The following is a 50063-nucleotide window of genomic DNA, read 5'->3' on the forward strand; positions in this document are numbered from 1 at the left end:
GAATACAGACGAAAAAATACAGAAACTACATGATGAATTCATAGAAAACACCATCACAAATTTCTACATTCCCCTTGGTGTGGCTCCTAATTTCCTAATTAATGGAAAATACAGCACCATTCCTATGGCGATCGAAGAAAGTTCAGTTGTGGCTGCAGCTTCTAAATCTGCAAAATTTTGGTCCACCAGAGGCGGCTTTAAAGCAACGGTAATCAATACTGAAAAAATAGGTCAAGTTCACTTTATTTATACTGGCGATGTTTCAAAACTGGATTTGTTTTTTGTTCAAAACAAAGCAAAATTCTTTAACGACACAGAAAGCATAACCAAAAATATGCAAAAAAGAGGTGGCGGAATTTTGGATATTGCATTAAAGGACAAAACCAATCTGCTACCAAATTATTACCAGCTTCATGCTACTTTTGAGACTAAAGACAGCATGGGAGCTAATTTCATTAATTCCTGTTTAGAACAATTTGCCAAAACATTGAAAGAAGAAGCTAGTACCTACGAACTTTTTAGTACTTCAGAAAAAGATATCACTGTAATTATGAGCATTCTCTCTAATTATGTACCAAACTGCATTGTTAGAGCCGAGGTTTCGTGTCCTGTAGAAGAACTCGCAGAAAAACACATACTCAATCCACAAGATTTTGCAGAACGCTTTGTACAAGCTGTTCAAATTGCCGAAGTAGAACCCTTTCGAGCTGTAACCCATAACAAAGGAATTATGAACGGTATCGATGCTGTAGTGCTTGCGACAGGAAATGATTTTCGTGCAGTAGAAGCAGGAATTCATGCTTATGCAGCAAAGTCAGGTCAGTACTCAAGTTTATCACACGCTAAAATCGAAAATGGCATTTTCACTTTCTGGTTAGAAATACCTTTAGCCTTAGGAACCGTTGGCGGATTAACTAGCTTACATCCTTTAGTAAAATTGTCATTAGAAATGCTAAAAAAACCATCAGCAAAAGAATTAATGGAAGTTGTTGCCGTGGCAGGTTTAGCTCAAAACTTTGCCGCTTTGCGTTCTTTGACCACCACTGGAATCCAAGACGGTCACATGAAAATGCATTTAAATAATATTTTAAACCAATTTGAAGCAAATGATGACGAACGTATTCTCATTCGAAAACACTTCAAAAACAATGCAGTATCACATAGCGCAGTAGTTGAATTTATTGACAATTTGAGAAAGAAAATTCAGCACAAATGAAACAAACATTCTACAGCAACGGAAAACTATTAATTACCGGAGAATACTTAGTTCTTGACGGAGCAAAGGCATTTGCTTTGCCTACAAAATTCGGTCAGAGTTTAATTATCGAAAAAAGCACTAATCCGGGTATCGAATGGAAAAGTTTTGATGCAGACGGTCAGATCTGGTTTGAAGATGTGATTCCGTTTTCGGAAATAAAGAATCCTTTGGATAACGAAGCAGAAACAATAAAATCCACTTTAATATCGATACTACACGAAGGTTATGTATTAAATCCTAACTTTCTAAATGACACTATTGGCTATAGTATAACTACCCAACTGACGTTTCCTAAAAAATGGGGACTAGGAACCTCCTCTACTTTAATAAACAATATTGCGCAGTGGTTGCAAATCGATGCATTTAAACTGCTCAATAACAGTTTTGGTGGTAGTGGTTATGATATTGCTTGCGCACAAAATGACAGTGCTATTTTGTATCATTTGGAAGGAGGAAAATCAATTGTGGAGAAAGTTACATTTACAACTAACTTCACGCAGCATATTTATTTTGTATATCTAAATAGAAAACAAAGTAGCAAGACTGCCATTGCAAATTACAACGCAAATAGAAACAACGATTTAATTAAAAGCATCGCAATAAATAACGCAAATACACTAGAGGTTTTAAATGCGAAAACCTTACAATCTTTTGCGCATGCGCTAGAAAAGCACGAGGCTAAAATGAGTATTATTTTAGAAACCCTAACTATTAAAGAAAGCTTGTTTCCTGCTTTCAACGGAACAATTAAAAGCCTAGGAGCCTGGGGCGGGGATTTTGTAATGGTGGTAACTGAGACTGATCCTACAGACTATTTCAGTTCAAAAGGATTTAATACTATTGTCCCTTATAACAAAATGATACTAAGCTAGCAACTCTCTAAAAACGATCAAGATTTGCTTTAAAAAATAGCAAGCATAAAAAAACCCGATACAAATTGTATCGGGTTTTTCATGAAATTAATAATTACCTAAAAATATATTTAGTAATTGAATTCTTGTCTATTGTCTTCAATTTTAGCATTGTCTTTAAGCGCTGGTAAAACTCTGTTTACATCGCTTGCAGATTGCGCTTTCAATTTAGCTACATAAGGAGAATGATCTTTTAAAGTCGCAGCTTTAACAGTACTGATGTTTTTAACAACATATACTCCAGTATTCCCTTCTATAGGTGCAGATAGTTTAGTTGCTGCTAATGCGAATGCATTTCCAACTACTTTTGGCTCTAGTCCAACACCAGTTAACATTGGGTTTTCCATAGTAACATCAGTTGCTTGAAGCACAGTTGTACCTGCTGCCTTAGCAATTGCTTCTATAGAACTTCCTGTCATTTTAGCTTTGATAAGCTCTGCTTTTTTCTTGTTTTTAAGAATTGACTCTACAAAAGGTCTCGCTTGAGTTAAAGTTACTAAACCAGAATCATCGATGTTTTTAACCGTTGCAATAACATGCCCTACGTTAGCTACTTCAAATCTTTTTACTGTACCTATTTTAGAATCACCTTCAAAAGCCCATCTCACGATAGTTCTTTGAGCTCCCAAAGATCCAAAGTTTTCATCCATTGCTTTCACGCTAACCGCTGGCACAACTGTAAGTCCCATTTCTTTTGCTACAGCATTGAAATTTTTACCATTAGCATCCATTTCAAATTTAGTCGCTTGTGTAAACGATTTGTCAGAAGTAGCTTCTGAAGCTTCTAGTTTTAGAGCTACAGTTGCCAAACGAATTCCGTCTTGTCTATCAGTAACTTTGATAATATGGAAACCAAAAGGAGTTTCAACTAATCCAACTGAACCAATACTGCTATTGAATACATAATCGTTAAATGGTTTCACCATTTGATTTTGGCTAAAATATCCTAAATCTCCACCTTGCTGTGCTGATGAATCATCTGAACTAGTAAAAGCCAACATCATGAAACTATCTGGATTTGCTTTTACTTGCGCTAATATATCTTCCGCTTTTGCTTTTGCTTCTTCTTTAGTTCTTTGTTCTTTTTTGTTTGGCACTTGTGTTCCTTCATAACTAATTAAGATATGACTTGCTTTAGCATTCACTCCTGATTTTTTACCCAAAGATTTTGAAACACAGTAATAATCACCAAAAACGTATGGTCCATAAACTTCTCCTGGAGCAAGATTAAATAACTGATCTGCATTTACAGCAGGCAAGTCGTTCTTAGCAACATAAGTAGAATCATAAGGAACATCTGAATTTGAATTTACAAATTCGATTGTATTCTTAGCAGCTTTAAATCCTGCCAAAGTATCGTTTTTACCAGTAGCTTGATTGTACACCACACTTCCTTTCAACAGGGCGGCTACTTTCTCTTTTACTTCTGCTTCATCTTCTTTCGACGCTTTATCTGCAATTAAAACATACTCTACTTCACGAGTTTCGTCTGCCTTAAATTTCTTTTCATTTTTCTTCATGTAATCTAAAATCTCAGCATCAGTAACTTTAACATCACTGTCTTTGATAGTCGAATACAATCCAGCAACGTAAGCAAAGTTCACTTTGTTTGCTTCCATTTCGTATTTTAATTTACCTTCACTTTGAGTTGTATAAACTCCAGCTTTGATCAAAGTATTATAGATTTGATATTTAGCGTTAAGCTCTGCATCAACTTCTCTATCTTTTAAGAATTGCGCTTGTGCAGGGTTAGATTTAAAGTATTCTTTAAATTTTGCTACATCAAACATACCTGCTGCGTTTAAAAACATTGGGTTTTGACCAATATTAGGATCTGCTTTTAAAACAGCTAATAAATGTTTCTCTCCAACTCTTAAACCTAATTTATCAAATTCAGAAGTTAATAAAGCTACAGAAACCTCTTGCTCCCAAACTCTATTTGCTGCTGCAGTTGCACTAATTCCTTGACTGCTTTTTTCAAGATTACTTACTTTAATTCTGAAATCTTCAAATGAGATATCTTTCCCATTGATGCTTCCCACATCTTTTGATGTACTGTTGAAACCACCACTACTGAATAAATCTCCGATGATAAAGGCAAATAATGCAAATGCGATTACTGCAATCATTAAAGCGGAACGTTGTCTAATATTTGATAAAACTGCCATTTTTATTGTTGTTAATTTTACATTCGATTTGCGAAAATACAATTATCTAATTAATAATTATACTAGTAGCGTTTTATTTTACAAAAAAAATACTTTTATAAAATAAATCAGTCTTTTACGGTCAATTTAACCAATTCAATTTTCTTATTTGTAGCCTCTTCTATTACAAAATGATAGTTTCCGATCACAATCACCTCTCCTTTTAAGGGGATATCGTTATTAAAATCAACAATAAAGCCACCTAGCGTACCATATGAATCACTCTCTGGAATACTAAGTTTATAGGCTTGATTTAAATACTCAACATCAAATCGCGCCGAAAATATATAAGAACCATCCTCTAACTCCTTTTCAATCAACTCTTCATCTGAATCGTGTTCGTCTTCAATTTCTCCAAAAAGCTCTTCAACAATATCTTCCACAGTTATAATACCAGAAGTTCCTCCGTGTTCGTCCAGAACCACCGCAACGCTTTTTCGCTTTTTGATAAGCAAGTTCATGACGTCTTTAATGTAGATAGCTTCAGGAACAAATTCTACAGGAATAACTACAGATTGAATGCTTTCAGGCTTTTTAAATAAATCAAACGAATGTACGTAACCCACAATATCATCTAATGAATTTTGGTAAATCACTACTTTAGAATAACCTGTTTCGATAAACAATTCTTTAAGCTCCGCTATTGAATCATTCAACTCAACAGCCACAAGCTCCGTTCTAGGGCTCATAATATCTCTGGCTCTAACTCCCGAAAACTCTAGCGCATTCTGAAAGATCTGAATTTCTGAGTCTACTTCCTCATCATCTTCAACGCTACTCATTTGCTCTGTAATATAATTTCCAAGCTCCACTTTACTAAAAAAAAGCTGTATCTGATCTCCGTCCGTTCTAAAGAATTTTTTCAGAACAAAATCAGAAACCCAGATTAAAAAAGTTGAAATAAAATAGAATAAGACATAGAAAACATAGGCTGGAAGTGCAAAAAATCGAATGAGAACATTTGCATAAATTTGAAAAAAAACTTTCGGTAAAAACTCTGCTGTTATTAAAACAAGTAAGGTTGAAAGCGTCGTCTGAATAAGCAAATTCAACAAATCCGAAAAATGAAAACCCAGAGCATCTAGCATATTCATTAGCAAGGCCCCCATAAAAAAGCCATAAACAACCAATGCAATATTGTTTCCAATAAGCATAGCAGCAATGAATTTTGAAGGTTTTTCAGTAAGTTTAGTAAGGATTTTAGAAATAAAATTATCTTGTTTTTTTTCTATTTCAAGATATATTTTATTCGAAGAGATAAACGCAATTTCCATCCCAGAAAAAAAAGCACTTAGTATTAGGCATAATATTATAACACTAATTTCCATAAATTAGGATTGGTTATTACGGTCATCCATCTTCTTTGCATATTTCTTCCTGAAGAAAAACATAAAAATCGCTAGTCCGGCAACCATCAAACTCAACCAAGGCGTTGCTTCAGATTCGTTCCATTTCACGATTGCTTCATAAATGAAGAATACAGCAAAAACAAGGTAAAGGTAAGGTGTGTATTTTAAGTAACCCATAGTGTAAATATTTATTTTTATTCTGCCGAATCAAATTCGCCAGTCAATCTTTGTGAATTAATAATCTTGAAATCTTTACTAAAATCTATCCCTTGTCCGTTTGAAGAACCTTTGATATCTGTAAATTTAAACTTTTTTTCAGTAAAAAACCATTCATTTTTTTGATGGTAGTACAACTGCTCCGTTTCCATCATCTGTCCTTTTTCAGAAACAATCTTAACTTTTCCTTGCAAATCAATTATACCGGTAATTTTATAGGAAATAGCATAATTAGAGGTCACTCGGGTAGTTTTCCCTTTTTCATCATACAATGTCACATCTATTCCTTTTGGAAATTCTGTAAATGGAAAATCAACAGTGGCAAAATCTAACATCTTCGGACTCAATAAGACAACTTTTATAAGGCCCGAATCTGTATATTTTAAATTCACTTTATCTGCATCTCCACTAGGTGTAAACTCGGTGAAATTGATTTTTTGAACTTCTTTAAAATTACTTTCACACCCTAAAAAAAACAGAGTCACAGTAAAAACTGTGACAAGGTTAATTATTTTATGTTTTGTAAATAAACTCATACCATCATATTGAGAAAGTGAAAGGCATTGTTATGTATTTATTATTGGAATTTTCTTTGTACAAACCATTTATCATTTAATGAAAAACCTACACTAATATTAGCATAATTCTCCTGAACTAAACCGGAAGCAGTAGTTCCTCTTTTCCCTATTTCGAAACCAATATTCACATTCGAAATAGTTCCTGTAATAGGCAATCCAAGTCCTAATGTAAGACCGCGATCATCAATAGATTCACCATTAACAACTAGACCTGTTTTCTCGAATTTCAAACCTCCTCTATAAACAATTCTTTTCGCATAACTTGTAAACGAATTGTAATTAGGGATATAATAACCCCCTACGCTTACACTTCCAAATTTACCATAACCAACATTTTCATAGTCGTTATAAGAATTTGCTTGTCCTGATGTTTTTTGATAAGCTACTTTTCCAGCGATTAACCATTTTTGAGATTCTCCAATACCCGCACTAAGCGAAATCTTGCTCGGAAACTTCAATTCAACAACACTGTTTTGTTCGTCAAGAACATCCACAACACCAACATCAAATCCTGAATTAAAACCGACAGTAGCTATATTTCTTGAGTTTTTAGAAGTCAAAGTATTTTCTAATGTGTAGTTAACACTGGTATATAGATTTATTTTCTTACCAAGTTTAGCCTTGTACATTGCTCCAATATCAAAATTAACTCCTGACAAATCAGCTCTATTCATCTCGCGAGAACCAATAGTAACTCCAGAAGCAAACTCTAAACTATTCGTCTCAATTTTTCCAAAATTATACTGAGCATCTGCTCCAATACTAAAATTAGGGCTTATTTTATACCCAACCCCCAGAAAAGCCTTATTCATTCCTCCTGAACCATCGTAACGTCTGTTATTGATATTAACATCCGCCGAAATAGATTCTATTTTATAACCTACAGAAGAATAAGGAATCAAACCAAATCCAACACCTACTTTACCAAAAGGCAATCCTACCGCAAGGTAATCTAAGGTCGTTCTTCTAGCATTTTCCTTCTTAGAATCTGTTTTTAATTTAGTAGTATTGTAAGTACCTCCAAGCGCAAAAGTGGTGAATTTTAAATTAGCAAAACTCGCAGGATTTTGCAAATTAATATGGATACTATCCTGCTCGACTGCAATTCCTGCCATAGAGCGGCTTTCAGCTGTTCCTTTAAATCTAACATCTCCAATTCCATAAAAAGAGTACGGTGATGAAGTACCTTCTTGAGCAAAGGAAACTAGCGACAAAAGTAAACAAGCGCTTACTATAATTTTTTTAATCATTTTTGATTTTATATTGAAATGTTTGGTTCAAACTTTCTAAAAGAAAATTTGAATTGGCAAATATGGTATTTTTTAATCGTTTAGCCAAAAAATCTGTATCTCCACCCGTTAAAATTATTATAAAATTTGAATAAAGTGTACGATATTCATCTATAAAACCATCTATCTCATAGACCAATCCATTTACAACTCCGGAATGAATGGACTCCGCGGTTGAATTCCCTATAATATTTTTGGGACTTTCCAATGCCAACAATGGTAAATTAGCAGTAAAATCATGCAGCGATTTATACCGCAATTGCAATCCTGGCGCGATAGCGCCTCCAAGATATTCATTACTGTCATTTATAAAATCAAAAGTAACACAGGTTCCAGCATCGATAACTAATCTGTTTTTACCATGAAACTGTAAAATTGCTCCCGCAGCAAGAACCATCCTGTCAATTCCCAAGGTAAGTGGCGTTTCGTACTCATTAGCAAATGGAAATTGATCTCCATGAGAAACAAAATGAACAGCGATGTCTTTTTCGAACTCTAAAAAAGCCTGTTTTTCGACATTTCCAACCGAAGCAACAACTAAATGAGTGGTGTTTGTGAAATTTTTTAAAATATTTTGAATATTTTTTTGCAGTTCCTCTTTCTTAAAAGCAAAATGTTCTAAAAGGATATCTCCCTCAAAAACAGCAGCTTTAATTCTTGAATTACCTACATCAACTGTTAAAATCATAAATTTAATTTTGATTTTGCGAAGGTACGAATTGATTTTTTTAAAAATATGTTTTGGATATACTAAAAATCATTCTATATTTGCACCCGCAATAGCACGGTACCTTAGCTCAGATGGTAGAGCAATGGACTGAAAATCCATGTGTCCCTGGTTCGATCCCTGGAGGTACCACTTTAAAACCCGAATAGAAATATTCGGGTTTTTTGTTTTAAAAATCAATTAATAACGTTTCAGCACTGGTGATTTTAAAATAAACCCCTCCTGATTGTCTTTAACAACACTTATTTTTTCACGATTGTTATCTAAAAACAAAGTAAAATAATTACCAGAATTTATCAAATTAAAATTCAACTCACTTTCATCACTAAAATCTCTTTTAATCACCCTATACTCTGTGTAGACTTTAGTTTTTTCTACAACTGTTTGAATATAGTAGACTCCCGAATTTAAAACGAAAGGTGAAAGTCTGATTTCAAATCGGTCGTTAAAAATTCTCACTTCTGCCTGATCAATACTTTTTGAAAAAAAAATCCCTTTAATTTTATATTTTCTAAAATTTATTTTCATAGTAGCAATTTTTATACAACGGTACTACTATATCTATTTTTTACCTTACGGCTTTCCTCAATTTGAATAAAATTTCTTAGTGCAAAAACCGATCGATAAAAAGACCAGAACTAAAACTCCATAGATCGAAACTGAAAGATTGAAAATCATTCCGCTTAAAACATTAATACATCCTGAAGCTTGAGGATCATCTCTACTCGAATTAACTCCTACTAATTCTTGACAAAAAAAATCTTTAAAAGCTAAAGCAAGACACGCTAAAACACATTGAATCCACTCTAAAATGAGACCAAAAAAAACTAAATAATTTTTATTCGAATGTCAATACAAGGACAAGCTACGAGAAATATCCCATAGCCTATCATTTTCAAATTGAATTCAAAAAGCATCCTATAATCCACTAAAATTAAAATTTTGTCCTCCCACTGACGCCTCATACATTAGCCCGCCTTTTTGCATGGTAAATACCATCACACCTTCGGCATATTTCACATTTGCCGACGAGCCAGCTGTAACAGCTACCGCCGAAACCTGAGCAGCAAATTCCAATTGGCTATTTTTAAATCGCTCCATCTCCTTTTTTGATTCAAAAAATATCACTTCTCGATAGGCTTGTGCTCCCGCCTGAAAACCTAAACTCAGTTGTGAAAGCTTTGAAAAACCCACCAATTTATCATTTTCATAGACTGCTCCATTCCCAGCCGCTCCTCCTATACCAAATCCCGCCTTACCCACATTAGGAAAGATAACATAACCAAATGCTTTATCAAAAAGGCCTTTCAAAAGAGGGTCAACCTTAATGAACTCCACCTTAGCTTTCTTACTGTCTGCGATAATCTTGTTTTTCTTTGATCGAGATTGCCCAAACATAGGTGCCGTAGTTATCGCACAAGCCATCACCATAATCCAAATAACACTTACTTTTCTCATAACTCTTGTTTTTAAATTGTTTTCAAAAAACTAGCCAGAATAGTACTTATTAATCATCAACTACAAAGCACACGACAGCTATTCAAATTTAGTGTGATTTTTTAAAGTAATAATCAATTTACCTGATTATCATATATTTACAATCCTATTTGTAGATTTACAACGTAAATACTTAATTAAAACTCACTCTGTTTACCACACTTTTCAAATCACAAAAAAAATGCCATTATATTATGATTTTCTAAATTATCTGCATAAAAAACTATTTTATTCACACAAGCAACCAACTATAATTGCTAATTTACTATATTTATGCAAAATTTATATACATGGAGATTTTAGCCTGTCCAAAATGCCAAGGAAATGACATCATAAAAAGCGGTGTAATCAACAATAAACAAAGGTATTTATGCAAAAAATGCAAATACTTTTTTACAGTCAATAAAATCGGAAAAAAGATAGATGATTATTACGTTACCAAAGCTTTACAACTCTACTTAGAAGGATTAAGTTATCGCGAAATTGAGCGTATTATTGGGGTATCCCACGTTACTATTAGCAACTGGGTAAAGTCATTTAATATAAAAAAACCGTCTCACGCTAACTATCATCCTACATACAAGATATTTAATCACTTAGAATTAGTAGAATACATCAAAAACAAAAATTTACTATCGGGTGCTGGCCTGATCATAACCGAGTTAGGAGATAAGTTTATGCTTATAAAATGGGAGCGATTCAAGGATTAACTATAGTGTTTTACACCTATATATATCTTAATTTTTTTTCTTAACAAAAAATTAGACTTTGGCGGTCTAGAAATTAACCATTTCGCCTAACCAACCTAATAAAAATTATGAAAAAAGTGTATTTAATTGCATTAGTCCTGCTTTTATCTTTAAAAGGCTTTTCGCAAGGCTCTCCTGATTATGGTGCCGGGATGAAATTTGACCTAAATGAGGACGGCTCAAAGTATCTTAGAGTACTATCATGGGCACAAATTTGGGGACAATTCAATTCAGACCGTCCACTAGACGGTAACGGCAATGAACAAGCTGATTTAGATTTCAGCGTAAGAAGAGCGCGCGTATTGATGTATGCGCAAATTAACAAAGATTTCTTGATCTTAACTCATTTTGGAATTAATAGTCTAAACTCAGATACAATGAGTCCAACTGGACAAGGAGCTGGTTCCCAATTATTTCTGCACGATGTTTGGGCTCAATACAGCCTTGGGAAAGACAATGCAGTGGGTGGAGGATTACATTACTGGAACGGAATCTCTAGACTAAACAATCAAAGTACTTTAAACCTGCTCACATTGGACAACCAAAGACAAGCGTGGGCTACTTTAGGTTTATCGGATCAATTTGCAAGACATATTGGAGTGTATGCCAAAGGAACTTTTGGGAAATTTCAATATCGTGTTTCGATAAACGGAGCAGCGACTACTAACCTACAAGCAACTGCAACACCTACAAACAATGGTCCGGCAACTTATACTGGCAAGAGATTATTAGGCTCAAAAGAGGCTGGAAGAACGTACTCCGGTTATTTTGAATATGGATTTTTAGATTCAGAAAGTAACTTTTTACCTTATAAAGTAGGAACTTATTTGGGAACAAAAAAAGTATTCAATATTGGAGCCGGTTTCTTTTCACATCCAAATGGAACTGTAATTGCTGATGCTAGCGGAAATCTAAGCGGAGAAAACGTAACTATTTTTGGACTTGATGCTTTTTATGATGTACCAGTAGGAACACAAGGTGCTGCTCTTACCGCTTATGCCTTATACCAGAATAACGATTATGGAAAGGATTACACACTAGGAACAACTTATGAAACCGGATCATTGCTTCATGGACATCTTGGCTATGTTATTCCAGGAAAATCAAAAACGAAGTTCCAACCGTATTTGTCTTATGATGAAAGACAGATAGATGCTTTAAACGATAATGCTTCTCAAATTGGTATTGGTGCAAATGCATTTTTTAGCGGCCACCATTCTAAACTGACATTAGAATATCAAAATTTAAAATATGGTACAAACAAAGCCGTAAATACAATTACGCTTCAAGCCATGATTTACCTATAAGCTATTAACAATTTTAACCATAACTATTATGAGCGATAAACAAGATAACGCCACTGCCTATTGGAAGGAAAACCTAAGATACCTTCTAATATTACTAAGCATTTGGTTTGCTGTTTCCTATGGAGCAGGAATCCTTTTCAAACAAGCATTAGACTCAATAAAATTAGGTGGATTCCCACTTGGTTTTTGGTTTGCGCAACAAGGTTCAATTTATGTATTTGTCATTCTGATATTTGTTTATGTTCACTTAATGAACAAACTAGACAAAAAATACGGCTACGACGAATAATTTAAAAACTATAAAAAAATAAAAAATCATGGATTTACAAACTTGGACCTATATACTTGTTGGAGCCACATTTGCCCTTTATATTGGAATTGCAATCTGGTCTCGTGCTTCAACTACTAAAGAATTTTATGTTGCCGGTGGAGAAATATCTCCTTTGGCAAACGGTATGGCTACCGCTGCAGACTGGATGAGTGCGGCTTCTTTTATATCTATGGCCGGAATCATCTCCTTTGATGGATATGATGGTGCCGTTTATTTGATGGGCTGGACCGGCGGATATGTTTTACTAGCCCTTTTACTTGCTCCTTATCTGCGAAAATTTGGAAAATTTACGGTACCGGATTTCATTGGAGAGCGTTACTATTCTAATAGCGCTAGAACGGTTGCTGTCATTTGTGCACTAGTTGTTTCTTTTACCTACGTAGCAGGACAAATGCGCGGTGTAGGTCTGGTATTCTCGAAATTTTTAGAAGTTGACATTAATACTGGGGTTATTATAGGAATGGTAATTGTTTTGTTTTACGCCACTCTAGGCGGAATGAAAGGAATCACCTATACCCAAGTAGCACAATATTGTGTATTAATATTCGCCTTCATGGTACCTGCTATCTTTATTTCGATACAAATGACAGGAAACCCAGTTCCACAATTAGGAATGGGTGGAACAGTTATAGGAAGCGATACGTATTTACTAGACAAATTAAACGGCCTTTCTACAGATCTTGGATTTGCAGTTTATACTGACGGTACAAAATCAATGATCGATGTCTTTGCAATCACACTAGCTTTGATGGTAGGAACTGCAGGATTACCGCACGTAATTGTTCGTTTTTTCACCGTTAAAAGAGTAAAGGACGCTAGGAAATCAGCTGGATATGCATTGGTTTTAATTGCCATCTTATATACTACTGCACCTGCAATTTCAGTTTTTGCAAAAACAAATTTAATCGAGACGGTCAACGATAAAGACTACTCTTCAATGCCTGCTTGGTTTACTAAATGGGAGAAAACAGGCTTATTAACCTTTGAAGATAAAAACGCAGATGGTAAAATTCAATATTATAATGATCAGTCAAAGGACGCCGCGTTTTTAGCAGCTCAAGAAGCAAAAGGAAACAAAGGTAGTGAGCTGGTTATTGATAAAGACATCATGGTTCTTGCTAATCCTGAAATTGCCAACTTACCTAACTGGGTTATAGCCTTAGTTGCTGCTGGAGCCTTAGCAGCCGCTTTATCTACTGCTGCTGGTTTATTGCTAGTAATTTCAGCTTCTGTTTCTCATGACATTATCAAAAAAATGATTAACCCGAATATTTCTGAAAAAGGAGAACTTTGGGCTGCTCGTGGAGCTGCAGCAGTTGCTGTAATCATTGCAGGTTATTTCGGTATCAATCCGCCTGGTTTTGTTGCCGCAGTTGTAGCACTCGCTTTTGGATTAGCAGCTGCTTCGCTTTTCCCTGCGATTATCCTTGGAATTTTCGACAAAAAAATGAATAAAGAAGGAGCTATAGCTGGTATGGTTATTGGACTTTTACTAATGCTTTTCTACATGTTAAAATTCAAATTTGGTCTTTTTGATGGCGGAAAAGATGCTGTTGCTGGTTTAAAAGAAAGCTGGTGGTTTGGAATTTCACCTGAAGGTTTTGGAACCGTTGCTATGGTTGTAAACTTTGTAGTAGCATTTATAGTTAAAAGTTTCACACCTGAACCTCCACAAAATGTTCAAGACATTGTAGAACATATTAGAATACCTTCTGGCGCTGGCGAAGCAACGCACTAGCATTTATTAAACAGCTAAAAAATTAATTTAAACTATACAATCTTTACATTTATTTGTAGAGATTGTATATTTTTAGGACTATGAAAAAAAGACACGAACAAAAGTTAGCTATACTCTCAATGCTTTTATTATTAGCATTGAATGTTCCACTATTGCTATTATTTGACAATTCAAGTGCTCTTTTTGGCTTTCCAGTAATCTATGTGTATATCTTTTCGGCATGGCTCTTTTCAATTGTGATCTCTTACATAATCATCAAGAAATATTATGAGTAGTATTGGTCTTATTTTAATTTTAGTTCTCTATGTATCGATACTCTTTTACATAGCGCACTGGGCCGAAAAAAGAAGTAATTCTAAATGGACTACAAATCCGTATATCTATTCTTTTTCCCTAGCAGTATATTGTACCGCCTGGACTTATTATGGAAGTATTGGTGTTGCTGCACATTCAGGTTTAAGTTACCTGACTATTTATTTAGGTCCCATTATTATTATTCCCACATGGATCATCATTCTTAAGAGAATTATTCGAATATCAAGAGTCAATAAAATATCTAGTATCGCCGATTTCATCTCATTAAGATATGGTAACAGCCGATTTCTAGGAGCTGTCGTAACCTTATTGTGCGTTTTTGGTATTTTACCCTACATAGCCTTACAACTGAAATCAATTTCAGACACTTTTAACATTGTTACAAACACCCAGTCAAGTTCTAATATTTTTAGTGACACCACTACTTATGTTTGCATTGCTCTCGCTCTGTTTGCATCCTATTACGGAACAAAATATGTAGATGCCTCTGAAAACAGACGCGGAATTGTCACTGCAGTTGCCATCGAGTCGATTCTAAAATTAATCTTCTTTATTATCATTGGCGTTTATGTAACCTATTTTGTATTTGATGGTTTTAGCGACATCTCTACCAAAGCGGCATTACTCGACCATTACGATACAAAGAACAGCATTGGCGGATTAACCGAAGGGATTAACTGGTTTTTTCTCTGCGTTTTGTCCATGTTTGCCATTTTTCTTTTGCCAAGACAATTTCATACCGCAATTGTCGAGAACAATAAGGAAACACATATTCGAACAGCAATTTGGCTTTTCCCTCTGTATCTATTCCTTTTCAATATTTTTGTTTATCCCATAGCTTGGGGAGGCAACATTCTTTTTGAAGGAAAGGGATTAAATGCCGACACTTATTCGCTATTGATTCCACAATTTTTTAACAACAATGTGTTGACAGTTTTAGTTTTTCTTGGCGGGTTTTCGGCGGCAATATCGATGATTATAGTTTCATCAATATCATTGTCGACAATGCTTAGCAACAACTTATTGATTCCTTATGGTTTCGTAGGTTCACTAGAGAATTCTTCGCAGAAAAAAAATAACAAACGAATCATAACTAGTCGTAAAATCGCTATATTTTCATTGATTATTCTAGCCTATTTTATCTACAGGTATTTCATTTTAGAGTATTCTTTATTTTCTATCGGCTTAGTTTCATTTGTTGTCATTGCACAATTAGCACCCGCTTTTTTTGGGGCACTATTTTGGAAAAGAGGATCTAAAAAAGGGGCGGTAACGGGAATTATTCTTGGATTTATTATTTGTTTTTACACTTTATTACTTCCTTACGCCATAGGAATCAGTTCCTCTTCTAGCACATTCCTTCAAGAAGGACTTTGGGGAATTGAATTATTAAAGCCATTCCAGCTTTTTGGACTGGATTATTTAGAGCCTATCCAACATGCTTTTTTTTGGAGTATGCTGGTAAATACGATGAGTTACCTAGCCGTTTCGGTGAGTTTTAGCGGTAATTATAGAGAACGCAACTATGCCGAAATGTTTGTGGATATTGATAAATACATCACTAATCACGAGAACGCATTTGTCTGGAAAGGAATTGCTTATATCTCCGATATTCAAAAAGTGTTACGCCGTTTCTTGGGCGAAGAGAGAACAACTCGCGCTTTGAATATTTTCAATTTAAAATACAACATCGACAAAGACATCACCACTGCCGATGCTCGTTTTATAAAATTTGCCGAAAATTTATTGACAGGTCATATTGGTACGGCTTCCGCCAAAATTTTAATTTCGAGCGTAATTAAGGAAGACGAAATTAGCCTTCCCGAAGTATTGCGTATTTTAGAAGAGTCGAAAGAAAATATTATTATCAATAAAAAATTGACTGATACTTCTAATGAATTAAAGAAATTGTCAGATCAACTAAAAAGCGCAAATCTGGAGCTGATTGAAAAAGATCTTCAGAAAGACGATTTTCTAGACACGGTTAGCCACGAACTTCGAACACCAATCACCGCAATTCGGGCGGCAACTGAGATCCTGCATGATGACCATGACGAAATCCCAGATGAGTTGCGAAAACAATTTCTAAAAAGTATTATATCCGAATCAGATCGCCTGAATCGTTTGATCGATAAAATTCTGGATTTAGAAAAATTTAAAACAGGCAAACATAAAATCTACTTGTCAAAAAATGACATTTCAAAAACCATTAATAGCACGATTGATTCCGTCAGACAACTAATAAAAAATAAAAATATTAGCGTCGTATTCAATGAGCCACCGCAGGAGGTAAAAGCATTTTATGACGAGGAAAGAATAATTCAAGTTATTCACAATTTATTATCAAACGCCATAAAATTTTGTGCGGTGATCGATGGGAAAATAAATATAGCTGTGATTGAAAAGGATAATCATTTAGAAGTGCACATTCAAAACAATGGCAAAGGAATAAAAGCAGAAGAATTTGAACCCATATTTGATAAGTTCTATCAATCTAAGAATCAAAATGTAAAAAAACCTATTGGAAGCGGCTTAGGTCTTGCCATTTGCAGACAAATTATAGAGCACCACAAGGGAACCATTTGGGTAGAAAGTACCGAGGGAGAAGGAGCTACATTTATTTTTACTTTGCCTTATTACAATACAACTGAAAATCAATAGAGATGAAAAAAATTTTAATTGTAGATGACGAACCTAATATTGTTATGTCACTGGAATATACCTTCAAGAAAAATAATTTTGAAGTTTTCATAGCACGTGACGGTCAAGAAGCATTAGACATAATGAACGAGCAACTTCCTGACGTCATCATTCTCGATGTGATGATGCCCATGGTTGATGGATATGCAACATTAGAACAAATAAAAAATGACGCTAGATTACAAAATTGCAAAGTCATTTTCCTCTCGGCAAAAAACAAGGAGAAAGACATTGAAAAAGGACTTTCACTAGGAGCAAATTTATATGTAACGAAGCCTTTTTCGATAAAAAAATTAATAGAGCAAGTACAAGAATTAATTCAATAAGTAAGATTTCACTATTATGAATTACAACGAATATTACACAAATAGCATCACCCAGCCTGAAAATTTCTGGAAAGAACAGGCAGATACAATAGACTGGTCCCGTAAACCTGAAATTATCTTGTCTCAAGATGAGGACGGATATCCATTATGGTATAAAGACGGAGAATTAAATATGTGTTATCTCGCACTTGACAAACACATTGCAGATGGATACGGAGATCACGTAGCGTTTATCTATGATTCTCCAGTAACACAAACCATTAAAAAATATACTTTTTTAGAGGTAAAAACTGAAGTGGCAAAACTCGCTGGAGGAATGCAATCTTTAGGATTAAAAAAAGGGCACACCGCAGTAATTTACATGCCTATGATTCCGCAAGCAGCATTTGCAATGTTAGCTTGTGCTCGAATAGGCGTTACCCATTCGGTAGTTTTTGGAGGTTTTGCACCACATGAATTAGCGATTCGAATAGACGATTGTAAACCTCGACTAATTATAACCGCTTCGTCCGGGATAGAAGTCGATCGTTTAATTACCTACAAACCATTAGTAGACGAAGCAATTGCACTCGCGATTCACAAACCAAAAAAAGTAATCGTATTCAATAGAAAACTAGGAGCTAGAATTCCATTTAAAAAATATGATGTAGATTATAATGCCTTAGTTTACGGCTCTGAAGAAACACCTTGTGTTCCGGTAAACGCTTCACATCCATTATATGTTTTGTACACTTCAGGAACAACCGGAAAACCAAAAGGAGTCGTTCGGGACACTGGCGGTTGTGCCGTTGCTTTAAAATTTTCGATGCAAAAAATCTACAACATAAAAGAAGGAGATGTTTTTTGGGCAGCATCAGATGTGGGCTGGGTTGTAGGTCATAGTTTTATCGTTTACGGTCCTTTAATCAATAGAAGCAGCAGCATTATATTTGAAGGAAAACCAATAAAAACGCCAGATGCCAGTACTTTTTGGAGAATTATAGACGAGCATAAAGTAACTGCGATGTTTACGGCACCAACAGCCATTCGAGCCATTAAAAAAGAAGATCCCAATGGCGATTTCATAAAACAATATGATTTAAGTTCTTTGAAAACACAATTTTTGGCCGGAGAACGTTGCGATCTTGCTACATTAGAATGGTATAACCAACACATTCCGGTTCCAGCAATTGACCATTGGTGGCAAACCGAATCTGGATGGCCAATGATAGCAAACATGATGGGAGTCGAAGTTTTAGCTGTAAAACCTGGTTCTGTAGGAAAAGCAGTTTGCGGCTATGATATTAAAATATTTGATGAAGAAGGGAATGAATTACAAGCAAACCAACAAGGGTATGTAGTGGTAAAACTACCGCTGCCTCCGGGAACTCTTATGGGCTTATGGAATGACCAACCTAGGTTTAATACAGGCTATTTAGAACAATTTCCTGGATATTATTTCTCTGGTGATGGAGGATATAAAGACGAAGACGATTATATTTACATTACCGGAAGAGTTGACGATGTGATCAATGTTGCGGGACATCGACTTTCGACTGCCGAAATGGAAGAGGTAGTTGCCTCACATCAATCGGTAGCAGAATGTGCCGTTATTGGAATAAACGACGCTTTAAAAGGACAAATACCCTTAGCTTTGGTGGTTACAAAATTAAACGACGATATAGAGCATTTTCAATTAGAACATGAAATTATAAAAATCGTCCGCCAGAAAATAGGAGCTGTTGCATCTTTGAGAAACGTGGTTGTCGTAGATCGATTACCCAAAACACGTTCCGGTAAAATTCTTCGAAAACTCATGCAAAGCATAGCTGACGGCGCTAATTACACAGTACCATCTACAATAGATGACGAAAGCATTATTGATGAAATTGAGGCCGTTTTAATAAAAAATGAAATTGGTATTTTTAACAAGCAAAACACACTAAACAACTAAATATATACAATAGATTATGACTCGTTATAAAATTAATAATTTAGAAGAATACTTTAAAGATTACAAAAAATCAGTGCGCGAGCCAAAAAAGTTCTGGGACAAAATTGCTTCCGAAAACTTTACTTGGTACCAAGAATGGGAAAAAGTGGTTGATTTTAATATGGCTGAAGCCGATATAAAATGGTTTGTCAATGCTAAAGTAAACATGACCAAAAACTGTATCGACAGACACCTTGCCAAAAAAGGAGATAAAACTGCGATTATTTTTGAACCAAATGATCCATCTGAAGAGGCCTTACATATTTCCTATACTGAATTGCACGAACGTGTTTGTAAAATGGCAAACGTATTGCGCGAACAAGGAGTCCAAAAAGGAGATCGCGTTTGCATCTATTTACCTATGATTCCGGAACTCGCCATTACGACTTTGGCATGTGCTAGAATTGGAGCCGTTCATTCTGTAGTTTTCGCTGGATTTTCAGCCTCAGCGGTGGCTGCTAGAATTAATGATAGTGATTGTAAAATGGTCATTACCTCAGACGGTGGATATCGCGGAAACAAAACCATTGATTTAAAAGGAATTATTGATGAAGCGTTAGTGGACACTCCTTGTGTTAATTCTGTTTTGGTAGTAAAAAGAACTAACAGCGCAGTAAACATGCAAGTAGGACGTGACCAATGGTTGCAACCTCTTCTAGATGCAGCTTCAGACAATAACACTGCCGAAATCATGGACGCTGAAGATCCATTGTTTATACTTTATACTTCTGGTTCTACAGGAAAACCAAAGGGAATGGTCCATACCACAGCCGGATACATGGTTTATGCTGCCTACACTTTTAAAAATGTATTTAGTTATGAAGACAATGATATTTTCTGGTGTACTGCCGATATTGGCTGGATTACTGGACATTCTTATATTCTTTATGGACCTTTATTAAACGGAGCTACCACAGTAATTTTTGAAGGTGTCCCTTCTTATCCTGATTACAGCCGTTTTTGGGAAGTTATTGTTAAGCATAAAGTAACACAATTCTATACAGCGCCAACTGCTATTCGTGCTTTGGCAAAAGAGAGTTTAGACTATGTACAAAAATACCAATTAGACACTTTAAAAGTTATTGGTTCCGTAGGAGAACCGATAAATGAAGAAGCTTGGCACTGGTACAATGACCATGTAGGGAATAAACGTTGTCCAATAGTTGACACCTGGTGGCAAACCGAAACAGGAGGTATTTTAATTTCGCCTCTCCCTTTTGTTACTCCAACAAAACCAACCTATGCTACGCTACCATTACCGGGAATCCAACCCGTATTAATGGATGAGAAAAGAAACGAAATAGAAGGCAATCAAGTTGTGGGTAGTTTGTGTATTAAATTCCCATGGCCAGGAATTGCCAGAACGATCTGGGGCGATCATGAAAGATATAAAGAAACTTATTTTTCGGCCTTTCCAGGCAAATATTTCACTGGTGACGGAGCTTTACGTGACGAAGTAGGCTACTATAGAATCACAGGTCGTGTCGATGATGTAGTTATCGTATCTGGTCACAACCTAGGAACCGCTCCTATCGAAGACGCTATTAACGAACACCCAGCAGTTGCTGAGTCAGCGATTGTAGGGTTTCCTCATGACATTAAAGGAAACGCATTGTATGGCTTTGTTATTCTAAAAGAAACGGGAGAATACCGTGACCGAGAAAATCTAAGCAAGGAAATTAACCAACAAATTTCTAACCAAATTGGGCCTATCGCCAAATTAGATAAAATTCAATTTGTATCTGGATTACCTAAAACACGTTCAGGAAAAATTATGCGTAGAATATTGCGCAAAATTGCTGAAGGTGATTATTCTAATTTTGGAGACACCTCAACTTTATTAAACCCCGAAATCGTGGAAGAGATAAAAAACGGTAAAGTGTAATATATAATTAGATTTAATTTATTGAAAAACTGCTTCCTTTTTGGAGCAGTTTTTTTTGTATAAAAAAAGCTGCCTTTTTAGGGGCAGCTCATTCACAAAACAAACCAAAAAACACTACTTTTTTATGAGTTTCATCACTTGAACTTCATTATTTTCATTTATTACTTTTACAAGGTACGCTCCCTTACTCAATTCCCCAATAGCGAAAGGAGTGTCTTTAGTATTACTAGTTTCAAAACTTTTGACTAATTGTCCGCCCATAGAAAAAACCTGAACTTTAGTAGTATCCGTATTTAAAGTAAAATAAGTAGCTGCCGGATTAGGGTACAAGTAAATTCCAGACTTGCCCTCATAATTGTCTATTGCCAAATTAGCGACTTTGTTCCCGTAAATTCTATAACCTCCAGCCTCGATTGTAATAGGTGCCGAGGCATCCGTAACATTAATCGTAGTGTTATCCATTAAATTATACCACTCACCGGTATTTGGAAAACCGGTAGGCACAGCCTTGGCCGTCACATCAAAATTAGCGATTATCAGGACGTCTTTTAATTGCGTACTTGCCAGTGCAGCATTTGTTATTTTAATATTTTGTGATAAGGAAGAAACGCTGTTTATTATTGCAGTTCCGCTAAAAACAGGTTCCGTTGTTTTTAAAGTAATCATCTTTGCCCAATCCGTATAAATCTTACTTCTACTGTTAGTAGTCGTCCAATTATTAACCCATTGTGGGTGCGGTTTTGTATCTAACTTACAATCACCTGAAGCAGGATCAGTAGGAGTATTTACACTTCCGTCTTTACAAGAAAAAATAGATAAATCCCATCCTAACTCTCCAAAATGCCATATCATTTTTGGTCCTGGAACCAATAGAGAAACAGCTCCAATTGCTGACATTCTTGATAGAGCAACATCAACTGTTTTTACATTATGCGCTGGGTTTGTCGTATTCCCAAACTGAAGGTTTTTATACATTAAGCGCTCTTCATCATGACTTTCAGCATATCCCATCAATCTATTGGCTGTAAATCCACGACTAGCACTTGTCATTCCAGAAATATTGGCAGGATAACCCATCGACAATTCATTATAATTATCCGTCATTTTTCCCCACATCATGATTCCCTTACTGATTCCGTCAGCATCACCAGAAATACGGTAATTAGCCCATTCTTGTTCCTCAGTATTACCTCCTAAATGTTCGAAAATAACATAATGTGTTGGATCCAAGCTCCAAGAATAATCAGCGTACATTTTTAATACTGCCACTCTATCCGCTTGAAATTGATTTGTACAATTATCTTGACCGCCCGCAACACTAGATGGACAGTTTTGTGTAAATCCTTTGGTTAAATCCCAACGAAAACCATCAATTTTATATTCTTGAATCCAATGTTTAATTACACGTTTTACATAATCTTGAGTCAGTGGTAACTGATGATTAAAATCCTCACCCACATTATAACTATGCTTCGCTTCGGTATTAAAATAAGGATTCTCCGCCGTAGGAGTTCCCCAACCATCACCGTCAGCATCATTCATCCACATCCGCACCATCGGATTTCTTCCAAAGGCATGGTTCAAAGCAACGTCAAGAATTACTGCAATCCCATTCTTATGGCAAATGTCAATCATTTCTTTAAGTTTATTTGAGCTTCCATAAAACTTATCTAAAGCCATGTGAAAGGAGGTGTTGTATCCCCAACTTTCATTGCCTTCAAATTCCATTACGGGCAATAACTGAATCGCATTAATCTTTAAATTCTTAAAATAATCGATTCTGTCAATTATACTTTGGTAGTTTCTAGCAGCATCAAAATCCCTCACTAAAAGTTCGTAAACCACCAATTTATCTTTCTCCGGCTTTACAAAATTTGTTGTTGCAGAGCTCCAAGGATAAGGCATTTGTCCCGTTTGCAAAACAGTAACTTCTCGCTGTTGACCTATTGGATAGACAGGCATATTAGGATAAGTAGCACTTGGAATTCCTGGATCATCATAAGTTGATAAAACTAAAGTAGAAAAAGGGTCTGCTGTTTTTACTAATGCTGGCGAATTAGCAATTGGAGTTGATTCTCCTACCCAATATTGATACGTATAATTGATTCCAGAAGTTAGACCTGTAAGCTCTAACCAAAACTTTCCTGAAATAGGGTCTTTTTTCATCGCATAGTTTGCGTCCGGTAGCCACGAATTAAAACTTCCAGCCACATAAATAAAATCTTTCAATGGTGCATTAAGAACCAAAGTAGCTCTGGTAGCATCTACAGTATTATAATTAATTCCACCTAATAAACCAGCCGGCATCGCTGCTGAAACTGCGCTAGGATTTACAATAACCGTAAACTTTTTAACAATAGTTATTGCTCCTTGCGTTACTTCCAGCTGATAATTCTGATTCGAAGTTACAGCAGTTTGTGTATAGCTATAATTGGTAGTTGCTGTATTAGAATTAATAGTAGCGCCATTAGACTTAAGCACATAACGTGCATTCCCGCCTGTATTTGTGGCAGCAATACTAAAGTTACTTCCAGAAGTAATTATAGTAGAACTATTTTCTGTAGGTGTGTTTAAAGTAAGCTGAAAAGTGCCAACCTCAGCTAATATATCTTGCGATTTCTTATCGCCGGTTCCGTCCTTGGCCTTAATCAAAAAACCTATTTTCCCTATTCCCGTCGTATTATAATAGGTAGTAGGCGTTATGGTTTTGGTATAAGTGTCAGATCCTGCGTTATAAGTAAATTTACTCGCCTCGCTTGATGCGGTCCAGGAACCATTAAGAGGTGTTCCTTTTTCAGTTGTATCATTAGTGTCAAATGCCCATGCCCATAAGTACAAAGCATTTCCACTTACTCCCCAAGTGGCTTCATTTATACTACTCCCATTAATGGTAATAGTTATAGAAGTCGTTTCTTCGAAAGTAGCTGGATTAATGCTATAGCTAACTGTTTGTTGCTGCGCAGAAACAACAACCGAGAGGAAAAATAACATTAAAAGTATTGGTTTTTTCATAGTTAATAGGTTAAAAAAAAGGCTATCTGAATCAGATAGCCTTTCAATATGTTTAAACTTTATTCTTGGTTAGGAATCAATAAATAGCTTCCGTCTAAATCATTAAAATAAATTAAGTATTTCGATTTTCCTACTGGAATATTGTCTCCTGTTCCTCCACCAGAGAAAGCAGTTTTGCCTCCCCAGCTGACATCCCAAGCATCATTTGCTCTAAATTTAGCTTCACCTTCAATTAGTGCAGTTACACCCAATGACCAAATGTGCGCATCAAAAGTAGATTGTTTCATGGCTGTTGAAGCATCCCAACCTTTAGGAGTACTGCTACCAATAATTCCTACTGTTGTGTACGTTGCTTTTGCTGAAGCATCAAAAGCCACCAATGTGTACTCTAAGGTTTCAGTATTCATGCTAAAGGTGTAAAAACCATCAGCAGCAATTTCAAAACTTGCTGGATCTGCGTCGGCATCTGTATTTCTAGGAGCCATTTTTGTAGCATCTGCTTTACCTAACATTGGAACCCAACTTCCTAATTTAGAAATTACTTTGAATGCTCCTTTTTTGAAGAAACCAGTGAATTTGTAGTCACTTGCACTTGTACCACTTCTAAACATTGGTTGATTTCCTTTGTTATTATCCCATCCAGAAACTGTAGCATCACCCACTAAATACCAATCAACAAAGTCGTAAGTAAGTCTTCCTGTGTACGGAGTTACTGTCACAGTTATTGGCATTTTAGATGTCATTGCTAATCCTTTTGAAACATCAGAAATAACTTTAACATCAAATTGAGCTGCTTGATCAGGAATTGCTCCTAACTCAATCGCTGCTTGATTTAACGTTTTTACTGTAACGGCAAGTTCGGTTGCATTAGTGATAGTTCCAAGGTTTACAGGAGCCGAAAAATCTCCTCCTTTTTTATCTATTAAGACAGTGTAGTTCACCACCACGTTTTGGTCATATTCTGCTGCTGACCAAACAAAAGTTTCTGCAACTTTTGAAGCGTCATTTTCATCTAAAATATATTGTTTTCCAGATAAAGGCGTCTTAAATTCTGGCCCAGCAATTGCTGTAAGAACCGTTCTGTTGTCTACATCATCTGCATTACATGAAACAGCCAATACACCAACAAATGCGATTAAAATTTTATATATGTTTTTCATTTTAATGTTTTTATAAGATGTTAGTATCCTGGATTTTGCTTTAACGTTGGATTTGCCTGAATATTTCTTGCCGGAATTGGCATTAAATCTCTGTATGATTCAGTAGCTCTACCATTTATTGAACCGCCTTTCCATTGCCATAATTTATCACCTCCGGTGAATTTACCAAAACGAATTAAATCCGTTCTACGGTGACATTCCCAAAACAATTCTCTTCCTCTTTCATCTAAAATAAAATCAAGAGTTAACGTTGAACTAGCAACTTGTAGCGCATTTGCTCTAGTTCTTAATTTATTGATGTATCCCACTGCTGTGTTTATATCTGCACCAGCAGCACCTCTTACGGCACATTCAGCGTACATTAAATACACATCTGACAAACGGAACATTGGAAAATCGATATCTGGAATATCATTTCTTTGAGCCGCAGAACCATTCGCATTTTTATTGATGAACTTTGTTACAGCATAGCCATCTGTAAAAGTACCAACATTATTAATGTCTTTTGATTGACCGTCTGTGTAAAATGTTCCTCTTTTATCTGCAGTTCCAGTAGCATCAGCAAAAAGATTTACAAACTCCCTACGAGTTCTAATTCCTTGCCATCCACCGTCCATACCGCGAGAAGCAGCGTCCATACTACCGCCGATAGAAGCGTGCATGATAAAACTCATTCCTCCACCAGTAGCTCTAATGGCATTTCCATCTCCAACAATTGGAAAGATAACTTCGCTTTGAGCACCGTTTGTATTGTTATCAGCCGAAAACAGGTAGGCATAAGGAACATTTGCAAAAGTATATCCTGAGTTATCAATTATCTCTTTAGATAATGTCGCCGCTTCACTAAATTTATCAGTTCCTGTATATACTTTGGCATTTAGGTAAACCTTAGCTAATAAAAATTTAGCTGCAGTTTTATCAACTCTACCGTATTCATTACTCTTTGAAGCAGCTAGACTTGCGTCGATGTCTTTCAACTCAGACTCAACATAAGCAAAAACTTCAGCTCTTGTTTTTTGTTCAGGATAATAAAACCCAACAGGATCATTTTCTGTCGTGATAGGCACGTTTCCGAATAAATCCATTAAATTATAGTAAGAGAAAGCTCTTAAAAAACGAGCTTCAGCTCTAAAAGTGGAAATCTCTGCTTTCAAATCGGCATCAACACCTCTTGCTGTTAATTTCTCATCGGTCGTTTGTCTTAAAAACTCATTAGCAACACTAATGTGATAAAACGCTCTAGAGAAAGTTCCCTCCAAAAATTCGTTTGCTGGCGACCACGTTTGTGCATTTAAAGTTGGTAAAGCACCATCTGCCCAAGCAATAATAGCCTCATCTGTAGAAAGCTCTTGCGTTACAAAAAGCAATCGCAAATAACTACTAAAATCACCACCAAGACCAGCAATATCTGCTGCTCCATCTCCGTCATTCCCTCCTACATACAAACCTGCATATAACTTTGCTAATACTTCTTTGTACGAAGCTGGATCTTGAAAAAAGGTTTCCGATAAAAATTCATCATCATCCTTCGGCGTCACATCTAAGTCGCTCGTACACGAGCTAAGCGTCATATTTAATCCTAAAATGAATAGGAAAAAATAAGATATATATTTAAATGATATTTTCATTTTCTTAATTTTTTAAATTTAGTTTTCAGTCTACTATTAGAAATTGGCATTCACACCAATCAAGAAGGTTCTTGCTCTTGGGTAAACGTTATTATCAATTCCGTTGAATTTCTCTGGATCTAAACCACCATATTTTGTTAGAATTAAAACGTTTTGAACTCCAGCTGTAAATCGTAAAGAAGCTGCTTTTAATAATGTTTTGTCAAAAGTGTATCCAACAGTTACATTATCCAATTTGATAAAAGAAGCGTCTTTTACAAAATAATCAGATAAATAACGTTGTGTACCATTGTCTTCAAAAGTAAAACCAGTATTAAAATAATCTGAACTTACGTTAGATAAATCGGTTTGTCTTCTTAAACCTGCGTCAGAATATCCTAAATTAGAACTTACGTTATCAAAAATATAGTTCCCTAAACTTGCTCTCCAGTTCATAGTAAAATCAAACTTTTTGTAGTTTAAAGTCGAGAATAAACCAAAAGTGTAATCTGCTGCTGGTTTTTGGTATCTGTATCTATCTGCTGTATCAATTTTTCCATCTTCATTTCTATCCACATAAGCACCTTGTATTGGTCTTTTTTCAGCGTCGTACAATTGCTCATAAACTAGGAATGAATTTGGTGTAAACCCTACAGAATTGATTTGCACTTTATTTCCGTTACCTCCAGCAATATTATCTCCTGCTAAATACCCTTGAAAACCAGGAACTGTAATTCCTAATTCAGTAATTTTTTGGTCAATGTAAGTAGTATTGAAAGCTACATTCCAAGTTAAGTCATCCGTTTTCACGATATCAGATTCGATACTAAACTCAACCCCTTTCGTTCTTACACTACCAATATTAAAGAACCCTTGATTTCTTAAATTCGCTCCATCTGGAACAGCAATATCTGCTAATAAATCTGAAGATTTTTTATCAAAATAGTTAATAGATCCCGTAATTCTGTTGTTTAAGAATCCGTAGTCAATACCAACGTTAGTCTCAGCCAATTCCTCCCATTTAATGTCTTCATTATATCCTTCAGGTCTGGCCGTTGAATAAATAGTATTACCAAAAATATACTGAGAATTGATTGTTCCTGTAGTTACCCTTTGCAAATAATCATACTGTGCAGAAATATCTTGTTGACCAGTAGTTCCATAACCAACTCTTAATTTTAAAGCCGAAAGGGTTTCATTGTCTTTTAAGAATTCTTCTTCAGATAAATTCCATGCTAAGGCAGCTCCACCAAAATTACCCCATCTGTTTTCTTTAGAGAAACGAGAAGTTCCGTCTCTTCTGTAGTTTAAAGTCAGTAAATAACGGCTGTCGTATCCTAAATTCAAACGTCCGAAGTACGATTGCAAGTTGATGTCTGGATCTGTAGCAACATCTTCATTAGGATTTGGTTGTCTGGTTTCTCCTGATTGGTATTTTTCTTTTTGAAACAATTGGTAGTTGTAACCAGCAGTTGCGTCAATTTTTAATTTCCCTAAATCTTTACTATAATTAAAATAAGCATTTAAGTTTTTATTCTGAAGTGCATCTGTGTAGTTAGAATAGTTGCCTAAATTCACATAACCTGGGTCAGAAAACGCTTTTGGCTGATATCCTAAAGCACTTTGAGTACTTACTTCTGTAAATCCGCTACTATCAAATCTATCAATACCTGCTTCAACTACAGCTCTCAAGTCTTCAAAGAAATGAAGTTTATAGTCTAACCTTACATTACCCCATTTTCTGGTAGAAGTTGCTCTTCTTTCGTCTTGATTTAGTCTTGCTACAGGATTTCTCGCTGGCAATAATGGTAAATTTCCGTTAGGCTCTAACCATTCAAAATAACCTCCGTAACGAGAACCTGCCTCATATACTGATTGCGTTGGATCAAATCCGATAGCACTTCCAATAACACCACCTTCATCTTGAAACTGGTTTTTACCGAAAGATAAATTTCCGCTAACATCAATTTTCAAATGATTATCAAATAAAACAGGGTTTAAAGATATCGATGTCGTAGTTCTCTCAAAAGAAGTGTTTCTTAAGATTCCTGGATTATCAACATTTCCAACAGATAAACGAACTGGTAATTTATTAAACAAAGCACCACTTACCGAAATATTATTGTTAGTAGTTAAAGCTGTATGAAAAATTTCATCTTGCCAATTTGTGTTTGCTGTTCCTAATAATGCTTTTTGAGCATCAGAACCTTTTTCATTAACTAAAGCGCGAAATTCATCTGCACCTAACACATCAATTGTGTTGGCAACAGTATTGATTCCAACTTGAGAGCTAAAATTTACTTTTACTTTTCCTTTAGAACCTTTTTTAGTTGTAATTACAATTACACCATTTGCGGCTCTAGATCCATAAATTGCAGCGGCCGAAGCATCTTTCAAAACCGTAAAAGACTCAATATCGTTTGGATCGATTGTAGATAAAACACTTGTAGAACCACTTGGAACTGAGTTACTCAAAGGCAAACCATCCAAAACAATTAAAGGCTCATTGGAAGCATTTAATGAAGATCCTCCACGAATACGAATATCGGCTTTTGCACCTGGAGAACCTCCCCCTGTGACGTTTACACCAGAAATACGCCCACTAATTAAGCTTTCTGGAGTTACGTTTTGACCTTTATTAAATTCTTTTGCAGAAATCTGTGATACTGAACCTGTAGCATCTTTTTTCTTAACCGTACCGTAACCCACTTGAACAACAACTTCCTGAAGTACATTTTGATCTTCTTGTAGTGAAACCGTTATTGTTTTTTGTTCATTGTAAGTAATGACCGTGTTTGCATAACCTATGAAAGAAAATACGATTTTCGCGCCCTTCTTAACATTTGGCATTTGAAACTTTCCGTCAAAATCTGTTGAAACACCAGTTGTGCTACCTTCTACATTTACGTTTACTCCCGGAATAGGCTGTCCTGATGATTTATCAAGAACAGTTCCACTTAGCGTATTCTGAGCCAGAATACTTAAAGGAAATAACAGTACTAAAAATAACAACTTTTTATAAATTGTTTTCATACTTTTTGTTTAAATTAATTTTTGTTTTGAGCTGTCTTTTCTAACTTTTATTTTTACTTCGAATGTTAAATCTATGCAAATTTTGTTGCATCTGACAAACTATGAATTATATTGGGTTACGAAAACGTGGTAGTGTTGAAAACTTTATTTATTATCCAACTTTTTAAGGGTATAATTGCCATTAATAAAAACAAACTATATCTTTATTAAGAAAATAATTTTTATCAATTTCACAATTCTAAACTCGCTACTAATTAAAAAATTAGACGCCAGCAAGCATTAAAAAATAAATACCACTTTATGAAAAGGAAAGTAACGCTTAAACAAATTGCTAAAGAACTTGACGTTTCCATCTCAACGGTTTCAAAATCATTAAGAAATAGCCTCGAAATAGGGGAAGACACCCGACTAAAAGTTCAGGCTTTTGCTAAATTTTATAACTACAGACCTAACAATATTGCCCTAAGTTTAAAGAATAGAAAAACAAAAACAATAGGGATTATAATTCCGGAGATTGTCCATTATTTTTTCTCGACTGTAATTAACGGAATCGAACAAGTCGCTAATGAAAACGGTTACAGCGTGATTATCACTCTATCTGACGATTCATTTGACAAAGAAGTCCTTAATATGGAGATGCTTGCTAACGGAAGTATTGACGGATTCATTATGTCGCTATCAAAAGAAACGCAATTTAAGGGCGACTATCACCACATTTCTGAGGTCATTGATCAAGGAATGCCTGTGGTTATGTTTGATCGAGTTTCGAATGAAATTCTATGCGACAAGGTAATTATTGACGATAAACTCGCAGCTTATGAAGCAGTGCAAAGCCTTATAGATAAAGGGCGAAAAAAAATAGCTCTAGTCACTACCGTTGACTATGTTAGTGTAGGTAAACTAAGAACCGATGGCTATACCAAAGCACTATTAGATAATGGACTTCCTTTTAATGAAGATCTAATCATCAAAATTGAAGATGTTGACACCTGCGAGATCATAATTGGCAAATTATTAGAAGACAAAGCGATTGATGCTGTTTTTGCGGTAAACGAACTTTTTGCTGTGACTTGCATAAAAGTCGCAAATAAAATGGGGCTGAATGTACCTAAAGACCTCGCAGTAATTGCATTTACAGATGGAATTATTTCAAAATACTCCACTCCTACGATCACTACCGTGAGTCAAAGCGGTAAAAAAATGGGAAATCGCGCCGCACAAATGCTGATCGACAGACTGGAAGAGGAAGAAGAAACCGGACTTGAAGAAGTTGAAGAAAATTATAGAACGGAAGTAATTGAAACCCATCTTATCGAAAGAGAATCTACAAATTAACCACTTTTTTAAAGAACTTATCAAACTACCTCGTTGTAGTAAGGTTGATTAGATTTATTCTAATACTTTGATTTCCAATTACTATTTTCTTTTATATATTTACAACATCGAAACTTTTACTTTTACTTCGAAAACAAGTTAAGTTTTGATAAGCATCGCGCTTATCGTTAATATATAAATTACGATAATGGAAAAGCGTAAATTAAATTTCTGGCAAATTTGGAACATGAGTTTCGGGTTTCTGGGAATTCAAATGGGTTTTGCCTTGCAAAATTCTAATGTCAGTAGAATATTTCAAACTTTAGGTGCAAATATTGACGACATCCCTATTTTATGGGTTGCCGCTCCTATGACTGGATTAATAATCCAACCTATTGTTGGTTACTTCTCAGACAGAACCTGGACAAAACTAGGGCGAAGAAAACCTTATTTTCTAGTTGGAGCAATTTTAGCTTCAGCTGCATTATTTATAATGCCTAATTCTCCTGTTTTATGGTTTGCAGCTGGAATGCTCTGGATTATGGATGCGTCGATCAATGTTTCAATGGAACCCTTTCGCGCATTCGTGGGAGACAATCTTCCAGAGAAACAACGTACCATGGGATTTGCCATGCAAAGTTTTTTTATCGGAATTGGCGCTTATTTTGCATCAAAACTTCCTTTAATTTTTACTCATCTTGGTGTGCAAAACACAGCTCCGTTAGGTATCATTCCTGACTCTGTTAAATACTCCTTCTATTTTGGTGGAGTAGCATTTCTAGCTACTGTTTTATGGACCGTAATCTTTTCTAAAGAATATTCGCCCGAAGAACTGGAAGCATTCGAAAAGCACAAAGAAACAACATTTGTAAAAGAAGAATATTCTGCTGATTGGTATCTAGCTAATGGAAAATCGCATTTCACAAAGGGAATTCTGTTTCTTGTTGTAAGCGCCTTGTTCTCTTTCGCGATTTACGAATATGATCTAAAGAAAGACTTGTATGTTTTAGCTATCGGTCTTATTGGTTTAGGAGGATTAGCAATGTTAGTTTCGGGTGTAATGCAAAAAAACAATAATACTAAAAATGGATTTGTGACCATCATGAATGATTTCCAGTTCATGCCAAAAATCATGAAGCAATTAGCCTGGGTACAATTTTTCTCTTGGTTTGCGCTTTTCTCTATGTGGATTTACACCACTTTAGCCGTTACCCAACATATTTACGGAACAACAGACACAACATCTGAACCGTATAATACAGGTGCGAATCAAGTGGGTGAAATGTTTGCTAATTATAATTTGATTGCGGCAATTGCGGCATTTTTATTACCTGTATTAGCAAAATACACCAGCACAAAATTCACACATTTTATTGCTTTAGTTTGCGGTGGACTTGGACTTATATCTATATATTTTATCCAAGAACCAACCGCGTTTACTATGGAATGGCTTCCCATGATTGGTGTTGGAATTGCGTGGGCTAGTATCCTGTCCATTCCCTACGCTATGTTATCTGGATCATTGCCTTCTAACAAAATGGGGTATTACATGGGAGTTTTCAACTTCTTTATTGTAATCCCACAATTAGTAGCTGCATCTATTTTAGGATTTTTAGTTTCTAAATTCTTTGACAGCGAACCCATTTATGCTCTTTTAATTGGTGGAGCATCGATGATTATTGCAGGAATTCTTTCCTTAACCATTAATGAAGAATCAAAAATTACAATAAATGAATAAGAAAGCATTCATCTTCGACCTTGACGGAGTAATTGTCGACACCGCTAGATATCATTATTTAGCATGGCAAAAAATTGCAAATGAACTAGATATTGATTTCACATTAGAACATAACGAACTATTGAAAGGCGTAAGCCGAGTTAGATCTCTTGACATAATTTTAGGATTAGGAAATGTAGAAGCTTCGCAAGAAGATAAAAACAGATGGCTAAATGAGAAAAACGAAGAGTACTTAAGATACTTGGTCGATATGGATCAAAGCGAGTTACTTCCCGGAGTTTTAACAATGCTTCAATATTTAAAAGAAAACAACCAACCGATTGCTTTGGGTTCAGCTAGTAAAAATGCAAGACCTATTCTTGAAAAAACGGGAATCAGACATTATTTTGATGCTGTTGTGGATGGAAATGATGTTTCGAATGCAAAACCGGATCCAGAAGTTTTCTTAATTGCAGCTAAGCTATTGAATGTAAGCCCTGAGAATTCGATCGTTTTCGAAGATTCAGTGGCGGGAGTTCAAGCGGCTAATATTGGAAAAATGACAAGTATCGGGATTGGAGAAGAATCTGTTTTGTATGAAGCAAAATACATCTTTCATGATTTTACCAAGATCGAAAAAGGATTTATAGAAAATTTAATTAGTAAATAAAAAAACAAGTATTCGAATAAACCAAGCTTAATAAGAGCTGTTTTATTTTTCGAAACTTTAAAAATATAGAGTAATGAACCAAGATTATATAAAAGCAGACAATTGGTCCATCATAGAAGAAGGATTTGATGCCGAAAGCGTAAAATCATCTGAAAGTCTTTTTAGCATTGGTAACGGCGCTATGGGACAACGCGCTAATTTCGAAGAAAATTATACAGGCGAAACCTTCCAAGGAAGCTATATCGCTGGAATATATTATCCAGATAAAACTAAAGTAGGATGGTGGAAAAACGGCTATCCTGAATATTTTGCTAAAGTATTAAATGCACCAAACTGGATAGGAATAGACATTGAGGTAAATGGTGAAAACTTAGATTTAAATACCTGTACAGCTGTCAAAAACTTTCGCCGCGAATTGAATATGCAAGAAGGCTGGTACAATCGTTCTTTTGAAGCTACACTGCAAAACGGAACTGAAATAGCTGTAAATATTCGTCGTTTCCTTTCTATCGTTTTAGACGAAGTAGGAATCATTAATTATGAAATCACTCCTTTAAATAAGGATGCCAAAATAATTTATAAGCCTTATATTGACGCTGGAGTTACCAATGAAGATGCAAACTGGGATGAAAAATTCTGGGAACCTCTTGAAGTAAAAAAATCAGGAAATGAAGGTTTTGTAACTGCTCAAACTTTTAAAACGCATTTCAAAGTAACTACTTTCATGCATAATAGTATTTTAGAAAATGGGGTGAACGCATCTATTTCTCCTTCCTCAATAGATACGACTGCAGATAAAGTGCAATTTGAATATGATGTAATTGTTGGCCAAGGTCAAAAATCATCGATTCAAAAAATTGGAGGTTATACTGTTTCTTTAAACCATAAAAACACACTTGCCGCTGCTGAAAAAGTGATTCAATCCGCTTTAGCTTTAGGTTATGATCAGCTATTGGAAGACCAAAAAGAAGCTTGGTCAAAAATCTGGGAAATGTCTGATATCACTATTGAAGGTGACGTAAAAGCACAACAAGGTATTCGTTTCAATATTTTTCAGTTGAACCAAACCTACTTAGGAAAAGACAGCCGATTAAATATTGGACCAAAAGGATTTACCGGAGAAAAGTATGGTGGATCAACTTACTGGGACACGGAAGCTTATTGCATTCCTTTTTATATGGCTACAAAAGACCAGCAAGTAGCTCGTAATTTATTAACGTATCGTTACAATCACCTTGAAAAAGCGATTGAAAACGCTCAAAATAATCTAGGTTTTAAAAACGGTGCTGCTCTTTATCCAATGGTTACCATGAACGGGGAAGAATGTCATAATGAGTGGGAAATCACGCATGAAGAAATTCATAGAAATGGTGCAATCGCTTTTGCAATTTTTAACTACTATCGTTTTACCGGCGACTATTCTTATATTCCTGAAAAAGGACTAGAAGTTTTAATCGGTATTGCACGCTTCTGGCACCAAAGAGCAAATTTTTCGAATGAAAAAAATCAGTATGTAATTCTAGGTGTTACGGGACCAAACGAATATGAAAATAACATAAATAATAATTTCTACACTAATTACATTGCAAAATGGTGTATCGATTATGCGTATGAACAAATTCAGAAAGTTTCATTGGAATTCCCTGTAGACCACAAACGTATTATTGAAAAAACAAAACTGGCAGATTCTGAATTAAAAGAATGGAAAAAGGTAGCTGATAACATGTACTTTCCAGTATCTAAAGACTTGGGAATCTACTTGCAACAAGATGGCTTTTTAGACAAAAACTTAGTACCTGTAAAAGATTTAGATCCAGCACAACGACCTATTAACCAAAAATGGTCTTGGGACAGAGTATTGCGTTCTCCATATATCAAACAAGCTGATGTTTTACAGTGCTTTTACTTCTTTGAAGAACATTTCACTAAAGAAGAATTGAAACGCAACTTCGAGTTTTATGAATCATTTACCGTGCATGAAAGTTCACTTTCTCCATGTGTACACTCGATTCAGGCTGCTTCATTAGACAAGATGGACATGGCGTATACTTTTTATTTAAGAACATCACGTTTAGATTTAAATGATTATAATAAGGAAGTGGAAGAAGGTTGTCACATCACTTCTATGGCTGGAACTTGGATGAGTATTGTTGAAGGTTTTGGAGGAATGCGAGTAAAAAAAGACACTCTTAATTTCTCTCCAAAAATTCCAAAAGAATGGGAAGCCTATTCCTTTAAAATCAATTTTAGAAACCAGATAATAAAGGTAGCGATTAACCATGTTGAAACTACTTTTTCAGTAGATGGAGCTAAAGATTTGGCTATTGTGGTAAACGGAAAAAATATTACGGTTACGCCAAATAACCCGATATCTGTATCACAAAATTAATGGTAAAGAAATTGTAGACAACACTTTCATTTAATTACAAGTCCATTATCACTAACAAGCAATCCCAATTTCTATTGGGATTGTTTACTTAATCTAAGGCGTGTTTCAAAGATTGACATCAACAAAACGAGAATAAAATACGCATATCAAAAAGCCTCATTCATCGTTTCATTACGGGAAAATAAATTGAATAGTAATCATTATGTGCTTAAATATGAATAAATTTACCACAATTTCACTAGAAGATATTTCTTTTATGAAAAGTATAACCCTAATCCTTTTTTTTATGTCTCTAACCATAAATGCACAAATCGACAGGGTTGAACCTCCCTTCTGGTATGCCGGAATGCACAATCCAGAATTACAGATTATGTTTTATGGTAAGAATATAGCGCAATATGAAGTCACCGCTTTAAGTTCTATTGCAATCACTGAAGTAAAAAAAACAGAAAATCCAAACTATTTATTTGTTACCGTTAACACTAAAAATGTTGCGGCAACTGACATTGTTTTTACATTTAAAAAAGATTCCAAAACAGCATTTACCCAAACATATTCGTTAAAGAAAAGAAGAGAAAAATCAGCAGAACGTAAAAGTTTTGACGCATCAGACATGATGTATCTTATCATGCCCGATCGTTTTGCTAATGGAAACCCGAAAAACGATAGCAATAGCTCAACTGTAGAAAAATACAACCGTGACTTACCCGGCGGAAGACACGGTGGAGACATTCAAGGAATCATTAAAAACTTAGATTACATTTCGTCTCTTGGAGCCACGGCAATCTGGAGCACGCCACTTTGCGAAGACAACGACAAAGCCTTTTCGTATCATACCTACGCCCAATCTGACGTTTATAAAATTGATCCTCGTTATGGAACTAATGAAGATTATGTGCGTTTATCAGCCGAAATGCATAAGAGGGATATGAAATTAGTGATGGATTATGTTACTAATCATTGGGGAATTGAACACTGGATGATGAAAGATTTACCTACTAATGATTGGATTCATCAATTTGAAAAATATACGCAAACCAATCATAAACGCTCTACTATAAGCGACATTAATGCATCTAAAATAGATACTGAAATTTGTCTTGACGGTTGGTTTGTCCCTACAATGCCCGACTTAAACCAATCGAATCCTTTAATGCTAAACTACTTAAAGCAAAATGCTATTTGGTGGATCGAATATGCAGATCTAGACGGTTTCAGAGTCGATACTTATAACTATTCTGACCCCGCAGGAATTGCATCTTGGACCAAAGCGATAACGGATGAATACCCTAATTTCAATATTGTAGGCGAAATATGGATGCACGATCAAGCCCAAATGGCTTATTGGCAAAAAGACAGTAAAATTGGTGCCATTCAAAACTACAATTCCTACCTGCCAAGTGTTATGGATTTTACATTGCACGATGCCATAGGTACTGTTTTCAATGAAGACGATGGAACTTGGGATCAAGGAATGGTAAAGGTTTATGACAATTTTGCTAATGATTTTTTATATCCAAACATTAACAACATGCTTGTTTTTGCTGAAAATCATGATACGAACCGCATAAATAAGGTCTATCATAATGATTTTAAAAAATACCAGATGACCATGGCTTTGATAGCTACTGTCCGCGGAATACCGCAATTGTATTATGGAAGCGAAATAGGTATGAGCGGTGATAAAGAGAAAGGAGATGCCGACATTCGTCAGGATTTTCCTGGAGGTTGGTTAGGAGATAAAAACAATGCTTTTACCAAAGAAGGCCGTACTATTGGTCAAAACAAATATTTTGACTTTACTTCTAAATTGTTCCAATGGCGAAAAACTAACGAAGCAGTACATTTCGGAAAAATGACGCATTACATTCCTGAGAATAATGTCTACGTCTATTTTAGATATACTGACAAAAAAACGGTAATGGTAATAATGAACAATAGCAAGGAGAACCAAACCATAAATACCGCTCGTTTTAAGGAAAACATAAAAGAATTTACAAGGGCCAAAAACATTCTAACAGATTTCACTTTCCAAATTTCTACTGAAATAACCTTGGAACCCAAGTCGGTTGTGATTTTAGAACTAAAATAAAGAATATTTAAACCCGCTGTAATAACAACATTTAAAAATCAGTTACACCATAATGAAAAAGTATTCAAAAGCATTATTACTGTTAAGCCTATCCATTTTTGCGAGTTGCACCACAACTCAAACAGTACTAGAAAAAAAAACTACTCAAAAAGCACCCTTTGTTTGGGAAGCGGCTTCGGTCTATTTCTTAATGACTGATCGTTTCAACAATGGAGATAAATCGAATGATATCAATTTCGACAGAAACAAAACTGCAGGCAAACTACGCGGTTTTGAAGGCGGAGATATCAAGGGAATCACAAATAAAATTGAGGAAGGCTATTTCGACAAATTAGGAATAAATGCCATTTGGTTTACCCCAATAGTCGAACAAATTCATGATGCTGTAGACGAAGGAACTGGATTAAGTTATGGCTTCCACGGGTATTGGGCAAGAGATTGGACGGCATTAGATCCTAACTTTGGAACAAAAGAAGACTTAGCAAACCTAGTTAAAAAAGCACACGCACACGGAATAAGAATTATTCTTGATGGTGTTATTAATCATACTGGTCCAGTTACTGAAACAGATACGGTGTGGCCGAATTACTGGGTACGAACTGGTCCTGTTTGTGACTACCAGAATTATAAAAACACAACGGAATGTACCTTAGTAGCTAATCTTCCTGACATTAGAACAGAAAGTACACAGAACGTGGATCTTCCTCCTTTTTTAATTGAAAAATGGAAAAAGGAAGGACGATACGATCAAGAAATGGAAGAGTTGAATGCGTTTTTCAAACGAACTGGCTACCCAAAAACACCTCGATACTACATCATAAAATGGCTTACGGATTACATCGCTGATTATGGAATTGATGGCTACCGCGCTGACACAGTCAAACATACTGAAGCAAGTGTTTGGGCTGATTTTAAAACGCAGAGTGATTACGCTTTTGCTCTTTGGAAAAAAAACAATCCTACAAAAGTGTTAGACAACAATCCTTTTTTCACTATCGCCGAAGTCTATAATTATAATGTTAGTTCTGGCAAAAACTTCGATTTTGGAGACAAAAAAGTCAACTATTTCGAAAATGGTTTTAACAACATGATCAATTTCGAATTTAAATATGACGCCCAAAAAGACTATGAATTTATCTTTTCAAAATATTCTGCGATTCTAAATGGGGAATTGAAAGGAAATAGTGTCACGAATTATTTATCGTCTCATGATGACGGCGCACCATTTGATGCCAAAAGAACCAAAACTATCGAAGCGGCTACAAAATTACTGCTTTCTCCCGGAGTTGCTCAGGTATATTATGGTGATGAAAGTGCCCGTCCTTTGGTCATTGAAGAAACACAAGGTGACGCAACTTTGCGCTCGTTTATGAATTGGGATGACATAAAAGTAAATCCTGAGACAAAAAAAGTATTATCACATTATAGAAAACTAGGGAAATTTCGCAAAAACCATCCTGCCGTAGGTGCTGGTGTGCACAAAGAAATTTCAGCACAACCTTATACTTTTTCAAGAAGCTATTCGAATGGAAATTATAAAGACGAAGTTTTTATTGGATTAGATTTACCTATCGGAAGAAAAGTACTGGAAGTTTCGGCAGTATTCGCAGATGGAACCCGTCTAAGAGATGCTTATTCTGGAAAAGTCGTAGAAGTCTCGAAAGGCCTAGTTAAAATCAAAACTGATTTTGACATTGTACTATTAGAAAAAAGATAAATATCCATTGTTATAGAAAAAGCACGAATCGATTCCGGTCCGTGCTTTTTTATTTTAGCTACCTTTGTAAAAAATCAATCGAATGTTCAAAATAGGTCATCGCGGTGCCAAAGGTCATGAACCTGAAAATACCCTTATTGGTTTCCAAAAAGCAATTGACCTACATGTAGATCGCGTTGAACTGGATGTACATTTGAGTGCAGACGGTGAATTAATGGTCATCCATGACGAGACAGTTGACCGAACAACCACTGGTAAAGGCGCTGTAAACCAATTCTCATTGCTGGAATTGAAACGCTTTAAGATAGAAAAAGACCAGAGCATCCCCACTTTAACCGAAGTATTAAACCTCATTGATCAACGTTGTGATGTTAATATTGAATTGAAAAGCTTTGACACTGCTGATAAAGTAGTTGATTTAATCGAAAAATTTATAGTCGAAAAACATTGGAATTACAGCCAATTTGTGGTTTCTAGTTTTGATTGGACAGCCCTGCAACAAGTGGCGCTCTTGAACGGGGAAATACCTATTGGTGTACTGACCGAGAAAGATTTAGATTTGACTCTGGCTTTCGCCAAATTTATTCAGGCAAAGTCAATTCATCCTTATTTCCATTTATTAACGGCCGAGAACACGGCACGATTACAGGAAAAAGGATTCGAAGTTTTCCCTTGGACAGTCAACGAGCCCGAAGACATAAAAAAAATAAAATCATTTAACGTAAACGGAATCATAAGCGATTTTCCAGAAAGAATATGAATCAAAATTTTGATATAATAATAGTAGGTGGTGGAGCAGCAGGTTTTTTTACTGCAATCAATATTGTAGAGAAAAACCCAAAGTTAAAAGTAGCTATCCTAGAACGTGGTGCCGAAGTACTTCAAAAAGTCCGTATTTCTGGCGGAGGTCGTTGTAATGTTACTCACGCCTGTTTTATACCAAACGAATTAGTGAAATATTATCCGCGTGGTGAAAAAGAACTCCGTGGTCCTTTCCATCAATTTTGTTCTGGAGACACTATAGAATGGTTTGAAAAACATGGGGTAGAGCTAAAAATCGAGGACGACGGACGTATGTTTCCCGTTTCTAATTCGTCACAAACTATTATCGAATGTTTTCTTACTGCTACTCAAAAACTAGGAATCGAAGTCTTGACAGGACAAAGCGTACAATCTATTTTCAAGAAAGATGCCTTATGGAAAATAGAAACCCAAAACGAAAATTATATCGCTGAAAAATTAATTTTAGCAACGGGAAGCAACCCAAAAGTATGGGAAATGCTACAAACTTATGGTCACGCGATTGTGAGCCCTGTCCCTTCCCTATTTACCTTTAACATCAAAGATTCTCGAATAAAGGAATTGCCAGGCGTGGCGGCACAAGTTACCGTTAAAGTAAAAGACACTAAACTGACTTCTACAGGCCCACTATTGATTACGCATTGGGGAATGAGCGGTCCAGCAGTTTTGAAATTATCCGCTTGGGGAGCTCGAATTTTACATGACAAAAATTATCAGTTTACCATTTTTGTGAATTGGCTTAATGATATAGAAACCAGTGAAGCCGAAAAAATATTAAAAGACTTAAAACAAGAACACGCTAAAAAAGCAGTTTCTAAGAAATCTCATTTCGATTTCCCAAATCGTTTGTGGGAAAGTCTGGTGCTCGCCTCCGGAATCGAAGCCGTAACAAAATGGGCTGATCTTTCGAAAGTGCAATTGCAAAATCTATCCAATCAGTTGACCAAAGGAACTTTTCAAGTAAATGGGAAAAGCACTTTTAAAGAAGAATTTGTCACCGCTGGCGGAATCGATTTAAAAGAAATCAATTTCAAAACCATGGAAAGCAAGCTACACGAAAACCTTTATTTTGCGGGGGAGATTGTAAATATAGATGCAATTACCGGCGGATTTAACTTCCAGAATGCATGGACAAGTGGGTTTATATTGGCTAATGCAATTTAGTGAGCAGTTGCAAGTATTTACTGTTCAGCCTACCTTTAAGGAAATAATACTTGCAACTAAGTTTAGTACTTAAAAACTTTACTGCACTCACAAAATAGGAAAGAAACAATCAATTAACAAGAATTTACATATTTACTAAGTTTTCATTAAGACGAATCTAATAAATTTACTATCAAGTTATTAGATTCGAAACTTATGAAAATAAAACTACTCAGCGCACTAATTTTATTCACTTCTCAATTTAGCTTCTCACAAACAATTAAAGGCAAAGTTGTATTTAATAATTATGCAATTCCGAATGTGGAAATTATAAACGCAAATTCAAAAATACTTACGGTCTCTAATAGTAATGGAGAATTTTCGATCAATGCAAAAACCAATGATGTGCTGGTATTTGTATCGAAAGAACATCAAGTAAAAAAAATCACAATCAACCCTAAACTATTCACAAAAGACGAATTAGTCGTTGAATTAATTCTGAAAGCAGAAGAATTAAATGAGGTACTAATCACTAATTTGCCCACTATAAAATTAAGTAAGGATACAAAATGGGAACAAATGAAAATCGACCAATATGCAACAGAAAAAAATGCAGGTGCTCTGAAAGTTACTGGTGTTAATATGGGAACAATTGAAAACGGAATGAATTTGATGCGCATTGGTGGTATGCTTTTAGGTCTACTTAAAAAAGAAAAAGAGGAAGTAAAAAAAGCACTCCCTGAAATTGCATTTTCTACACTAGCAAAAAACAGCTACGATCAAAAATTCTATCTTGAAACTTTAAAGCTACAAGCTGATGAAATAGAGCTGTTCCTTCAATTTTGTGAAACAGATCCAAATTCAAAGATAGTTGTAGCAAACAATAACACTTTAAGTACAATGGATTTTTTAATTACTAAAAATGTAGAATTTAAAAAATTGAGATTGTAAGAAAACAACTAAAGCATCAAAAACAAACTACTACTATAGCTAACGTATATGTTATACACGCAATTTACAAAAACTGCAAACTGTATTATTCCCCTTCGGGGGTTAAGGGAATACTATTTATTAAGCCACCAAATACTGCCATTTAATACCATCGCAAAACTCACCCACGCCAAATACGGTATAAGTAAATAAGCTGCGATTTTATTAATTTTCGAAAATTGAAGATAGGTTTCATAAATTACCAACCATAGAATAATAATTTCTAGACCCGCTAACATAGGATTGTGCAACCCAAAGAACAAATACGACCACAAAGCATTAAGTGCGAGTTGAATTGCAAAAATAATCAAAGCTTTCTTTACCACTTCTTTATTGGAATCCATACGGTCCCAAACTAGTCCTGCAGCTACTCCCATCATTACATACAACATACTCCATACGGGTGCGAAAATCCAGTTTGGCGGATTAAAACTTGGTTTTATTAAGGTTGGATACCAATCTGTAATCGCAGACTGTGTTACAATTCCAGAAAAATAACCAATCACAAGACAGGTTACAACGACGCTAAGTATTTTGGTAATCTTATTCATTTTATTTTCTATTTCTTACAAAAATAGTTAAAAGTATACAATGAAATAAAAAACAACCTTAAATTCTGTCAAAACATAAAGACGGAGTATCATTTATTCCGACAGAGGTAAAATCTCCGTGAACTGAGCCGCTTGTGAAGATTCCTCCTTCGTCGGATGACAAGATTATAAGATTTAGCATTACGACAGCTCCTATTAAAAAAATAAATATGGAAGCTATAAATCAAAAAAGTATCTTTGCGTAAATTTTATATTTCATGTTGACAGCAAACGATTTTATTCCGAAAGCATATTCTCAAACTATAGAAAGTGGCAGTTTCCAGTGGAGCGCTCCCAGCAATATCGCCTTGGGAAAATACTGGGGAAAAAAGGACAATCAGATTCCGGCAAATCCATCGGTGAGTTTTACTTTAAATAATTGTAAAACGATTACTAAATTGGTTTTCGCCAAAAAAGAAAAGCAAGATATTTTTTCATTTGATTTACTTTTCGAAGGAAAACCAAAAGAAGATTTCAAACCGAAGATCCAGAAATTCTTAGAGAGAATCGAAATATACCTGCCATTTTTGAAAGAATATCATTTTACGATCGATACCGAAAATACTTTTCCGCATAGTTCTGGAATTGCATCATCCGCATCAGGAATGGCGGCTCTGGCAATGAACTTAATGAGTTTAGAAAAAGCCTTAAATCCTGAAATGACCGAAGCTTATTTTTACCAAAAAGCATCTTTACTGGCGCGTTTGGGTTCTGGAAGCGCTTGTCGTAGCGTAAAAGGACAAGTTGTAGTTTGGGGAAACCAAGCAAATATTGAAGGAAGTTCAGATTTATACGGAGTCGAATTTCCAAATGCCATTCACGGTAATTTCAAGAATTTCCAAGACACAATCCTATTAGTCGACAAAGGCGAAAAACAAGTTTCGAGTACTGTAGGTCATGACTTGATGCACGCGCATCCTTACGCTGAAAGACGTTTTGAGCAAGCACACGAAAATCTAGACAAACTAAATGCTATTTTTGAAAGCGGAAACTTAGAAGAATTTATAAAAGTGGTCGAAAGTGAAGCCTTGACTTTGCACGCGATGATGATGACTTCGATGCCGTATTTTATATTGATGAAGCCCAACACCTTGCAGATAATTAACACGATTTGGCAATTCCGAACTGACACTAAAATTCCTGTTTGTTTCACGCTAGATGCCGGAGCAAACGTACATGTTTTATATCCCGAAAACGTTAGCGAGAAAGTTTTGCAATTTATTAAGGACGAATTAGTTGGCTTTTGCCAAAATGGGCAGTACATTTGTGACGAAATTGGAAATGGAGCTATTCAGTTAGCTTAATAATTACTACATTTACGTACCAAATCTATTTTCAGGCATTAACCTAGCAATCAAATCAATGAAAGGACCTTTATTTTACTCAAAAATACTACTCTTTGGAGAATACGGAATTATTCGTGACTCTAAAGGCCTATCAATCCCTTATAGTTTTTATAACGGTGCATTGAAAAGAAATGAAGATCCATCACCAGAAGCTATTGCATCTAATGCAAGCTTAAAACGATTTGCTGATTATCTTGAAACCTTACAGCGTGAGCAACCGGAATTGGTTACTTTCGATTTAGCTGAATTAAAAAGTGACATCGAAACAGGAATGTATTTTGATTCCAGCATTCCACAAGGTTACGGTGTGGGTAGTAGTGGAGCTCTAGTAGCCGCTATTTATGATAAATATGCTCAGGATAAAATTACTGTTCTTGAAAATTTAACTCGAGATAAATTATTACAGTTAAAAAATATATTCTCTCAAATGGAAAGCTTTTTTCACGGAAAAAGTTCAGGACTTGATCCTTTAAACAGCTATTTGAGTATTCCTATTTTAATCAATTCTAAAGACAACATTGAAGCTACTGGCATTCCGAATCAAACTTTGGATGGAAAAGGCGCTGTATTTTTGTTAGATTCAGGAATTGTAGGAGAAACGGCTCCAATGGTAACCATATTCATGGAAAACCTAAAAGACAAAGGATTTCGCACGATGTTGAAAAATCAGTTTGTAAAATATACTGATGCTTGTGTAGAAAATTTCCTAGGCGGCGACATGAAAGCATTGTTTATGAATACTAAAAAACTATCAAGCGTAGTTTTAAATAATTTCAAACCGATGATACCAGAACAATTTCACGCTATATGGCAAAACGGAATTGACACTAATGATTATTACCTTAAACTATGTGGTTCTGGTGGTGGCGGCTATATCTTGGGTTTCACCGAAGATTTAGAGCGCGCAAAACTATCCTTGAAAGACTATAAATTAGAGGTAGTATACCAATTTTAATTAGCGCTAAAAAATAAATTAAAAGCTTAAAACTCTTCGTGGTTTTAAGCTTTCATCTTTTTAATACAGTAAGATGTTAAGTAGAAAGCAAAAGCTTTTAATAATGAAGATCGTAAGTTTATTCTCTGTAGTTAGAGGATACAACATTCCAATTATTATTTTGGCGCAATACCTTTCCGCTATCTTTATTCTGGCTCCCGAAAAAAGAGCACTTGAAATCCTACTAGATCTCAATTTATTCCTTCTTATTTTTGCTTCATCATTAACCATTGCTTCAGGCTACATCATCAACAATTTTTATGATAGTCAAAAAGATCTGATCAATCGCCCCAACAAATCCATGCTGGACCGACTTGTAAGTCAGAAAACAAAGCTCAACGTTTACTTTACATTGAATTTTATAGTAGCCTTAACGGCACTAATAATATCTTGGCGTGCTTTTCTATTCTTTTCAACGTACATATTCTTGATTTGGTTTTACTCCCACAAAATAAAAAAATATCCCGCAGTAGGAAACCTCACCGCAGCTTTATTAGCAGTCATTCCATTTTTTGCAATATTATTGCATTACTACAACAATCTTTCTTTTGAAGAAATCGAGAACTACAAAGGGCATTTTGCCGTAATTTTTGCACATGCTAGCTTCCTTTCGTTGCTATTACTCATTAGAGAAATGATCAAAGATTTAGAAAACATAAAAGGTGATCTAGCTAATGATTACAAGACAATTCCTATTGTCTATGGCGAATTGATTTCTAAAAAAATCATCACAGCACTCACTGCCCTAACCATATTTCCTGTGTATGTACTTATCGAAATTTATGATGTAGGCTATATGGACATTTATTTTTATATGTGTTTGATTATCTTAATTTTCTTTCTTCTTTACTTATGGAAGTCCACTAGAAAAGAGCAATATTTATTACTTCATAACGTCCTTAAATTCTTAATTGTCTCTGGTGTATTTTGCATCGTCCTGATTAATCCCACCGTTTTATGGAGCGGAAAAAAACTCCTATTGCTTATTTAAGCAAAAATCAATTTGACAAAACCTGATTTTTATATTTTACTAGCCCCGATTACTTCACATATATTTATTTTAATTGGAGTTCAGTGAACCATGTTTGTAACGGCATCCTTTTTATCTTGAACATGTTTCAGGATTCTCAAACATGTTCAAGATAAAAAGATACAGTGGAAAGCGGGACATCGAAGATTCAGCGTAGCTAAATAGCTCCCAAGAAACAAAACAAGAACTTCTTAATTAGATAGTTACCGTATTATAATTAGCAAATATCGATTAGCAATAATATAAATACTATCTTTGCACAAATTATGGAATATTATGAATAATAAGGAAGGCAATAATAAAAAAAGCGGTGCTAGACCAACGAGTTCTAGACCTAGCTCTAATAAGCCAAAACCTGCGATGCAAAAAAGGGCACAAGGGCCAAAAAAAGTAAAAATAAACACTAAAGTTGCAGAAGTAGTTTCTGACAAGGTTGAAAAAAAACCGAATCAGGCACCTAAAAGACCTAAAGTTAAAGACGAAATTCGTTTGAATAAATATATCGCCAATTCTGGTGCTTGCTCACGTCGTGATGCCGATATTTACATTCAATCTGGTAACGTAAAAGTAAATGGAATTCCTGTTATCGAAATGGGATACATGGTTAAACCGGGTGATGTAGTGAATTTTGACGGAGCAGTTTTAACTCCTGAGAAAAAAGTTTACATTTTATTAAACAAACCTAAAAACTTCACGACAGCTCTTGATGAAGGTCAAGAATTTCGTAATGTTTTAGAATTAGTAAAAGGGTCTACAACGGCAAAAATTGGAGCTGTAGGAAGAATGGATAAGAACACGACAGGTCTTTTATTGTTTACAAACGATACTGACATGTTGCGTAAATTCACTTTACCAAGTCAAAAATCATCTAAAATATACCACGTATCTTTAGACAAAAACCTAAAATTTGAAGATTTAGAAAAAATCAACAAAGGCTTAACTCTTGACGGACACCGTGTTTTTGTAGAAGACATAAGCTATATTGAAGGAGAAGCTAAAAGCGAAATAGGTCTAAAATTAAGATCATCAAATGTAAAAGTAGTTCGCTCTATTTTTGAACATTTTAGTTATGATGTATTAAGAATTGACAGAGTATCGTTTGCAGGTTTGACTAAGAAAAACTTACCAAGAGGAAACTGGAGATTGCTTACAGATCAAGAAATTATCAACTTGAAGAACGTATAATTCTTCATTGAAATTATTGCATTAAAATCCCTTTCGTGTCAAACGAAGGGGATTTTTTTAATTAAATAGAAAAAACAAATACCATGACGCCGGAAAAATTACAATCAATCGCTTTTAAATGGTTTGAGTCGTTTAACAATAAAGAATTAGAGAAGCTATTATCGCTTTACGACGACGATGCAGAGCATTTTAGTCCTAAACTAAAAATACGCCATCCAGAAACAAATGGCCTTGTTAAAGGCAAGCAAGCGCTTAGAGAATGGTGGCAAGATGCATTCAATAGACTACCAAGTTTGAATTATAAGGTAACCTCCCTTACAGCAAACGGTGATCGTATTTTTATGGAATATACGAGAACAGTAGAAGGAGAAGAAGAAATGTTTATAGCAGAAGTACTCAACATAAGAGAGGATAAAATAGTTGCTTCACGTGTTTATCACGGATAGAGACAATTATTTTATATCTGAAACATTTTTTGATCTCTCTTAGAGTCACCGTTATAATTTAGAGACCAAATAAGACACTTTGAACTTAAATCTATATCATAGTAGAATAAGTTGGTTATTATGTTCAACCTCCAATTAAATCAATGCAGTCACATTCTGAACTTGTCTAGCACTATTCTAATACCAATAGAAACTCAAGCTTCTATTGGTATTAAAATAGTTGTTAAAGCATATAGATACGCAATAACTATCAAACTAGTCAAATAGCAAGACCTCGGATTTTCAATCAAAATTCAAAAAGCTAACAACTATAAAGCTTCATTAATTTTGATTAATAAAATACAACGGTTGCTGATAGTTAGCAATTTCAATTAGAGCATTGTATATGTATTTACAGACCAATGCACCACCTTCGCTATTAATAAACTCAATATCATCTTCAGGCGTGTGATATTGTGGGTGCCCACCTGTATGAAAACCTACAGCCGAAATATTACTTTTATAAAATGAAACGTGATCAGAACCTCCAACTTCACCCGCATGAATAATCGGATTTAGTCCACTTCCCATTGTCAACCTTTTCATCAATTCCACACCACCAGGAAACGTTCCAGCACCTCCCATATACAATTGCTTTTCTGCATTTAACCTACCTACCATATCCATATTAAACATCACCTTCACCGCACTTTTATCAACTGGTAGATGATCTACAAAATATTTAGAACCCAATAATCCTTCTTCTTCACCACTAAACGCAATGAAAATGATGCTCCTTTTGGGTTTGTTTTTAGAATTTGATAATTCTTCTAAAATTGAAAGTAAGGCTGCAACACCCGATGCATTGTCATCTGCTCCATTATGAATTGCAACTGTATCCTTTATTTTACTTCCAGATTCTTTTCCTCCCCATCCCCAATGATCATAATGAGCTCCTACGACTATAAATTCCTTCTTAAGCACATCATCCGACCCTTCTATAAATCCAACCACATTTTGAGTGGTAACAGTGTCAGATTTCATCTTATTTATACCTGGCTTAACAAATAATTTAAACGATTGGTAATAATTTTTATCGAATTTTTCCATACCATATCTCTTAAAATGTCTTTTAATATATCTGGCCGCTTTATTACTTTGCTTTGTTCCTGGAAATCTCCCTTCCATTTTATCAGACGAAAGATATTTATCGTGTTTATAAAATGTTTTAGCATTAATGTTATTCTGTGCAATTAAATTTGCATTCAGAAATAATGCTATAACTGTAAAAACAATCAGATTAGTCTTTTGTAATAATGTCATGATATTAATTTTAAAGGATTTTCATTTATAATTATAAAACTTTAACGCCGACAGTTTACTATGAGAATAAAGACAAATAACAATTCCACAGCCATTCCTATCTTCGTTTTATTGGATCAATACATATTGTTGTGGGGAAATATTAAAATCTAGATATTTGTATTCCTAAA

39 protein-coding genes and 1 tRNA gene (1 of these 40 cut by a window edge) are annotated in these 50063 nt (G+C 35.2%); 26 read left to right on the forward strand and 14 right to left on the reverse strand.

Features of this window, described 5'->3' with window-relative positions:
* Together FQU23_RS14140 and FQU23_RS14145 are read left to right on the forward strand one after the other, a co-directional pair.
* Window positions 1-1216, forward strand: partial view of a hydroxymethylglutaryl-CoA reductase, degradative gene (locus FQU23_RS14140; RefSeq protein WP_147674392.1) — the 3' portion only. Its footprint begins 116 nt before the window's first position; only the last 1216 of its 1332 coding nucleotides appear in the window; the start codon falls outside the window, past its left edge; the stop codon is at window positions 1214-1216.
* Window positions 1213-2130 carry a GYDIA family GHMP kinase gene (locus tag FQU23_RS14145; RefSeq protein WP_147674393.1) on the forward strand — a complete coding sequence of 306 codons (918 nt, stop codon included), beginning with the start codon at window positions 1213-1215 and terminating at the stop codon, window positions 2128-2130. Before FQU23_RS14140 ends, FQU23_RS14145 begins: the two co-directional genes overlap by 4 nt.
* Before the next feature lie 110 nt (window positions 2131-2240).
* Here the strand turns inward: FQU23_RS14145 and FQU23_RS14150 are convergent, their stop codons facing one another.
* The 6 genes from FQU23_RS14150 to FQU23_RS14175 all read right to left on the reverse strand — a co-directional run bounded on the left by FQU23_RS14150 (window position 2241) and on the right by FQU23_RS14175 (window position 8496).
* Window positions 2241-4337 (reverse strand): peptidylprolyl isomerase, encoded by a 2097-nt coding sequence (locus FQU23_RS14150; RefSeq protein ID WP_147674394.1) that lies wholly within the window; start codon window positions 4335-4337, stop codon window positions 2241-2243.
* Between the two features lie 107 nt (window positions 4338-4444).
* Window positions 4445-5704, reverse strand: coding sequence for a hemolysin family protein (locus tag FQU23_RS14155; protein WP_147674395.1), 1260 nt, complete (start codon window positions 5702-5704; stop codon window positions 4445-4447).
* A 3-nt stretch (window positions 5705-5707) separates the two neighbouring features.
* Entirely contained in the window at window positions 5708-5902 is a 195-nt protein-coding gene (locus FQU23_RS14160) for a hypothetical protein (RefSeq protein ID WP_132111722.1), read from the reverse strand.
* 17 nt (window positions 5903-5919) lie between these two features.
* Window positions 5920-6477, reverse strand: a complete 558-nt coding sequence (gene lptC, locus FQU23_RS14165; protein WP_147674396.1) for an LPS export ABC transporter periplasmic protein LptC — start codon at window positions 6475-6477, stop codon at window positions 5920-5922.
* 41 nt (window positions 6478-6518) lie between these two features.
* On the reverse strand, window positions 6519-7769 hold the full coding sequence (locus FQU23_RS14170; RefSeq protein ID WP_147674397.1) for an autotransporter outer membrane beta-barrel domain-containing protein: 1251 nt from the start codon (window positions 7767-7769) through the stop codon (window positions 6519-6521).
* On the reverse strand, window positions 7762-8496 hold the full coding sequence (locus FQU23_RS14175; RefSeq protein ID WP_147674398.1) for a type III pantothenate kinase: 735 nt from the start codon (window positions 8494-8496) through the stop codon (window positions 7762-7764). Before FQU23_RS14175 ends, FQU23_RS14170 begins: the two co-directional genes overlap by 8 nt.
* Before the next feature lie 98 nt (window positions 8497-8594).
* Between FQU23_RS14175 and FQU23_RS14180 the strand changes: the two genes are divergently transcribed.
* Window positions 8595-8667: transfer RNA gene (locus FQU23_RS14180), tRNA-Phe, on the forward strand.
* 48 nt (window positions 8668-8715) lie between these two features.
* On the opposite strand, the gene FQU23_RS14185 is transcribed toward FQU23_RS14180, so the two are convergent.
* A complete protein-coding gene (locus FQU23_RS14185) occupies window positions 8716-9063 on the reverse strand; it encodes a hypothetical protein (protein ID WP_147674399.1) in 348 nt (115 codons plus the stop codon).
* A gap of 390 nt (window positions 9064-9453) precedes the next feature.
* Window positions 9454-9993: a YSC84-related protein gene (locus tag FQU23_RS14190; protein ID WP_147674400.1), complete on the reverse strand. Its 540-nt coding sequence runs from the start codon at window positions 9991-9993 to the stop codon at window positions 9454-9456.
* A 329-nt stretch (window positions 9994-10322) separates the two neighbouring features.
* On the opposite strand from FQU23_RS14190, the gene FQU23_RS14195 reads away from it, so the two are divergent.
* The 9 genes from FQU23_RS14195 to acs all read left to right on the forward strand — a co-directional run bounded on the left by FQU23_RS14195 (window position 10323) and on the right by acs (window position 21355).
* Window positions 10323-10742 (forward strand): helix-turn-helix domain-containing protein, encoded by a 420-nt coding sequence (locus FQU23_RS14195; RefSeq protein ID WP_147674401.1) that lies wholly within the window; start codon window positions 10323-10325, stop codon window positions 10740-10742.
* Window positions 10743-10849: 107 nt separating this feature from the next.
* Entirely contained in the window at window positions 10850-12088 is a 1239-nt protein-coding gene (locus tag FQU23_RS14200) for a hypothetical protein (RefSeq protein WP_147674402.1), read from the forward strand.
* A gap of 28 nt (window positions 12089-12116) precedes the next feature.
* A complete protein-coding gene (locus FQU23_RS14205; protein WP_147674403.1) occupies window positions 12117-12377 on the forward strand; it encodes a DUF4212 domain-containing protein in 261 nt (86 codons plus the stop codon).
* Between the two features lie 28 nt (window positions 12378-12405).
* Window positions 12406-14157, forward strand: a complete 1752-nt coding sequence (locus FQU23_RS14210) for a sodium:solute symporter family protein (protein ID WP_147674404.1) — start codon at window positions 12406-12408, stop codon at window positions 14155-14157.
* Window positions 14158-14237: 80 nt separating this feature from the next.
* The gene (locus FQU23_RS14215; RefSeq protein WP_147674405.1) at window positions 14238-14432 is read left to right on the forward strand and encodes a hypothetical protein; all 195 of its coding nucleotides are present in this window, start codon (window positions 14238-14240) and stop codon (window positions 14430-14432) included.
* Entirely contained in the window at window positions 14425-17133 is a 2709-nt protein-coding gene (locus FQU23_RS14220) for an ATP-binding protein (protein WP_147674406.1), read from the forward strand. Before FQU23_RS14215 ends, FQU23_RS14220 begins: the two co-directional genes overlap by 8 nt.
* Window positions 17134-17135: 2 nt before the next feature.
* Window positions 17136-17498 carry a response regulator transcription factor gene (locus FQU23_RS14225; protein WP_147674407.1) on the forward strand — a complete coding sequence of 121 codons (363 nt, stop codon included), beginning with the start codon at window positions 17136-17138 and terminating at the stop codon, window positions 17496-17498.
* A 16-nt stretch (window positions 17499-17514) separates the two neighbouring features.
* The gene (locus FQU23_RS14230) at window positions 17515-19431 is read left to right on the forward strand and encodes an AMP-binding protein (protein WP_147674408.1); all 1917 of its coding nucleotides are present in this window, start codon (window positions 17515-17517) and stop codon (window positions 19429-19431) included.
* Window positions 19432-19447: 16 nt separating this feature from the next.
* A complete protein-coding gene (acs, locus tag FQU23_RS14235; protein WP_147674409.1) occupies window positions 19448-21355 on the forward strand; it encodes an acetate--CoA ligase in 1908 nt (635 codons plus the stop codon).
* 114 nt (window positions 21356-21469) lie between these two features.
* Here the strand turns inward: acs and FQU23_RS14240 are convergent, their stop codons facing one another.
* The 4 genes from FQU23_RS14240 to FQU23_RS14255 are packed head-to-tail and all read right to left on the reverse strand — an operon-like array spanning window position 21470 to window position 30167.
* Entirely contained in the window at window positions 21470-24367 is a 2898-nt protein-coding gene (locus FQU23_RS14240; RefSeq protein ID WP_147674410.1) for an alpha-amylase family glycosyl hydrolase, read from the reverse strand.
* A gap of 59 nt (window positions 24368-24426) precedes the next feature.
* Entirely contained in the window at window positions 24427-25527 is a 1101-nt protein-coding gene (locus tag FQU23_RS14245; RefSeq protein WP_147674411.1) for a SusE domain-containing protein, read from the reverse strand.
* A gap of 20 nt (window positions 25528-25547) precedes the next feature.
* Window positions 25548-27155, reverse strand: a complete 1608-nt coding sequence (locus FQU23_RS14250) for a RagB/SusD family nutrient uptake outer membrane protein (RefSeq protein WP_147674412.1) — start codon at window positions 27153-27155, stop codon at window positions 25548-25550.
* 36 nt (window positions 27156-27191) lie between these two features.
* Entirely contained in the window at window positions 27192-30167 is a 2976-nt protein-coding gene (locus FQU23_RS14255) for a SusC/RagA family TonB-linked outer membrane protein (protein ID WP_147674413.1), read from the reverse strand.
* 261 nt (window positions 30168-30428) lie between these two features.
* On the opposite strand from FQU23_RS14255, the gene FQU23_RS14260 reads away from it, so the two are divergent.
* The 9 genes from FQU23_RS14260 (at window position 30429) to FQU23_RS14300 (ending at window position 42961) form a co-directional block, all read left to right on the forward strand.
* Window positions 30429-31502 (forward strand): LacI family DNA-binding transcriptional regulator, encoded by a 1074-nt coding sequence (locus tag FQU23_RS14260; protein WP_317165206.1) that lies wholly within the window; start codon window positions 30429-30431, stop codon window positions 31500-31502.
* Window positions 31503-31689: 187 nt separating this feature from the next.
* On the forward strand, window positions 31690-33219 hold the full coding sequence (locus FQU23_RS14265) for an MFS transporter (protein ID WP_147674415.1): 1530 nt from the start codon (window positions 31690-31692) through the stop codon (window positions 33217-33219).
* Window positions 33212-33868: a beta-phosphoglucomutase gene (pgmB, locus tag FQU23_RS14270; RefSeq protein ID WP_147674416.1), complete on the forward strand. Its 657-nt coding sequence runs from the start codon at window positions 33212-33214 to the stop codon at window positions 33866-33868. The genes FQU23_RS14265 and pgmB overlap by 8 nt, the downstream gene beginning before the upstream one ends.
* Window positions 33869-33941: 73 nt before the next feature.
* The gene (locus FQU23_RS14275; protein WP_147674417.1) at window positions 33942-36257 is read left to right on the forward strand and encodes a glycoside hydrolase family 65 protein; all 2316 of its coding nucleotides are present in this window, start codon (window positions 33942-33944) and stop codon (window positions 36255-36257) included.
* Window positions 36258-36471: 214 nt separating this feature from the next.
* On the forward strand, window positions 36472-38349 hold the full coding sequence (locus FQU23_RS14280; protein ID WP_147674418.1) for a glycoside hydrolase family 13 protein: 1878 nt from the start codon (window positions 36472-36474) through the stop codon (window positions 38347-38349).
* Window positions 38350-38401: 52 nt separating this feature from the next.
* Window positions 38402-40066 (forward strand): alpha-amylase family glycosyl hydrolase, encoded by a 1665-nt coding sequence (locus tag FQU23_RS14285; protein WP_147674419.1) that lies wholly within the window; start codon window positions 38402-38404, stop codon window positions 40064-40066.
* An 82-nt stretch (window positions 40067-40148) separates the two neighbouring features.
* A complete protein-coding gene (locus FQU23_RS14290) occupies window positions 40149-40826 on the forward strand; it encodes a glycerophosphodiester phosphodiesterase (protein ID WP_147674420.1) in 678 nt (225 codons plus the stop codon).
* A complete protein-coding gene (locus FQU23_RS14295) occupies window positions 40823-42031 on the forward strand; it encodes an NAD(P)/FAD-dependent oxidoreductase (RefSeq protein WP_147674421.1) in 1209 nt (402 codons plus the stop codon). The genes FQU23_RS14290 and FQU23_RS14295 overlap by 4 nt, the downstream gene beginning before the upstream one ends.
* A gap of 195 nt (window positions 42032-42226) precedes the next feature.
* Window positions 42227-42961 carry a carboxypeptidase-like regulatory domain-containing protein gene (locus tag FQU23_RS14300; protein ID WP_147674422.1) on the forward strand — a complete coding sequence of 245 codons (735 nt, stop codon included), beginning with the start codon at window positions 42227-42229 and terminating at the stop codon, window positions 42959-42961.
* Between the two features lie 113 nt (window positions 42962-43074).
* Here FQU23_RS14300 and FQU23_RS14305 read toward each other — a convergent pair whose 3' ends face one another.
* Window positions 43075-43551 (reverse strand): TspO/MBR family protein, encoded by a 477-nt coding sequence (locus FQU23_RS14305; RefSeq protein WP_147674423.1) that lies wholly within the window; start codon window positions 43549-43551, stop codon window positions 43075-43077.
* 257 nt (window positions 43552-43808) lie between these two features.
* Here FQU23_RS14305 and FQU23_RS14310 point away from each other — a divergent pair, with 257 nt between their 5' ends.
* From FQU23_RS14310 to FQU23_RS14330, 5 genes are all read left to right on the forward strand, one after another.
* The gene (locus FQU23_RS14310) at window positions 43809-44894 is read left to right on the forward strand and encodes a diphosphomevalonate/mevalonate 3,5-bisphosphate decarboxylase family protein (protein ID WP_147674424.1); all 1086 of its coding nucleotides are present in this window, start codon (window positions 43809-43811) and stop codon (window positions 44892-44894) included.
* Between the two features lie 58 nt (window positions 44895-44952).
* Window positions 44953-45891, forward strand: a complete 939-nt coding sequence (locus FQU23_RS14315; RefSeq protein ID WP_132113172.1) for a mevalonate kinase — start codon at window positions 44953-44955, stop codon at window positions 45889-45891.
* A 73-nt stretch (window positions 45892-45964) separates the two neighbouring features.
* A complete protein-coding gene (locus FQU23_RS14320) occupies window positions 45965-46921 on the forward strand; it encodes a geranylgeranylglycerol-phosphate geranylgeranyltransferase (protein WP_147674425.1) in 957 nt (318 codons plus the stop codon).
* A 315-nt stretch (window positions 46922-47236) separates the two neighbouring features.
* Window positions 47237-48145, forward strand: coding sequence for a pseudouridine synthase (locus tag FQU23_RS14325; RefSeq protein WP_101138384.1), 909 nt, complete (start codon window positions 47237-47239; stop codon window positions 48143-48145).
* An 83-nt stretch (window positions 48146-48228) separates the two neighbouring features.
* Window positions 48229-48591, forward strand: coding sequence for a nuclear transport factor 2 family protein (locus tag FQU23_RS14330; protein WP_147674426.1), 363 nt, complete (start codon window positions 48229-48231; stop codon window positions 48589-48591).
* A gap of 321 nt (window positions 48592-48912) precedes the next feature.
* On the opposite strand, the gene FQU23_RS14335 is transcribed toward FQU23_RS14330, so the two are convergent.
* On the reverse strand, window positions 48913-49893 hold the full coding sequence (locus FQU23_RS14335; protein ID WP_147674427.1) for a M20/M25/M40 family metallo-hydrolase: 981 nt from the start codon (window positions 49891-49893) through the stop codon (window positions 48913-48915).
* Window positions 49894-50063 lie beyond the last annotated feature (170 nt).

Origin of the sequence: Flavobacterium sp. XN-5 (assembly GCF_008033395.2) — a bacterium.
GTDB classification, from domain to species: Bacteria; Bacteroidota; Bacteroidia; order Flavobacteriales; family Flavobacteriaceae; genus Flavobacterium; species Flavobacterium hiemivividum.

Excerpts from the sequence above, each read along its gene's own strand:
- FQU23_RS14310 (WP_147674424.1), top strand. The coding sequence starts at position 43,809 with ATGTTGACAGCAAACGATTTTATTCCGAAAGCATATTCTCAAACTATA.
- acs (WP_147674409.1), top strand. The coding sequence starts at position 19,448 with ATGACTCGTTATAAAATTAATAATTTAGAAGAATACTTTAAAGATTAC.
- FQU23_RS14280 (WP_147674418.1), top strand. The coding sequence starts at position 36,472 with ATGAATAAATTTACCACAATTTCACTAGAAGATATTTCTTTTATGAAA.
- FQU23_RS14300 (WP_147674422.1), top strand. The coding sequence starts at position 42,227 with ATGAAAATAAAACTACTCAGCGCACTAATTTTATTCACTTCTCAATTT.
- FQU23_RS14245 (WP_147674411.1), bottom strand. The coding sequence starts at position 25,527 with ATGAAAAACATATATAAAATTTTAATCGCATTTGTTGGTGTATTGGCT.
- FQU23_RS14255 (WP_147674413.1), bottom strand. The coding sequence starts at position 30,167 with ATGAAAACAATTTATAAAAAGTTGTTATTTTTAGTACTGTTATTTCCT.
- FQU23_RS14145 (WP_147674393.1), top strand. The coding sequence starts at position 1,213 with ATGAAACAAACATTCTACAGCAACGGAAAACTATTAATTACCGGAGAA.
- FQU23_RS14315 (WP_132113172.1), top strand. The coding sequence starts at position 44,953 with ATGAAAGGACCTTTATTTTACTCAAAAATACTACTCTTTGGAGAATAC.
- FQU23_RS14150 (WP_147674394.1), bottom strand. The coding sequence starts at position 4,337 with ATGGCAGTTTTATCAAATATTAGACAACGTTCCGCTTTAATGATTGCA.
- FQU23_RS14155 (WP_147674395.1), bottom strand. The coding sequence starts at position 5,704 with ATGGAAATTAGTGTTATAATATTATGCCTAATACTAAGTGCTTTTTTT.
- FQU23_RS14170 (WP_147674397.1), bottom strand. The coding sequence starts at position 7,769 with ATGATTAAAAAAATTATAGTAAGCGCTTGTTTACTTTTGTCGCTAGTT.
- FQU23_RS14240 (WP_147674410.1), bottom strand. The coding sequence starts at position 24,367 with ATGAAAAAACCAATACTTTTAATGTTATTTTTCCTCTCGGTTGTTGTT.
- FQU23_RS14305 (WP_147674423.1), bottom strand. The coding sequence starts at position 43,551 with ATGAATAAGATTACCAAAATACTTAGCGTCGTTGTAACCTGTCTTGTG.
- FQU23_RS14320 (WP_147674425.1), top strand. The coding sequence starts at position 45,965 with ATGTTAAGTAGAAAGCAAAAGCTTTTAATAATGAAGATCGTAAGTTTA.
- FQU23_RS14205 (WP_147674403.1), top strand. The coding sequence starts at position 12,117 with ATGAGCGATAAACAAGATAACGCCACTGCCTATTGGAAGGAAAACCTA.
- FQU23_RS14195 (WP_147674401.1), top strand. The coding sequence starts at position 10,323 with ATGGAGATTTTAGCCTGTCCAAAATGCCAAGGAAATGACATCATAAAA.
- FQU23_RS14215 (WP_147674405.1), top strand. The coding sequence starts at position 14,238 with ATGAAAAAAAGACACGAACAAAAGTTAGCTATACTCTCAATGCTTTTA.
- FQU23_RS14185 (WP_147674399.1), bottom strand. The coding sequence starts at position 9,063 with ATGAAAATAAATTTTAGAAAATATAAAATTAAAGGGATTTTTTTTTCA.
- FQU23_RS14250 (WP_147674412.1), bottom strand. The coding sequence starts at position 27,155 with ATGAAAATATCATTTAAATATATATCTTATTTTTTCCTATTCATTTTA.
- FQU23_RS14290 (WP_147674420.1), top strand. The coding sequence starts at position 40,149 with ATGTTCAAAATAGGTCATCGCGGTGCCAAAGGTCATGAACCTGAAAAT.
- FQU23_RS14220 (WP_147674406.1), top strand. The coding sequence starts at position 14,425 with ATGAGTAGTATTGGTCTTATTTTAATTTTAGTTCTCTATGTATCGATA.
- FQU23_RS14335 (WP_147674427.1), bottom strand. The coding sequence starts at position 49,893 with ATGACATTATTACAAAAGACTAATCTGATTGTTTTTACAGTTATAGCA.
- FQU23_RS14210 (WP_147674404.1), top strand. The coding sequence starts at position 12,406 with ATGGATTTACAAACTTGGACCTATATACTTGTTGGAGCCACATTTGCC.
- FQU23_RS14285 (WP_147674419.1), top strand. The coding sequence starts at position 38,402 with ATGAAAAAGTATTCAAAAGCATTATTACTGTTAAGCCTATCCATTTTT.
- FQU23_RS14330 (WP_147674426.1), top strand. The coding sequence starts at position 48,229 with ATGACGCCGGAAAAATTACAATCAATCGCTTTTAAATGGTTTGAGTCG.
- pgmB (WP_147674416.1), top strand. The coding sequence starts at position 33,212 with ATGAATAAGAAAGCATTCATCTTCGACCTTGACGGAGTAATTGTCGAC.
- FQU23_RS14225 (WP_147674407.1), top strand. The coding sequence starts at position 17,136 with ATGAAAAAAATTTTAATTGTAGATGACGAACCTAATATTGTTATGTCA.
- FQU23_RS14230 (WP_147674408.1), top strand. The coding sequence starts at position 17,515 with ATGAATTACAACGAATATTACACAAATAGCATCACCCAGCCTGAAAAT.
- FQU23_RS14190 (WP_147674400.1), bottom strand. The coding sequence starts at position 9,993 with ATGAGAAAAGTAAGTGTTATTTGGATTATGGTGATGGCTTGTGCGATA.
- FQU23_RS14200 (WP_147674402.1), top strand. The coding sequence starts at position 10,850 with ATGAAAAAAGTGTATTTAATTGCATTAGTCCTGCTTTTATCTTTAAAA.
- FQU23_RS14160 (WP_132111722.1), bottom strand. The coding sequence starts at position 5,902 with ATGGGTTACTTAAAATACACACCTTACCTTTACCTTGTTTTTGCTGTA.
- FQU23_RS14265 (WP_147674415.1), top strand. The coding sequence starts at position 31,690 with ATGGAAAAGCGTAAATTAAATTTCTGGCAAATTTGGAACATGAGTTTC.
- FQU23_RS14275 (WP_147674417.1), top strand. The coding sequence starts at position 33,942 with ATGAACCAAGATTATATAAAAGCAGACAATTGGTCCATCATAGAAGAA.
- FQU23_RS14295 (WP_147674421.1), top strand. The coding sequence starts at position 40,823 with ATGAATCAAAATTTTGATATAATAATAGTAGGTGGTGGAGCAGCAGGT.
- FQU23_RS14175 (WP_147674398.1), bottom strand. The coding sequence starts at position 8,496 with ATGATTTTAACAGTTGATGTAGGTAATTCAAGAATTAAAGCTGCTGTT.
- FQU23_RS14325 (WP_101138384.1), top strand. The coding sequence starts at position 47,237 with ATGAATAATAAGGAAGGCAATAATAAAAAAAGCGGTGCTAGACCAACG.
- lptC (WP_147674396.1), bottom strand. The coding sequence starts at position 6,477 with ATGAGTTTATTTACAAAACATAAAATAATTAACCTTGTCACAGTTTTT.